This is a genomic window from Halanaerobacter jeridensis (assembly GCF_016908315.1).
Taxonomy (GTDB): domain Bacteria; phylum Bacillota; class Halanaerobiia; order Halobacteroidales; family Halobacteroidaceae; genus Halanaerobacter; species Halanaerobacter jeridensis.
Genome location: NZ_JAFBDQ010000002.1, coordinates 115,344 through 173,014 on the forward strand (window position 1 = coordinate 115,344; position 57,671 = coordinate 173,014).

A 57,671-nucleotide genomic window follows, 5' to 3' on the forward strand; every position below is an offset into this window, starting at 1 on the left:
GATAAGATGATGCCGATTATCTCTAGTTTGATTAATAATAGAAGAATTAAAATAAATTATTACTCTTTTAGTTCTGATGAAACTACTCAGCGTAAGATTGATCCCTATGCTGTTTTTTTCCGCAGGAGAGATTGGTATTTAGTAGGGTTTTGTCATTTGCGTAATCAATTGAGAATGTTTCGTTTTAGTAGGATTTTAGAATGGGAACATTTAGATCAATATTTTGAATTACCTAATGATTTTGATTTAGATACTTATGTAACAGAATGTTGGGAGTTAATGAGAAATGATCCAGCTGAAATTGAAGTTAAATTTTCTTCTGATGTAGCACAATTGATTTTAGAAACTGAATTTAATAAGCAGGAAGAAAAAGAAAAATTAGCAGATGGTTCAGTTTTATATCGGGTGCAAGTAAAAGGTTGGAAAGAGGTGTTTTTCTGGATTTTATCATTTGGAGGTGATGCAGAAATTATTAGCCCCGATTGGTTGCGAGATAAAGCTAAAGGTGAGGTAGAAAGAATGTTGGAAAAATATAATTAAGTGGAGGTGATTAAATGGCGGAGCAACCAGAAATTTTTCAATTAGCTGCAAGTAATGAAAATAGCTTTTGGGACAAGTTTTTAAAAGAAATAGCTTTTGATGGTTTGACGCCCTATTATAAAATTCAACAAACAGGGATTAGAGAAGGAACTAGTCTAGGGGAGCATGTTTTAGCTGGTGATATGCTAATCGAAGAACTCAAAGATATTTGTGATTTAACTCCATTAGAAGAAAAGATTTGCTTGGCAGCTTATACTGTACATGATATGAACAAAACAGAAAAGTTTTCTCAAAAAAATCTGCCTATCAAAAAAGCTAGTGACCAAGATATTTTAGATGAGTTAGCAAGAGTAAACTTCTTAGATATTTTTCCAGATGCAGAAAAGTATATTAAAGAGATTGGGTTTCTAGTGAGAAATCATTCGCAGAAATATCATACTATGGAAGGTATGATAGCAGGTAATAAACAAGAATTCAAATTAGAAAAGTCTCGAGTAGAAGAATTATTAGAGCTGATTAGAGGGGTTGATGTAGCTGATTTATCAAAAGAATTTAGTGAAGAATACCAAAAAGACAAGTTCTTATCTCAAATCAATTTAATCACTGATAATCAGTATCAACTGGTTAATCATAGAATTTCAGAACATAGAGGGATATTAACTAATATAATTCATAATGCTGTTAGCCAATATTTGCAGCAAGAATATGATTATCACCCTCTTTTTATTTATCCAGAAGGTATTTATTATTTAACTGCTCATCCAGTTCAATTTGATAAAGAAGAATTTGAGAAACTAGCAGATAGAGTAGAAACAGAAGTAAATCAGTTGGTCAGGGGTAAGTTTGCTGATTTTATTAATTCTACTCGGACTGGAATTAAAGTTGATACAAAATGCTTAGAATTAGAAGTTCCTTTTCCTAAAATATTAGAAATAGTTGATAATCGAATTCACAGCAGAGATTATAGTAGCAAAGATAATCAGCATACTAAAACTTGGGATAAGGTAGTTAAGAATACTGAAGATTTAGATGAAAAGACAACTGATGAATATAAAGATTTTTTCACTCCTTTAACTGATAAAGAATTTAATGAAGAAGAACTCTATACTGCAGAATTGATTAGAGCTTATTATAACTTTTTAAGATTGGATCAATTTAAATTGAATTCTTCTCAAGCATGGTCTAGAATTTATAGTTTATTAGATGTTGAAGAACAGACAGAATCTTCTTTTGAATTATTGAATGGATTAGATGCCGTTTATTATCGTCCTTATGTCTTGGCGCGATATTTAATATTAGAAAAAGATTTAACTTATGAAAAACTATATCAGTTAATTAAAGAGGCTGGCAGTAAATTGGTAACTGAACTGCATGATGAAGATAAAGAATCACTATTCAAGCGATATATTTATCGGGTTTTGAGTATTGACGGTCAGAATTTTTCTTCTCGAGAAGAGTTTAAGCAGAATTTTGAGTATTATTTAGATAAACCGCAGCAGCAATGTTCAACTTGTGGTTTAGATTATGATGTTGATGACTGGATGTCGGCTGACGTCCCCAATAATATTAAAGTACAGTTTTTTTCTAATCGTTTAGTTGGGGGAAGTGGTGAACCGAAGAGGAACATCTGTAAAATTTGTAATAAACAATTCATATTAGAAAAATTAAATTTCACAGCTTATTCTCAGACAGATACTTTTTATCTTCATTTTTATCCTCAAGGTTATTATTCTGATCTTTTTCTTAATTCATTTAGACATACATTGAATAAATTACGAGAGCAAGATAATAGAGCAATTATGCTTAAAAATGATCAAATTATTATTGACCAGTTAAATAAGAAAGTAGATTGGGAATTAGATTTAAAATTTAGTCAAACTAAATCAAATGGTAATCCTTTGCCGCAACATTCAAAAGTAGTAGGTAATATTATTACTTTACCGTTAAATTGTCCTAGAGATAATAATACCGAGAGGTTTATTTTTGCTTTACAGCAAATCCTAATTTGGATGAGATACTTTAATTTCCGGGCTGTACTTTCTGAATCTCCGGTGCCACCACTGGCTGCAAATGAATTTGATGCTTTATATTTAGATAACTTGCCTTTTAGTTTAGCCGGAATCGTTGGGGGGCAGAATTTAACTAGCCAAGAAGTAGAAAAATTATGGGCTAATGTAAAAGATTTTTATGCTATTTCTAGCAGAGTAGATGAGGGAACTGACCGTTCAAAAGTTTATGCTCAATTGCTACGAACTGCTAATGATGATTTACGAGAATTATTCTTTGTTTTAGATAGATTGATTATTAAAAAAGCAGATAATGCAAGAGAAGAACTTAGTATTTCAAGAGATGTATTAACTAGATTAGAAAATATTATTAAGCGAGGAGGGAACTATATGCAATCAGCAGAAGTGATAGAAAAATTAGGTAAGTTAGCTGGCGAGTCTTATATTAAGGGGAGTACTTACAAGAGGAATTCTTTACTTAAACCACTTGATATTATCTTTGATCTATTAGAACGACGGAGTGAATACTTGGATTTAGAAACTGTATTTGCTACTGCTGTGCAGCAAATATTTGATCACATTAGTAGAGTTTCTCCTGATGATAGAAAGCCAGGGGATACTAAATACCAAAAGATTGAAAACTTTGTTGATGTATTTGCAGAAGAATTATTAGATGAAGTTTATGAAAATAAGGTTAATCAGCTAATTTCTGATCAAAAGATTATTAAATCTGCTTATCTATTTTATTATCGCAAGGCAACTAAAAATAATTAATTTTAATATTTAAAGAGAAAAGGGAGGAGAAAAGAATGGATTTATTAGAGCAATATGATGACTTTTTAGTCGATGAATATCAAAATTTTCCGCAGAGTAATTATGTTAATATTTTATTGTTGAGAAAGACAGAGTCAGAAACTATTTTTAGAACAGAAAATGAAGGTGGATTAACAAAAGAATTTATCCGTATTGGAGATAGTGAAGAAACAACGCAGAGAGTAGTTATGACTAAACGTAAACAAGTAGCAGTTGAAAGAAGAACAGGTAGAGAACTACTGCGTAAGCATGACCAGCTATTTGAAGGAGATAAGGGAATTTGTGCTTTGAATAGAAATACTCCTTGTGGTGAGTGTATTGACTGCATGTTATATGGTTTTGCTGCTGGTGGCGGGGGAGCTCAAAAAGCAAGAGTAATCACTAATGATGCTTACTCTTTATTAGCCGCTAAAAAGATTACAGATAAAAGGACATTTAATGCTTTATATGATGATGGGACAATGCGGGATCCTGAAACAGGAGAAGCTTCAGCTAGTTTAGGAGAAGTTGAATATATAAAACCTGAAACTCATTTTATTGACGTCCAAACGCTTAAGGATGTGACCAAAGAAGAGTTTATCTATGTTTTAGGTAATATTTTAAGAAGTTTTCGTTATGGGGCTATTTCTTCTAAAATTGGAAAGATGAAAAATTACTTATTAGGTATTTATTTTAGTGATTGTGAATTGGCTAGTAATTTAGAATTAACTCAAGAGATGAGTCAAGAAATAGATAGTACAGAATTTCCTTTGGCAACTGCAGAAATAAAAGAATTAGCTAAAGAAAAAATGAAGGAATTAACTTCTGATGTATTTGGGAGAGTGCAGATGATGTCTGATGATGAATTAACTGAGTTATTAGCAGAAACTCAGAATATTTATCAGTCTTCTGAGCAAGTTAAAGATTTGTTAGAGACTGCTACAGAAAAATATTAAATTTAAGTGGGTCAACTTTGCTCTTTGTAGTTGGCCCACTTAAGCAAAAAAATATTTAAAATGCATTAAGAGCGTGGAGGTGACTTAAATATGGTAGCAGAAGATAAATTATATTATATTGAATTTGAATTATTAGAGAACACTTTTTTTGCTAGTCGAGAGATATACAATTACTATGAAACAGAAGCGGTAATTGGTCATTTTGCTTTAGCCTATGCTTTAGGTCTTTGTCAAAGCCCTTATACTCCTACTAAAAAGCCCTTATATCAAGAACATTTTACTGAGCTAAATGAAAAAGGGATTTATATAACTCCAGCTACTGTAATGGGAGACGTTGAATTTGTGATTCAAACTTTTAATACTTTAAGTGATAGCTATTGGTATCAATTTAAAAGTAATGCAGTAGAAACAGATAGAAATAAGGGTAGAACTTATGCCTCGAATTTTCCTCAACAGGGTAGAGCTAAAATGTTAGCGGTAGGTAATAAGTTTAGTTTTTATTTGTTAAGTAAAGAAACTATAAGTTTACCTCGTTATATGAGGTTAGGTAAATTTATGAGTAAAGCTAGATTAGAGATAACAGAAGTAGATTATCAGATTAAAGAAGTAGAAGAAAAAAAGATTAATAGAGTTTTAAGCCCATTGGATTTAGATGAAGAAACTGAACTTCATAGTTATGATACAATTAATATTCGTCCCACTCCATTAATTAAGAATAGTATTCTTAGTGGGCCAATGTTGTATATTTCTGATAATCAAGATTATCTACCCCTAAATATGAATTATGAGGTGTAAAATATGATTGAGTTAAATTTAAAAGAAGATTATGAAGTTGTAGCCCAAAATAATCCTTTTGATTTAAAATATACTCCTTTAAAGCATCAACTAAAAACTTATCAAGCGCTACAAGATAATCAAATAGTAATTAATTTGCATAATACAGGGACCGGAAAGACATTAGCTTCTTTATTATATTTATTTGATTTGGAGTCTAAGATGGATAATGTTTTGTTTATTGCTCCTACTAATGAATTGATTTATCAACATACTCAAGATATAAAAGATTTTATTAGTGAAAATGATTTAAAATATAATGTGATTAATATTGATGCTAGTAGATTAAAAAAGTTGACTTCGCAGGCGAAAAGGAATGGCGATAAGTTACATCGGTTATTAAAAAATCCTTTAGAGTTTGCAGAAGAATTAGATTTAGAATTTAATAATAAAGATTATCCTTTTGTGTTTGTAACAAATCCAGATATTTTCTATTATGCTCTTTATTTTCAATATCATCATATTGATCAAAGAAATTTATGTCAAGATTTTGCTACTTTGTTTTCTTATATTGTGATTGATGAGTTTCACTATTATAACTCTAAACAATTTGCTAATTTCCTTTTCTTTTTTGCTCTTTCACAGGAGTTCGGCTATTTTGAGCAAAATAGAAAAATCTGTTTGTTATCTGCTACCCCAGCTCAATATGTGATTGATTATTTAGATAGATTAAATTTGAATCAAAAAATAATTGATTTAGAAGAGGAAAGTGAAGAGAAAATTCAAACTTTAACTACAGCTAAGGTGGAAATGATTGCTGGTAATTTAATTGAAGAACAGGAATTAGTAGAGAAAAAGACTTTGAATTATTTAGAAAAAGGATTAGAAGGAGTAGTGATTTCTAATTCTTTAGCGAGAATTAACAAATTATTTTCTGATTTAGACTATGAAAACAAAGAAAGAATTACTGGCCCTCAGAGCAGACAAGCTAGAGAAATAGCAAGCAAAAAAGATTTGATTTTAGCTACTCCTACAGTTGATATTGGTTATAATTTTGCTAAGGATAATAAGCAGCGTCAGAATATAGATTTTGTGATATTAGAGGCTAATTCAGTTGATGAATTGTTACAACGATTAGGGAGAGCAGGGCGAGTATTAGGTAAAGAAATAAAAGATTGGGCAAGTAAAATTTTAATATTAATTGATGGTAATAGTTATAATTTATTAGTGGATGAACTAGAAAATAGGGAGTATCAAAGAAAAGAATTTGCTGATTTATTAGTAGAATTGAATGCACCACCGCAAAAAAAGGAGTTTGTGCAGTATATAAAATCTTATGCTCTATTGGAATCTTTTTATCCTTTATATAAGATGTACTGTACTATGCCTGATCATATTAAAGAGTATATAGAAAAATTATTTGAAAGTTTAAGAGAAGTATTTAATGGGAATAAGAGTTTTCGTCAACTATTAGGAATTACTAGCAAATTTCGCCATCAGCAACAAGTAGCAGAGCAGGGAGAAGAATTAAGCTTAAATGATTATCAAGATTTTTGCTATTGGTTTGAAAACAGAACTTATTCTGAAGAAGTAATTAAAGAATATACCCAAAATCCAGGTATCACAGAAAAAGTAAAGCAATTTGTTAAGCAAGAGTATGCTACTAAAAAAAGTTTGTTTAATTTTCGTGATTCATTCACTGGTCCGCAAGCAGTAATTTATGACCCACGGGATATTTTTGCTACTGATCAAGTAGTTACTTATAATTTATTACATATAATTAGAAATTATAAGTATACGCTATATTCATCAGCTAAAAAGTTTAAAGAACAAGTATTTACTAAAAAAGAGGGAGATTTTTATATCGAGGTCGAAGATTTTAGAGAGGAAAAAATAGATTTGTCTTATAGACTTAAAGTACCTTATCCAGGCTTATTTAATCAAGTAGAAGAAATAAGATACCAAGAATTCTTTGAAAGTAAATTTTGTAATCGCCCAGTTGCATTACCAGGGCTTGAATTAGTAAGTAATACTTCATTAGATCCAGAAATTATTGAATTTTTTAAAGAAGAGTTCATTTCAATGTTTATTGTTAGTAATAATTTAAATTCTAAACTTTATAGTTCAGTAAAAAATAGTGCTGTTTATCCAGTGAAATTAGAAGTAGTATTTCCTAACTATACTAGTCAAGAATATAGAATGATTTTAGGAACAGCTGCTTTTTTAGTTTATCCCGAAATGGAAAGAGCAATTTATGCTGCGAAAAATCAAGAAGATGAATCACCAGTTATTATTTAAAAAGGGGGCAGATAATGTTTTATAGTGTAATAGTTCGTTTTAGACCAAGAAAAGATATTTATTTTAAGTATCATCCTAGTGAAAGTTTGCATGGTATGCTATTTCATATGATTAAAGAAAGAGATGAAGAAGAGGTAGAAGTTTTGCATGATGGATATGATAGTAAACCATTTACTATCTCTCCAATCATTCCTTATCCGAGCTGGAAACATGGAAAAAGATATTTAAAAAAAGGAGATAAACATTTTTTTCGAATAACTTTTTTAGAAGATAATTGGTATAAATTATTTATGGAATATTTTTTATATTATCAAGATAGACTAAAATTAAGGGGAAGTCAAATTGAGATAATCGAAGTTTTAACTAATTCTAATGAAGATAAGAAATGTAATTCTATTACTACTAAAAAACTAAGAGAAAATAGTCAAGCGCGACAGAAAATCAAGTTTAAAATTCATTCAACAACTACTTTTAGAGATGGAGATAAACATATTGTTTTTCCTATACCTAATTATTTGTTTAATAGTTTATATAGTAAGTGGGAAGAATTTAGCTCAGAAGAATTAATTGTAGAGAGAGAGGATTTTAATCATATCTATGTATCACGATATGAATTAGAATCTGCTATGGAACAATTTAGTGATTGTCCAATTAAAGGATTTAGAGGGGATTGTGAATATGAATTAGATGCTAATTTGAGTGAAGATAAAATTAAGGATATAAATTTATTAGCTGATTTTGCTTTTTATAGTGGAGTAGGATATAAAACTACTATGGGCTTAGGACAAGTAGCTAGACTTAATAAATAATTTAGATTTAATACAGGAAAAAGAGTATAAATATTGAAATAATATTATAGGTTAAAAATGAAAATATTATTTCCGAGAGTCGTTGTATGCCTTAAAACCCCTAGGGTTGCTCGGAAGAGAAGTATAACAGAGAATGATGGAGTATAATAGAGATAAATCAATTTAATGATTTTGGTTTTGGAAATGGATTTGGAGGTGATAAGATCAAAATTGATAGGTGTTCGGAAATGTTTATTTTAAGTCAGTCTAGGCAAGGGATCAGAATGGGTACAGTTTAAATACTTATAATTCCGCTTAAGGAATTGAAACAAAGTACTTTATAAGGACATTCTTTATAATCATCACGTTTAAATACTTATAATTCCGCTTAAGGAATTGAAACAAAGATTTATAACCTAATAATCTTAATTCATAGACTGTTTAAATACTTATAATTCCGCTTAAGGAATTGAAACAATTTCTGAATTTGGCGGAATATTTATCAACATGAGTTTAAATACTTATAATTCCGCTTAAGGAATTGAAACCGTTGCCATCATCATCTTCAAAATCATTTTTCATAGTTTAAATACTTATAATTCCGCTTAAGGAATATAAAATTATTATTTATATTTCAAAGATTCTCCCATATGGGAGAATCTTTGAGTTTTTTGTATTTTTATTGACAAACACTTGTCACGAGGTTATGTTATATTATTTTTAAGGAAAGTGATAATATGCAGCAAAGAGTTTATGCCCCTTTATCAGCTTTGAATGCTTATAATTATTGTCCGCATCGAGTATATTTAGAATTTGTTTGTGGTCAATGGAAAGATAATGATCATACGATAAAAGGAATTTTGAATCATGAGCGTGCACATTCAGGTGAAAAAAGATATGATGGGAATAGGATTCAGACTACTCAAGTTTATATTAAATCAGATCGTTATCAGTTAGTAGGGAAGGTAGATATTGTAGAAGAAAAAGAAGATGAAATATATCCTGTTGAATATAAAAAGGGTAAGGCGGGTCAATGGACTAATGACCATCTACAACTGTGTGCTCAAGCGATTTGCTTAGAAGAACAATTAGAATTAGAAATAGAAAAAGGGTATTTATGGTACTTTAATAGCAGAAGTCGGGAAGAAGTTTATTTTGATCAAGAGTTAAGAGATGAAACTATTTGGACAGCAAAGAAAGTATTAAATATAATGAAGAATAATTTAATTCCTCCCAAAGAATATACTTCTCGTTGTAAAGGTTGTAGTTTGCAAGATATTTGTTTGCCACAAGAAATATCTAAACTAAATAAAGATATGTAAGGGAGAGTGAAAATATGCCGACGATATATATTACTCAAGAGGATACTGCTTTGCGAAAGAAAGGAGAAAGATTGATTGTAAAAAAAGGGAAAGAAAAAATAGCTGATATTCCCCTGATTAAAGTAGACCAGGTAGTAGTTTTTGGAGAAGCATCTATCTCTGGGTCATTAATTAGCTTATTATCTAAAGCAGAAGTGCCAATTACTTATTTATCGTATTATGGCAAGTATAAAGGAAGGTTAGTTCCTGAATATTCTAAAAACTCTTTGTTGCGTATAAAACAGTTTGAAAATTCTAGAAATGAAAAGTCTAAATTAGAATTTGCTAGGCAAATTGTCAAAGGGAAATTAAGTAATATGAGAACTTTATTAATGAGGGATACACGAGGTAATAGATCAAAAGAGGCTAAGAAAGCTTGTGATAAACTAAAAAATATTATTGATAAATTAAGTGAAGTTAATGATATAGAAAAACTGCGAGGTTTTGAGGGATTAGGGTCTAGACATTATTTTAGTCAGTTTGATAGTGTATTAAATAATGAATTTGAATTTAGTGGTCGTAACAGGAGACCACCTCGAGATCCAGTTAATTGTTTATTGAGCTTTGGATATTCTTTGCTTTTAAATGATGTATTAACTGGATTATATTTAGTTGGGTTTGATCCATATATAGGATTTTTTCACTCTAATCAATATGGTAAACCGTCTTTAGCCTTAGATTTGATGGAAGAATTCAGACCTGTAATTATTGATTCAGTTGTTAAAACTATGATTAATAAGAAAATAGTAAGCCAGAATGATTTTAAGGAAGTATGCGGTACAGTTAAAATGAAAGACAATTTAAGAAATGATTTTTTAGAACAGTATGAAAAAAGATTAAGAACTAAATTTACTCATCCTATATTTGAATATGAAATTAATTGGCGGCGATGTATTGAATTACAGGCTCGATTAATTAGTAAATTTATTAATGAAGAAATTTCAGAGTATCCTCCTTTGGTGGTGAAATAAATGTTTGTATTAATTTCATATGATATTTCTGATGATAAAAGAAGAACTAAAATACATAAGACTTTAAAAGATTTTGGAACTTGGATTCAGTATAGTGTTTTTGAGTGTGAATTAAAGGAAAAAGAATACTTACAATTAAGATATAGGCTAAAGAAAAAAATAGATATTACAGAGGATAATATTAGATTCTATTTTTTGTGTAAAAAGTGCCAGGATAAGATAGAAAAAATTGGAGATCAGAATAGCCCAATTGAAGAGTCAGTCATTTTATAGTTAATTGCATATAAATTCTAAGGTAATAATTAATTTATTTGAGTGGACTTCTAACTTTGTGGCTTATGTTACAGCTAGATAAAAAAGAGCAGGCAATTAAATATATTGAATCTATAAATTAGAAAAGCGTAAAATTTCGCATCGGATTTTAAACTGAGGTAGGAGAAAATCAGCAGTTAGAATGGAAAGAGATTTTTAGCAAAAATCATACAGAAGATGATAATTTTGATATCTAGTTTGATTCTTACTCCACTATATAGTGGAGTTTTTATTTTTTTAGCGAAAAGAGTCTAAAATGAGATAAACGAGAAAAAAACGAGATTTATAAGAAATGGAATAGAGAATTAAATAGTATAATATAAGTATATTTTAAAGCAGGCTTAATTTTGACGAAAGGAGGGTTAAACATTTGCAAAATAATAATGTAAAAGTATTCAAATCAAGGTAAAAACCTTTTAATTTGTTGCCTAAATATAGGGGACCTTATGTTTAGGAGGTGATAGAATGAAACATTTTAAAAACTATAAAAAATTAATCCAAATATTAAAAAAGAAGGTGGTGAAAATCCTGCTTATAGCAAAGACTATGTATATTCCAGATACAGGAAAAGGTTGTTGGAAATCGCTTAATAATTATAACCTGATAAAAAGAATCAATTTTCAAATAGCTTATATAGGGCAAAACACCACGTAGAGAAAGGACTTTGCCTAGAATGTAAAATTTAGAGACGGGTAATAACTGTATCTTTCTAGTACTTTGAGATTGTAAATATTAAGGGCAGTAAGGAAGATTATAATCAAGCGATTATACCTAACACGATCTAATCCTCTATAATTGTGGTCTATGTATAGTTTTGCATAGGTTTTTATAAGCAGGTAAAATAATGAATAATAATAAATTTAAGATTTTAGGAATTTTAATTTTAGCTTTGACAGTGCTTTTTACTTTAACTGCATGTAGTAGTGGTGGAAATAAGAGTAGTAATGTAGAGAAGACAACAGTAACATTAGAAGGAGTATATTCGGCTGATCATGCTGAAGATTTTACAGTAGCCTTAGGCGATGAAGGAACTTACACATTTGCTGCAGCAGATTATTCAGCTGCTGATGCTAAACTGGAGGCTACAGTAACGGTTTCTAAAAATCAGAATACTATTGAATTGGTCAGTTATCCAACAACTGTAGATGAAGGAGAATATACTGTAGGAGAGATAAGCCAGAGCAAAGCAGCTAAAGTAGTATTTTCAGCAATTGATTTTAATGCTGAAGTAAATACTGAAGAAGAATTTGAGCAAGCATTAAAAAATCCTGCAGCAGATGAGATTACTATTACAGCACAAATGATCAGTTCTTTTGAATTTGATCAAAATGTTAGAGATTTGACTATTTATGGTCAGAATAATAGTCTTGATGGCAATCTAAGCATAGGTGATGGTGAAACAAGTATTATTGTTACTGTTAAAAAACTCGAAATAACAGGAACCTTAACAGTTGATGTTAGTCAGGGAGATCTTAATATTTCTAGATCTACTTTAAATGATGTAGAGATCAACTCAGTTGGTTCTGAAAGTTTCAATATGATTGACAGCAGTGCTAATAATGTAAATGTTAATTCCACAGCTCAGAATGCTTCTGTTAATTTTTTTGGTAGTGCTGTTAACAATGTAAGGATAGATGCTCTTAATACAAGAGTAGGAATGTCAAGAGGGAGTAGTGCAAATAATGTAGAAGCTAACCAGCAGGCAGATATAATAGGAGATAATGCAGTAGATGGTGTTGGCAGTGTAAATGGAAATGCAGCAGACCAGGTTAATCAGAATCCGGATGAAACTGCAGATGAGCCTGACTTAGGTGATAATGGAGATACAGAAGACCCAACAGGATTAGAGCTAAGTGTTATTGATGTTTTTGAATATCATTTTATGGTCAAAGTAACTGATCGGTCGACTGGAGAAGCTCTGCTGGATTTAAGCAAATCAGAGTTTACTCTCTATAAAAATGGGGAAGAATATCTAATTGAAAATATGGAATATGAAAATATACTAGGACATCCAGATTATTATACTGTTTATCCGACTTGGTCCTATAGTCCTATTTTAGGTTATGATGTAAGAGTACCCGAAGGAAATTATACTTTAAACTTTAGCCGAGATGGATTAGGAAGTGCAAGTGTCGATTTTACTAATACAATAGAAGTAACAGTTGAAGATCCATATGCTACTGCTGTGATAATTAATGGAACAGCAAAAGAGCGTCAAACTTTAACTGCAGGCTATATTTACAACAGTAGTGATGCTGGTCATCCAGAAGCGGAAACAAGTCCAATCATTAAATGGTACAAATCGGATTTGGTTGATGGTAGTTATACAGAAATGACAGGGGACAATATAGTTGAAGGAGCTTACACTTTAACTGAAGCTGATATTGATCAGTATCTTAAAGTAGGTATAATTGTTCAAGATACAGCCGGTAATACTGGTTCAGAAATGTTTAGTGATCCATTTGGGCCTATAAATAATTTTAAAGAGCTACCTGAAGCGGTTGATTTAAATATTACTGGAACAGCTGTAGTAGGAGAAACAATAACTGGAAGCTATACCTATGTGCCAAGTGATTATGGTTATCCAGAAGACGAAAGTCAATATGCATGGTATCATTCAAATTCGTCAGATTACTTGGGAACTATTATTGATTCTGCTTTTGGTTTTACTACAGCCGATTCGTCTAATATAAGTTATGTTCTGCAGCCAGAGGATATTGGTAAATATATTTTCTTAACTATTACTCCAAAAGATGATAGAACTGAAGGTGATGGAAGCGGTTATACGGCTGCTTCTGTAGAAGAGGAAATAGTTTTTGGACCTGTAGCTGCGGCGGGGATTTCCGAAGTTGATGTAAGTATTACAGAAGGTAGTGCTGTTTTTAGCTATAGTTTTTATGAAGATTATGATAAAAGCTCAGAGATTTCTTATACTGAAGCAGTTTCAACTTATGGAATGAGTACTGCAGCTTCGACTATTACCCTAACTAACACCGAGAGTGGTGAGACAACTGCCTCAATTGATTTTGATGAAGCTGGAGTTATTGGGGGGTTAGTAACTTACGAGAATCTCGCTGCAATAGATACAGTATTTAGTGAAGATTTTTTGAGCTGGTCTTTACCTCCTAATAAGGTTATTATTGATACGGTAGGTAATTATACTGGTTTTCCGTGGAGTATGACTTTTGAAGTTGGCTTAGAGGAAAGCGATATAGCAGCTTTTATGAATGGACTTGGTTTAATTACAACTGAAATAACATCTAAGGAAACTCATTATAATATAACAGTAGATTCTACCTCAATGATTCCAGCAAATAACCCGATTTCTGGGAATACAACTTCAATTACAGATCAGGTAACAGTTGCTGAATTTATGGGAAATATTAATTTTCCTATTGCTTCTTCCTATAAAATAGCTAATTCTTCAACTATTACTGGTGAATTTGCAAACTGGGATTTTGATAGTATTACTGCTAAAAATGATACTGATAATCTAGCTGAGGATGATCTTTTATTAGTAAAAGCTGTTGATGGAACTTTAAGAGGATATTATATTAATGTAGTTGAAAGTGTATCTTAATTTTTTAGAGACAGCCCCCCTCCTGTTAAATTTGACTAATTATGTCAAAAATACGGGGGGGGCTGTCTCTCCTAAACTAATTAAAAGAGGTAGTATAATTCAATTGAATGATGACCAGTTAAAATTGAGTTGTTAGTAGACTCTTTCTTTTGGAATGGTTGAGATTTTTCGAAAGTGCTACTGATGAAAAGAATATAAAAGAAACTATAGAATATTTCACAGAAGATGAGGTAGAAGACATAAAGAAAAATTGCATTAGAAAATTAAATAAAAATTAATCTTGAAAAGACTTGACATTAGTAAATATATTATTTATAATCAAAGTAAGTTAGATATAATTTTATTAGTTAACAACTTAATTCAAGGTTTAAAATAAGTTTTATATAATTTTTTAACATATAACTTTTTAAATTAATAATTACAATTAAATACTAAGGATATAACCTTTATAACTAATATAAGAATCCACAGTCTGGGGACAAGACTACGTGGATTCTTTTTATTTCTTTACTTAATTCAAACCTTAAATTAAGACTAAAATTAAGTTTATAATTTTATAGGGAGTGATAATTGTGGAAGTAAAAAATTCATTTTTGATTAGAGATTTAAATTTGGCTAATATTTATAAATTAATTCATAAATTAGGTCCAATATCGAGAAAAGATTTAGCTGATAAAACAGATTATAGTTCTGCTACTATCTCTAATCATGTTAAAACTTTAATCAAACAAGATTTTGTATTAGAAACTAAAAAAGGGACCTCAACTGGAGGCAGGAGACCAGTTTATTTAAAAACAAATCCTGAAAAGGGATATATGTTTAGTATTGATATTGAGGTCAATCAAGTAAAAATAGTGTTATTTAATTTAGATTTAAAAATAGTAATGAAAAATATAATTCCAATTACTAATAAGAGTAATTCTGAAGAAGTAATTGATAATATATTTAAGGAAATTGATAGTATAATTGCTGAACGTGATTTAAATGTGCAAGAAATTTTAGGTATTGGCATAGCAGTTCCAGGCTTGATTGATAAGGAAGAAGGGGTTTTGAAGTTTGCTCCTAATTTGACTTGGTCTGATTTGAAAATTTGTGAATTGTTTAAGAATAAATACAATTTGCCAATCATTTTAGAAAATGAAGCTAATGCAGCAGCAATTGGAGAAAAAGATTTTGTTTATCCAGATAGTAATAATTTAGTTTATGTGTCTATCAATGAAGGGATAGGATGTGGCGTTATTTTTAATAACGAACTATATAAAGGAGCAAGTGGAAATGCTGGTGAATTTGGTCATATAATTATTGACCGTAGTGGTCCTAAATGTCATTGTGGTAATAATGGCTGTTGGGAGTCTTTAGCTTCCGAAAATTATATAGTTGAACAAGTTTCTGAAAATAATAATTTAACTAAGAAAGAAATTTATCATCAGGCGCAAGCAGGAAATGAAGAAGTTATTAATGTGCTCAATAGAACAGGCCAGAATATAGGAGTTGGAATTAGCAATATAATTAATAGTCTAAGTCCAGAGCTAGTAATTATAGGAGGTGGTATTACAGCAATCAAAGATTATATTTTTAGTGATATAATGATGATGGTGGAAGAAGAAGCGTTAGAAGTATCATATGATAAATCAGAAATCAAATTTAGTGAATTAGAAAATTTAGCTACAGTATATGGTTTAGCTAGTTTGATCTTTAATGAAAAATTAGTATTTTCTAAATAATAATCATAATAGCAGTTTAAACTGCTATTATGAGGAAAAATTTTTAGTAACTTAATTTAAGCCTTAAATTAACTAGAGGCAAAAATAATAAGGAGGAGATAAGATGGATAAGTTTTTTTCAAAGATTTCAAAAATAAAGTATGAAGGAGTAGATTCTGATAATCCGTTATCATTTAAATATTATAATCCAGAAAAAAAGATTGGGAATAAGACAATGGCTGAGCATCTAAGATTTTCAGTAGCTTATTGGCATACCTTAACTGAAGATGGTAGTGATCCTTTTGGAGTAGGGACAATGCAGCGTTCTTGGGATGATATTAATGATCCGATGCAATTAGCCAAAACAAGAGTCAAAGCAGCTTTTGAATTTATGGATAAATTAGGAGTAGAATATTTCTGTTTTCATGATCGCGATATTGCTCCAACAGGAGATAGTTTAAAAGAAACTAATCAAAATTTAGATGAAATAGTAGAATTAATTAAAGAAATGATGGATCAAACAGGAATTGATTTATTATGGGGAACATCTCAGTTGTTTGTAGAACCTAAATATATGCATGGGGCGGCAACTTCTCCTAATGCTGATGTATTTGCTAGAGCAGCAGCTCAAGTCAAAAAAGCAATGGAAATAACTAAAGAATTAGGTGGCGAAAATTATGTCTTTTGGGGAGGACGTGAAGGATATCAAACCCTATTAAATACAAAAATGGGATTAGAACAAGATAATATGGCTAGATTCTTTGAAATGGCAGTTGATTATGCTGAAAAAATAGGATTTGACGGTCAGTTCTTAATTGAGCCGAAGCCTAAAGAGCCAACTAAACATCAATATGATTTTGATGTAGCAAATGTATTAGCATTTTTAAGAAAATATGGATTAGAGGATAAATTCAAGATGAATATTGAAGCTAACCATGCTACTTTAGCAGGACATGATTTTCAGCATGAATTACATTATGCTAGAGCGAATAATGTAATTGGGAGTGTTGACGCTAATCAAGGAGATAAATTGATAGGTTGGGATACTGATCAATTCCCTACTGATATTTATGCAACTACCTTAGCAATGTATGAAATATTAAAAAGTGGTGGTTTAGAACCAGGAGGACTTAATTTTGATGCTAAAGTAAGAAGACCTTCCTTTAAACCAGAAGATTTATTCCATGGTCATATTGCAGGTATGGACACATTTGCTAGAGGATTAGAGGTAGCACATAAATTATTAGAAGATAAAGCTCTCGAAGATTTTGTAGAAGAAAGATATAGCAGTTATCAAAGCGGAATTGGAAAGAAAATTGTTGCTGGAGAAACTAGCTTTGAAGAGTTAGCAGAATACACGAAAGAAAATCAAATTGTTAATTCTTCAGGTCGACAAGAAATGTTAGAGAGTATTCTTAATCAGTATTTAATAGAAAGTTAATGAAATTCTGGAGGTGTTAAAATGGAATATTTGTTGGGACTAGATGTAGGTACTAGTGGAGTTAAAGCTTTACTCACCTCTCAAACAGGAGAAATTATAGCTGAAGGTACAGAATCGTATCCTTTAGCGACTCCCCAATCAGGTTGGGCAGAACAGAACCCCAAAGATTGGTGGGAGGCTACTAAGAAAGTAATTAAACAATTGATAAATGATAGTGATATTGATGCCAAGCAAATAAAGGGGATTAGTTTTTCAGGACAGATGCATAGTTCAGTCTTTTTAAATGATGAAATGGAAGTTATTAGACCAGCAATCTTGTGGAGTGATACAAGAACAACTAAACAGTGTCGAGAAATCGAAGAAAAAGCTGGTGGATTAGAAGAATTAATTGGACATGTATCTAATCCTGCTTTAGAAGGATTTACTGCTCCCAAAATATTATGGTTAAAGGAAAATGAACCATCTAACTATGAAGAAGTTAATTATGTTTTGATGCCTAAAGATTATATTCGTTATAAACTAACAGGAGAAATTCATACAGAAGTTTCAGATGCAGCAGGTACTTTACTACTTGATGTGGGAGCAAAAGACTGGGACTTAGAGTTAGTAGATAAATTAGAAATTGATCCGGATATACTTCCGCCAGTGATTAATTCAATAGATATAGTAGGACAAGTACAAGAAGATGTAGCCCAAGAAATAGGGCTTAGTAGTCAGACTTCGGTAGTAGCTGGGGGAGCTGATAACGCTTGTGGTGCAGTGGGTAGTGGGATTGTTGAAGAAGGAAGAGTGATGGTTAGTATAGGTTCTTCTGGTACTGTAGTAGCTCAAACTAATAATCCTAGTGCTGACGAAGAAGGACGAATGCATTTATTTAATCATGCTCAGCCTAATAGTTGGTATCTGATGGGAGTCATGTTATCTGCTGGAATGTCTTATCGTTGGTTAAAGGAAGATTTATATAATGACCAATTTGAATATGATAAATTAAATCAATTAGCTGCTGATGTAGACCCAGGTAGCGAGGGATTAATCTTTCTTCCTTACCTATACGGAGAAAGAACTCCTCATGCTGATGCTAATGCCCGTGGAGTTTACTTTGGAATTTCAGGCAAACATTCACAGGGGCATTTTGTCCGTAGCTTATTGGAAGGAGTTAGTTTTGGTTTAAAAGATTCATTAGAACTGATTAAGGAACAAGGAGTAGAAATTGATGAAGTAAGAGTAATTGGTGGAGGGGCTAAAAGTGATCTGTGGCAGCAAATTTTAGCAGATATTTTAGGAGAAGAAATTAGTTTATTAAATATAGAAGAAGGACCTGCTTTTGGGGCTGCATTAATAGCAGGAGTAGGAGTAGGAATCTATGATGATTTTGCAGAAGCAACTAGTAATATTCTGAAAATTGAAAAAACTGTAGCACCAATTTCTGAAAATTCTGATAATTATGAAAAATACTATAATCTATATAAGCAGTTGTATACTAGTTTGAAGGATGATTTCAAGGACTTAGCTCAAGTTTAATGGAGGTGGTAGTTTTTATTAATCTATTTAGAAGATTAAATTTGTTTGCTTGAATTAATAATTGATTAATTTAAACCTAAAGGGGGAACTATTTATGAATATTAAGAAAATTCTAACATTTGCTTTGGTTTTGACAATGTTATTTGGAGTTACTACAGTTACTAATGCTGGGATGTTTGATTGGCTTGGTGGCGGAAGTGATGATGAATTAGTAATTGGTTTTTCCATGGATAATTTAAGACTTGAAAGATGGCAAAAAGATAAGAAAGCTTTTGTTAAGCAAGCAGAAAAATTAGGGGCTAAAGTGAAAGTTTTATCTGCTAATAGTAATGACCAAAAACAAGTTTCTCAAGCTCAGAATTTATTAACTCAAGGTGTAGATGTGTTAGTTATAATTCCTCATAATGGTAAAGTAATGGGTAGTGTAGTAGAAGAAGCTCATGCTTCAGGTGTTAAAGTTTTAGCTTATGACCGCATGGTGCAGAATGCTAAAACTGATGCTTATATTTCTTATGACAATGTAAAAGTAGGAGAGATGCAGGCTAAAGCTGTATTAGAAAGACAACCTACAGGGAAATACTTTTTGTTAGGTGGATCTCCTACAGATCCAAATGCTAAAATGTTTAGAGAAGGGCAAATGAATGTTTTGGAACCGCATATAGAGAATGGAGATATAGAAGTTATTGGTGACCAGTGGGTTAAAAATTGGTCTCCTCAAGAAGCAATGAGTATTATGGAAAATGCTTTAACTAGAATCGGAAATGATATTGATGCTGTAGTTGCTTCTAATGATAGTACTGCTGGCGGAGCAATTGAAGCTCTATCAGCTCAAGGTTTAGCTGGAGATGTAGTGATTTCTGGACAAGATGCTACTGTTGCAGGATGTAATAGAATTGTTAAAGACACACAGGCAATGACTATTTATAAGCCGATTAATAAGTTAGCAAAGCAGGGTGCTAAAATGGCCGTTAAATTAGCTAAAGGTAAAGAAGTAAATACTAATGCTAAAGTTGATAATGGGCAAATAAAAGTGCCGTCTTTACTATTAGAACCAATTTTAGTTAATAAGGATAATATGAAAGAAACTATTATTGATAGTGGATATCATACAATGGAAGAAGTTTATAAGGGTGTGCCTAAGAGTAAATGGCCTGAACAGGAATAATTAAAAAGCCATAGTACTAAGAGGGTCAAACCCTCTTAGTACTATAATTTAAGAAAGGAGAGGTCAGCGTGGAATATATATTAGAAACTAAAGATATAATCAAAGATTTTCCTGGGGTCAGAGCTTTAGACCATGTTTCATTTCAAGTAGAAGAAGGGGAAATTCATTCTTTGTGTGGAGAAAATGGTGCAGGGAAATCAACTTTGATTAAAGTGTTAAGTGGAGTACATCCCTATAAAAGTTATGAAGGACAAGTGTTACTAAAAGGTACAGAACAAAAGTTTAGCAATATAAATGAAGCAGAAGAGCAGAGAATAGCTGTTATTCATCAAGAATTAACTGTGTTTGAAGATCTAAATGTAACTGAAAATATCTTTATGGGGAACGAAATAGAAACTAATGGCATTATAGACTGGGATCTAATGTATAAAAAAGCTGAAAAATGGATTAATAAATTAAAATTAGAAAATGTCAATCCCCGTACCAAAGTTAAAAGTTTAGGTATGGGAAAACAGCAATTAATTGAAATTGCAAAAGCACTAGTTAAAGATGCTGAAATTTTAATTTTGGATGAACCAACAGATTCATTAACTGATAGTGAGACAGAAATTTTGTTTGATATATTAAATGATTTGCGTGATGAAGGAGTAACGTGTATTTATATTACTCATAAATTAGATGAAGTATTTGAACTTTGTGATTCTGTAACAGTATTAAGAGATGGGGAATCAGTAGGGAGTGATAAAGTTAATAATTTAGAAAAAAGAGATATAGTTCAAATGATGGTAGGACGAGAAATTAATCAAAGATTTCCTGAGCGAAAAACTGATATTGGAGAAACTGTACTTGAAGTTAAAGATTATAGTGTTGTCGATCCTGAAAATCCAGATCAATTTGTAGTTAAAGATGTTAATTTTGAATTAAAGGCTGGAGAAGTCTTAGGATTTTCTGGCTTAGTAGGTGCAGGAAGAACTGAATTAGTTAATAGTATCTTTGGAGCTTTTCCTGGTGAAAAATCAGGCGAAATTTATTTGGAGGGAAATAAAATTGAAATAACTTCACCTAAAGATGCTATAAATCAGGGGATAGCACTTGTATCAGAAGATAGAAAAAGATTTGGCTTGATTCCAACTATGGATGTTAAAGAAAATACTTCTTTGGCAGCCTTACAAGATTTCAAAGAGTCATTATCATTGAATCATAATCAAGAAATATCTAAAGTGAGAGATTATATAGATAAATTAAATGTTAAAACCCCTTCTATTAGAGAAAAAGTTTCTAAATTAAGTGGAGGAAATCAACAGAAAGTTGTGCTAAGTAAAAACTTAATGACTCAGCCGGAAGTACTAATTTTAGATGAACCAACTAGAGGAATTGATGTAGGAGCAAAATATGAAATCTATAAACTGATTCAAGAATTATCTAAGCAAGGAGTAGCAATAATTATGATTTCTTCTGAATTGCCGGAAGTAATAGGAGTTAGTGATAGAATATTAGTTTTAAGTCAAGGGGAAATTGCTGGTGAATTTGATAATAGTGAGACTAGAGTGTCGCAAGAAAAAATAATGATGGCTGCTACGGGAGGGAATTAAATATGAAAGAAGCAAAAAAAGAAGAAGGTTTTTTAGGCTTGAAAAAATCTAATTTCAATTTTGATATTAAAACTTACATGATGGTAATTGCTTTAGTAGGGATTTGGGTCGTATTTACTTTTTTAACTAAAGGAACTTTTTTAACTTCTAGAAATTTATCTAATTTATTTAGACAATCTGTAATTACTTCTGTATTAGCAGTAGGTATGGTTTTAGTAATCATCTTAGGAGAAGTTGACCTATCAGTTGGTTCAGTATTAGGATTATGTGGTGGTATAGTTGGTATCTTAGATGTGTGGGTTGGTTTAAATCCATTTTTAACTATTGTTTCTACTCTAGTTATTGGTATGTTGATAGGATTATGGAATGGTTGGTGGATAGCTTACCGTGGTGTTCCTTCTTTAATTGTTACTTTGGGAGGTTTATTAGGATTTAGAGGAGTTTTGTTAGGTGTTACTGGCGGTACAACTATTTCTCCTTTAAGTAAAGCTTTTAATTATTTAGGAAGTGGCTATTTACCGGAAATGGTAAGTAATGTTTTAGGTTTAGGCTTAATTGCTTATATAATTTATTATCGTTTGCATAAAAGAAAGAAGAAAAAAGAACATGGCTTTGAAGTTTCATCCTTAACTTTAGAAATTATTAAAATTGTGTTGACTAGTTTACTTGTAGCAATGTTTGTTATGATTTTAAATAGCTATCAAGGGATTCCAGTATTAGTTATTGTTTTACTTGTAGCAATGGCTATTTTCACTTATATAACTAAAAATACTGTATTTGGTCGTCATATTTATGCAATTGGTGGTAATGAAGAAGCGGCTGAGTTATCAGGAATTGAACTTAAAAAAAGCAAACTAATTATTTTTATGTTAAATGGATTAATGGCTGCCATTGCAGGTATTTTATTAAGTTCTAGGTTGAATGCTGCTTCTGTATCTGCAGGTGATGGAGCAGAACTTGATGCTATTGCAGCTTGTGTGATTGGAGGAGCAAGTTTAGCAGGAGGTATTGGAAATGTATTAGGAGCAGTTGTTGGTGCTGTAGTAATGGCTAGTTTAGATAATGGAATGAGTTTAATGGGGGCACCTATGTATTGGCAGCAAATTGTAAAAGGCTTAGTCTTAGTATTAGCAGTTTGGTTTGATGTAGCTACTCGAAATAAAGGAGAGTAAAATGATTATTTCTGGACATAGAGATAATATGCTCAAATGAATATATCTATGTCCAGAATCCAAGTTAAATAAGAATCATGTTTGTAGTAGTAAAGAGGGGGTAAATTATTTGATAGGATTCAATACTTCATTAAAGAAAAAAATAAATTTATTTTTTATTTTGACTTTAATGGTGGTAATTCTCATATCATTATTTATAGTTAATGAAGTATTAGTAAGTCAAATATCATTACAAACTGCTCAACGGAACCTAGAAACTGGGTATAAAATATTGGATATTCAATATCCAGGCAGTTGGAAAATAAAAAATGAGCAACTTTATAAAGGTGATATTCCAATTAAAAGTAGTTTTTTAATTGCTCAAAATATAGCTGGTTCATTAATGAATGAAAATTCAAGTCAACAAATGTATGTTAATATTTTTCAAAACGATCAATTAGCAAATACTAATATTGAGAACAACAAATCTTTATCTCAAGAAATGAAAGAGCAAGTATTAAATCAAGGTAATAGGTTTTATGATGAGAGAGAGATAGATAAAAATAATTATCATGTTTCCTATAGACCTATTAAAAATAAAAAAGGGAAAATTATTGGAATTTGGTCTGTAGGAGTACCAGAAAACTTAGTTAACGGTATTATGGGAGATATTTTCTTTCGGATAGCGATTGTTTTAATAGTTAGTTTAGTAATCATTAATTTTGTTCTTTCTTATAGTATGAAGAGATTATTATTAGAACCATTAAATAAGATTATTTCTCACACTAAAAATATAGCAGATGGTAATTTAAATGCTAGATTGGAATTGCATCGTAGTGATGAAATTGGTGATTTAGAACAAGCAGTTAATGAAATGACAGAAATATTGCATCAGATAATAGATGGAATTAACAATGTAGGGTCAGAGATGATAAGTACTAGTGATAAATTAAATGAAACTAGTCAGCAAGCTGAAGCTTCTATTGAAGAAATTTCTGCAACTAGTCAGGATTTTACAACGAAAGTCAAAGAGACTGATCGAGTTACTGAAAAAATGGTTGATAAAACGGAAGAAGTAATAGATTTAGCTGGAGATGGATTGGATAAGATGAATTATACACAAAGAGAAATCAAAGAAACTTTAGCTAAATCAGAAAAGGCTACAGAATTAATAAAAGACTTAGAAAAGACTTCTTCTGAGATAGAAAATATAACTACAGTAATTGCAGATATAGCTGAAGAAACTAATTTATTGGCTTTAAATGCGGCAATAGAAGCAGCAAGAGTTGGAGGGGATAATCAAGATAAAAGTTCAGGACAAGGTTTTGCAGTTGTGGCACATGAAATAAGGGAATTGGCAGAAAGAACTCAAAACTCTATTAATAATATTGAAGCCACTATAAGTCAATTAACTAATCAAACTGATCAAGCAGTAGAAATTATTGCTCAAAATAATACCCAAATCAAGAATAGAGTACAGAATATTAATCAGACAGAAGAACTATTTAAGCAAATAGTTGAACAGATTAATAATATTAACAACTGGGTTAATAAAGTGTCTGATAGTAGTTCAGACATTTTGAATGGAAGTCAAGAAATATCAGAAGCTACTAAGGAACAAAGTCAATCTATTCAACAAGTATCTGATTCAAGTAGAGAGTTAAACGAGATGGTAAAAGAGCTGAATGAATTAATCAAAAAATTTGATGTAAACAACTAAAATTCACTTATAGGAGTGGTTAAAATGAAATTTTTTCTTGATACAGCAAATTTAGAACAGATTAAAGAAGCAGCAAGTTTAGGTGTGATTGATGGAGTAACAACGAACCCTAGTTTAGTAGCTCAAGAAGGTGATGTCGATTTTCATACTCGAATTCAAGAAATTTGTGAATTAGTTGTTGGTCCAGTGAGTGCAGAAGTAATTAGTCTTGAAGCAGAAGAAATGATTACAGAGGCAAGAGAACTAGCAGAATTAGCTCCTAATGTAGCAGTAAAAATTCCTATGACTGAAGAAGGGCTAAAAGCAGTAAAAGTTTTAGAAGAAGACGGAATTAAGACTAATGTTACATTGGTATTTTCAGCTAATCAAGCTTTATTAGCTGCTAAAGCAGGAGCAACATTTATTAGTCCTTTTGTTGGGAGATTAGATGATCGAGCTCATGAAGGGATGCAGTTAATTGAAGAGATTAATACTATTTTGACTAATTATGATTTAGATAGTGAAATTATTACAGCTAGCATTAGGAGTCCACGTCATGTCAAAGAAGCAGCTTTAATTGGCGCAGATATTGCTACGATTCCATTTGAAGTTATTGAAAAGATGTCTCAACATCCACTAACTGATATTGGGATTGAAAGATTTTTAAATGATTGGGAAGAAGCACAAGAATAGGGAGGCTAAAAAATGCTAGAAGAAGTGGCTAATACTGTACGAGGTTTAGCAGTAGATGCAGTAGAAAAAGCAGGTTCAGGACACCCGGGGATGCCTGTGGGCTGTGCTGATATTGGAGCAGTATTATATGGAGAAGTGATGGATTTTGATCCAACAACGCCTGATTGGCCTGATCGAGATCGATTTGTTCTTTCAGCAGGACATGGTTCTGCTTGGTTATATTCATTTTTACATTTAACAGGTTATAATTTAAGTTTAGAAGATTTAAAGAATTTTAGACAGTTAGGTTCTAAGACGCCAGGGCATCCTGAGTATAATGATACAGAAGGAGTAGAAACTACTACTGGTCCTTTAGGACAAGGCTTTACTAATGCAGTAGGAATGGCTATTAGTGAGAGAATGTTAGCTGATAGATATAATACAGAAGAGCATACAATTATAGATCATTATACTTATACTATTTTAGGTGATGGATGTATGATGGAAGGTATTACTTCTGAAGCAGCATCTTATGCCGGGCATTTAGAATTAGATAAATTAATTGCTATTTATGATGATAACAACATTTCGATTGAAGGTTCTACAGATATAACATTTACTGAATCAGTTGTAGATCGCTTTAAAGCCTATGGATGGCATGTAATTGAAGATGTTGATGGTCATGATATTAATGCAGTTAAAGAAGCAATTGCAGAAGCTAAGGTAAGTGATAAGCCAACTTTAATTGATGCTAATACCAAAATTGCTTATGGTGCTCCAAATAAAGAAGGAACTAGTGCTGCACATGGTGCACCTTTAGGTACAGAAGATATTCAAGGATTAAAAAATAAATTTGATTTGCCAACAGATAAAGAATTTTATGTGTCTAATGCTGTAAGAGATTTCTTTGCTGAAAGAAAAGAAGAATTATTAGAACAGAGAAAAGAATGGGAATCAGAATTTGAAGAATGGGCCAAGGCAAATCCTGAGTTGAAAGAGCAGTGGGACCAAGCTCATAATTTAGAATTACCTGATCATTTAGAAAAAATAGTAGGAGCAATAGAATTAGATACTCCGCGAGCAACGCGAAAAGCATCGGGACCAACTTTGCGGGCTATAGCTGATGAAGTACCATATTTAGTAGGAGGTTCAGCTGATTTAGCCCCTTCTAATAAAACTTATCTTGATAAGTATGATGAGATTCAAGCAGAACAGTTTGGGGGCCGCAACTTCCGCTTTGGAGTACGTGAACATGCGATGGGTGGAATTGTCAATGGCATTTCTCTGCACAGTGGTTTAAGACCATTCGCAGCAACTTTCTTGGTCTTTAGTGATTATATGCGCCCTGCTATTAGATTAGCAGCTTTGATGAAACAGCCAATAGTTTATGTCTTCACCCATGATTCAGTTTATATTGGAGGAGATGGTCCGACACATCAGCCGGTAGAACACGTAGAAGCACTGCGGACAATTCCTAATTTAGAGGTGCTAAGACCAGCTGATGAAGAAGAAACTAAAGCCGCTTGGTTAGAAGCAATGGAGCGTACTGCTGGGCCAACTGCCTTAGTTTTAACACGACAAAATTTACCTCATGTAGAAAAAGATAATGGATTAGCTGGATTTGATAAAGGTGCTTATGTGGTACAGGGCCAAGAAGATGCAGAGGTTGTATTGTTAGCTAGTGGAAGTGAAGTTTCATTAGCAGTAGAAGTAGCAGAGCAATTAGAAACAGCAACTAAAGTTGTATCAGTACCGGAGCGTGATAAATTCTTAGCACAGAATGAAAAGTATATTAATGAAGTATTAGGCGAGGATACTTTCCGTGTTGTACTTGAAGCTGGTGTCAGCAGCGGTTGGCATCAATTACTAAATGATAAGTATCATATTGTAAGTGTAGAAGAATTTGGTGCAAGCGGTGCCGGGGAGAAAGTAGCTCAACAATTTGGTTTTACTGCCGAGAGGATTGCTTCTGATATAAAAAGTAAGCTTTAATCACCTGATAGTTTAGGAGAGGATAAGATGGAAATAAAAAAAGAAGAGTTTGGAACTTTAGAAACAGGTGAGAAAATAAGTAAATATAAATTAATTACTCCTAAAATACAAGTTAATGTGCTGGATTATGGTGGGATTATTACAGAAATCTATGCCCCCGATAAAGAAGGAAAAAAAGAAAATGTTGTATTAGGTTTTGATAATTTAGCTAATTATGAACAAAAGTCTCCTTACTTTGGAGCTATTATTGGTAGGAATGCAGGCAGAATTGAGGGGGCAGAATTTAAATTAAATGGACAAGCCTATAATTTAACAGCTAATGATGGAGAAAATAATCTGCATAGTGGTCCCCACGGTTTAGATAAGAGAGTTTGGGAAGTAACAGAGATAGAAAGTGGGATAGAATTAGAATATTGCAGTCCCCATTTAGAAGGAGGGTTTCCAGGGACAATAGATTTTACAGTAAGATATTTATTAGAGGGTAATAAATTAATCATAGAATATGAGGGCCAAGCAGATAGAGAAACGATTATAAATTTAACTAATCACAGTTATTTTAATTTATCAGGAGGATTTAAAAGAGATATTCTAGAGCATAAATTAAAAATCAAAGCAGAACAGTTTCTCTGCTTAGATCAAAATTCTATTCCCACAGGAGAAATAAGGAGGGTCAACGGAACTCCTTTTGATTTCAGAAATTTTAAGTCTGTAGGTCAAGAGATAGATAGCGATTATCGACAACTTGAGTTTACAGATGGATATGACCATCCCTTAATTTTAGAAGAGGCTGAAGAGAATATAGCATTAAAGGATGAAAAATCGGGAAGGATCTTAAAGATTTCCACTGACCAAGCAGTTGTGGTTTTTTATTCTGGGAATAAGCTTGGCACCGAAGGGAAATTAAATGTAGGAAGGGAATCTAAGCCGAGATTAGGTCTTTGTTTGGAGACTCAAGATTATCCTAATGCAGTTAATGAGCCTAATTTTCCCACTAAAGTTTATAATCAAGATAAAAAATATAAGGCCAAAACTGAATATGAATTTGCTGTTAATAAAAAATGATTTATCTTCGTAAGTTGATAAAAAAGCTACTGGAAAATAGTTTCTTTTTCCAGTAGCTTTTTTATTTTTTTTGCAAGGTTTTGCTGCTTGCTTGTATAATTATTACAAAAGCGAAGTTAAAATTTCTAATCAAATTTTAATCTAGTGTTAATGTATATTTAATTAGAGTATAGTATAATTATAGTAAATTGAGATGGAGGGGATGCCAACTTGCGATTATCAATTAAGAATAAATTTATAGTGCTTTTTTTAGTAGGTAGTATTTTGTTATCTCCCACAACTATTTCTGCTGCTGAAGAATTAGAAATTATAACAGCGATTGAGAAAGTATTAGCAGAAAATAGTGAGTTAGAAATTGCTGGATTGAAGTTAGAAAATGCTAAATTTGATTATCAAAAGAGCCGAGCTGATAATTTGACAACAAATTCAAAACGAGCAAAACTTGAAGCAAAAATTAATTATTTAGAGGCGCAGGAACAATACTATAATCAGCAAAGTCAGCTACTGCAGGAAACTTTAAATAATTATACAGCAGTGTTATTATATTAGTTGTCAGAAAACCCTAATGGGCTTGCCTTTGGGCTGAATGACAACATTTTAAAAATAATTGAATATTATTTCTAAAATAAGATATACTAAATATAAGTCAAAAAAATGAACCCCTACGATAAAGAGCAAGCGACAACCAAGCTGCTCTATAAATTCACAAAGGGTAAAAAAATATAATACATTACCGTCGGGCTGACGGGAATTAAAGCTTCTGGAGGCGTTGTAAGTTGCCTCAACCAGTCTTTTGGCTGGTCTAGAAACTGTAAGACCTGATTTGTCTTGCCATTTACGGTAGGTTCAGATTAGGCTCGTTTTAATGAATGAAGAAACCTGAACGGGCTTGCCCTTCAGGTAAGTCATTGCTCAAATAGCTGGTTGGCCGATGATTATAGTGCCAATGTCAATAGTAGTTGCATTTAGTTTTTCATTAGTGATTGGTCTCTTTTTTGGTATTTATCCGGCTTTAAAAGCGGCAAATTTAGAACCAGTGGAAGCACTTAGCTATGAGTAAGATCAATCAAATAAAATAAAATTATTAGTTTTACTCCAGGATTTAGACCTGGAGTTTTTTCTGTTATTTTGACATATTTTTATATTTTTCAGTTAACTGCGAAGGATATTGTATAATTACATAGAAAAATAAGATATAAGAAGTATTTTTGGAGGTGAAGCAAAATGTCTAAATTATATAAAATTGTATTTTTGTTAGTAGTTATGATAATAATATTAAGTAATTTTTCTGCGGCAAAGTATGATTATTATCTTAATAATAACAGGATTTTATTATTACATTCCTATCATCAAGGAATGCAGTGGACTCAAGATATTGAAACAGGCATTAAAAATACTTTAGACCAAAAACTGTCTGATTATGAATTATATATTGAATATATGGATACTAAAAGATTTGACTACCAAGTAATGGCTCAAGAACTAGAAAAGATTTATCAACAGAAATATAAAAAATCACCTCCTGATTTAATAATCACTTCGGATGATAATGCTCTCAATTTCATGTTAGACTATGGGGCTAACATTTTTCCTTATGCTCCTGTAATATTTTGTGGTGTTAATAATTTAAATAAAAATGAATTAGATGTTCAAAAGAATATAACAGGAATTACTGAAGAAGCTAGTATTAAAGAAACAATAGAATTAATGCTAAATATTCATAATGAATTAAATAAAATTGTTGTGATTAATGATGATACGCCTACTGGGCAGGCTAATAGAGAGAAATTAGATCAAATCCTACCTAATTTTAAAGAAAAGCTAAGTTTTGAACGTTGGCAAGAATTTAGTATGAAAGAATTACAAAATAAAATAAGAGATTTAGAAGAGGGAACGGCTGTATTATTATTATCTTTTAATCGTGACCGTTTAAATCAAACTTATACTTACCAAGAAACAATTAATAAATTAGCCCCCTATACCCATGTGCCAATTTATAGTGTATGGGATTTCTATTTAGGTCAAGGGATAGTAGGTGGAAAATTGATTAGTGGGGAGCGTCAAGGGCAAATTGCTGCTGAAATTACTGAGGACATACTGCAGGGGTATGGTCGCAAAATCACTGCTTCTACTCGCTATAGCACTAATCAATATATGTTTGATTATCAAAAATTACAGGAATTTAATATTTCTCAAAGTGAATTACCTAAAGATAGTATTATTGTTAACAAGCCAAATTCTTTTTATTATAAGTATAAAGATGAAATCTTGATATATGGAGGATTAAGTGCTCTTTTAATTTCTTTAGTTTTAGCTGCATTATTGTTTATGACTATCAAATCAGTGAAAGAAAAAGAGGCAGCTAAAAAAGAAGCAGAAATAGCTAATCAAGCTAAAAGTGAGTTTTTAGCTAATATGAGTCATGAAATTCGAACGCCAATCAATGCTATAAAAGGAATGATCTATTTAGTTTTAGATACTCCTTTGTCAGCTAAACAGCGTAATTATTTAGAAAAGATTGAGAGTTCAACTAATTCTTTGTTAGAGATCATTAATGATGTATTAGATTTTTCTAAAATAGAAGCAGGTAAATTAGAATTAGAAGAAAAAGATTTCTTGCTTGATGAAGTGTTGCATGACTTATCTAATAAAGTAGCTATGAAAGCATATGATAAGGGATTAGATTTCTTTTATGATACAGACCATGTGCCCCAGAAATTGATTGGAGATCCCCTACGTTTAGGACAGGTATTATTAAATCTTTGTAATAATGCTATTAAATTTACTGAAGAAGGAGAAGTCAGATTGATTGTTAGAATTATCAATCGGACCCAGGATAAAATAAAGTTGAAGTTTATTGTTAAGGATACAGGGATTGGAATGACGGAAGAAGAACAGCAGAAATTATTTAATAAGTTTACTCAAGCAGATAGTTCTACAACTAGAAAACATGGCGGAACAGGTCTGGGATTAAGTATTAGTAAAGAATTAGTGGAAAAAATGTCTGGAAAAATGACAGTAGATAGTGAAGTAAATAAAGGAACTGCGTTTATTTTTACAGCTCAATTTGGCTTAGGAGAACAGCCGCAACTAAAGAACAGACTGCAAAACTATGGATTAGCTGATAAGAAAATTTTAATTGTAGAGGATAAGCAGACTAACCGTAAAGTGTTAAAAGAATCAATTGCTAGTTTTGATTTAGAGGTAACAGCAGTTTCTACAGCTCAAGAAGCAATAGAGGAGCTAAAAGAAGATGAAAAATATGATTTAATATTTATGGATTGGAAAATGCCTGAGTTAGATGGATTAAGAGCAGCTGAAATCATTAAAAATGAGTTAAACTTAACTAATGTTCCTCAAATAATTTTAGTTACTGCGTTTGGGGAAGATTTAAAAGAAGACCAAAAAAATAATATAGATAAAGTTTTATTTAAACCTGTAACGCAGTCTGATCTATTTGATACAGTTATTGATGTTTTAAGTTCTTCTTCATCAGATAGATCTAATTTAGCAGTTAGTAATTTCAAATTTGAAGATTTATCAGGGACAAAGGTATTATTAGCAGAAGATAATCAGATGAATCAACAAGTAGCATTAGAAATTTTGAATAAAGTTAATACTGAAGTTAAAGTAGCCGATAATGGAGAAGAAGTTTTAGAGTATATCCAACAAGAAGATTTCGATTTAGTTTTAATGGATATTCAAATGCCTAAAATGGATGGTTATAAAGCTACAGTTAAGATCAGGCAAGAGTTAGGTTTATCTGAATTGCCAATTATAGCTATGACTGCTAATGCAGTAAAAAAAGATAGAGAAAAAGCATTAGCAATGGGCATGAATGACTATATTACTAAGCCGATAAATTTAGATAGCTTTTTTGCTGTGCTTAAGAACTGGCTGCCGACTAATACTAAGATTATTAAAGATGATAATAGTTCTCAAGAATCTATTTCTGTAGAGGGATTAAAAGATTTAACAGCTTTTGATGTAGAATCTGCTTTAAAAAGAGTAGATGGCAATTATCAGCTTTATAAAAATATTTTAATAGATTTTTATCAGGACTATCAAAATATAGCTGCTAAGATTAGAAAATTAGTGCAGCAAAATGAGTTAGAAGAATTAAAAGGATTAATTCATACTCTGAAGGGGCTGGCAGGTAATATAGGAGCAGTTGATTTACATGAAGTTTTAATTAAATTTGATTCTGCTTTGAAAGAGGGGCAGGGTTTTGAATCAGAACTAGAGCAATTTTATCAAGAATTAGAAATAGTTTTAGAGCAATTAGCAGATAATGAAGAGCTTCATACTAGAACTTCTGAGGATGCAAAAAAAATAGAATTGGCTGAAGTAAAGAATTTAATTAGTGATTTGCAAAGTGATTTAAAAAATTATAAAGCTAATCAGGCTAAGTCTATTGCTAATGAAATAAAAGGATATGATTGGGAAGAACAGCAAGAAGATATAGTAAAAGATTTAATAGCAGCAATTGATGACTATAGATTTGAAGAAGCTAGTACATTATTGAATAGTTTGTTGGAGAGTATTGAAGGAGTGAATAATAATGAAAGAAAATGAAGAGACTATTATGATCATCGAAGATGAAAAAAGCAATGTTGATATTCTATTAGAAGCTTTCAAAGACGATTATCAAGTAATGGTAGCTTTAGATGGGGAGACTGCTTTAAAAGCAATTCAATCTAATCAACCTGATTTAATTTTATTAGATATTATGCTTCCTCAGATGAATGGTTATCAAGTTTGTAAGGAATTAAAGAACAACCCCCATACTGCTGATATACCGATTATTTTTGCAACAGCTATGAGTGAAAATAACAATGAACAAAAGGGTTTAGAATTAGGAGCTATTGATTATATTACGAAGCCCTTTAATATTCCAATTGTAAAAGCTAGAGTGGAAAATCACTTAGAGCTAAAGCAGGCTAAAGAACGTTTGAAAAATCAAAATCATATTTTAGAACAAAAAGTTCAGGCAAGAACAGAGAAGTTATCTCAAACCCAAGAGGTTGCGATTCAAAGTCTAGCTGCTTTAGCTGAAACTAGAGATGATGAAACAGGTCAGCATATTATGCGGACTAAACAGTATGTTAAATTATTAGCAACGTACTTACAGGATAACCCTCGTTTTTCTGATTACTTAACTGATAAAAATATTGAATGGGTTTATAAAACAGCTCCTTTACATGATATTGGGAAAGTAGGTGTTCCTGATAAAATTTTATATAAAGAAGGGAAATTAACTGCAGAGGAATTTGAAATAATTAAGAGACATCCGACCTATGGGAAGAATGCGATTGAAGAGGCAGAAGAAAATTTAGGCAGTAATTCATTTCTTAAATTTGCTCGAGAGATAGTTGCTACTCATCATGAAAAGTGGGATGGTTCAGGCTATCCGCAAGGATTAGAGGGAGAAGAAATTCCAATTGGAGGTAGATTAATGGCCATCGCTGATGTTTATGATGCTTTAGTTAATAGGAGGGTATATAAACCAGCTTATAGCCACAAAAGAGCTGTTCAAATAATTACTGAAGGAGATGGCAGAACAATTCCTGAACATTTTGACCCTGATGTACTAGATGCGTTTATAAAGTTAAAAGATAAATTTAAAAAAATTGCTACTTCTTTTTCTAAACCAGAACATAATTAGTATTACTCCCTTAGACTTTAAAATCTAAGGGAGTTTTATATTTATGTTTAGATTAGGCAAAACAGAAAACATTCTCTGATGTTTTTTCTATTAAAAATGTCGATAATAAAGGAAAAATATAACTTGGTGTAGAAATATAGTATTATTAAAGGCTCATGCGGGGGTGAGAAGAAAATGAAGAGTAGAGTATTGATAATCACGTTTTTGATGATAGTTATTTTGACCCCAAGCGTGAAATCTCAATCAGATACTAAGAAAAATATTTTAATTTTAAATTCATATAATCCAAGTTATGAATGGGCAGCAAAATTACAGCAAGGAATTATTAGTAGTTTAGAAGAAAAAGAGGTAGTCATTCACCAAGAATTTATGGGAGCTAAAAAAATTTCTGATTCTATTCATGCCCAAAATTTATATAATTTATATGCCCACAAATATAAAAATATTGATATAGATTTAATTATTGCTACAGATGATTTTGCTTTTGATTTTTTACTTGATTATCGCCAGCAATTATTTGCTAGTGTCCCAGTAGTCTTTACTGGTGTCAATAATTTTAATAAAGAAGTTTTAAGGGGCTATCATAATTATTATGGAGTTGCAGAAGATATAAATATAGAACGCACTTTCAGTTTAGCTCTGAGTCTACATTCTGAAGCTGAGAAGATAGTGGCATTTTTTTCTAAGAGTATTACAGGGGATAAGTTTTATCAAATTTTTAAAGAAGCTAGCTCTAATTATGATATTGATACTTCTATTTATAAAGTAGATACAATAGAAGAAGTTAAAAAAGAATTGAAAAGCCTACCAAAAGCAAGTATTGTTTTTCTAGGTTTAATTCTCAATGATAAAGAAGGTAATTTATTAGCAGTTAAAGATGCAATGAATAAGATTAGTAGTTCTACTAATCAAGCTATTTATAGTTTTTGGCAGTTTTATTTAGGAAGTGGGATTGTAGGTGGTCATTTATTATCTGCTTCTACTAAAGGCAAGGCTACAGCTGATTTAGCATGGAAGGTACTAGAAGGAACTATAGAGGATAAAACAATTATTAAAGAAACTTTTAGTGAATATAGTTTTGATTATCAAGAATTAAAACGTCTAGAGATTAAAGAAGAACAGTTACCTGACAATAGTCAAATTATTAATCGCCCCAATACTTTTTATTATCAATATCAAAATTTGATTTGGAGTGCAGTAATTGTACTTTTGATTTTATGTGCTTTAATAATCACCTTGATTTTTTCCATTAAGAAGTATAGAGCAGCGATTACTAAATTAGACGATATATTTACTAAGACTAATTTAGTCTTTTGGTCGCTTGATTTAAAAAAAGATGAATTATTAGATATTTCTAACTCTTGTTATCAGGTCTACGGTTATTCTCAAGATGATTTTTATGCTAATCCTAATTTATTAACTAAGGTAATTACTAATAAAGATAGAGATAAAATAAAAAGAAAAGAAGCCGAGATAAATAATAATCCAGAGTTAGATGCAATTAATTTGGAATATAGGATTAATAAAAAAGATGGGACACAGCGGTGGGTCAAAGAACATCGAATTTTATTTCGAGACTTTAGTGGTGAATTAAATAGAATAGATAGTATAGTACTTGATATTACTGAACGTAAGCAAGTCGAAAAAGAATTAATAACTTATGCGAACTATGATGTTTTAACTGGAGTGTATAATCGTAGAATGGGATTGGTAGTTTTAGAAAGAGATAAGCAAACAGTGATTAGACAAGGTGTTGATTTAACAGTTTGTTTTGTAGATATTAATAATTTGAAATTTGTTAATGATAATTATGGACATGATGAAGGTGACAGAATGATAAAAACTGTAGCAGAAGTGATTAAATCTGAAATAAGAGGTGTAGATACTTTAGTGCGTTTAGGTGGTGATGAATTTTTAATCTCTTTTCCTGGTTGTGGAAAAGAACAAGCAGAAAATATTTGGAATAGAATATTAGAAAAATTTAAAGAAATTAATGATGGAGATGATTTCTTATATAATATTATTGTGAGTCATGGATTAGCACAGTATCAAGAAACTGATAATGAAGTTAATACCATTGAAAAATTAATTAATTTAGCTGATCAGCGGATGTATGTTGACAAAACAAGACTAAAAAACAAATATTCTGTAAAAAAATAATAAATTTAGTCACTGATGCAGGACTTATGTTATTTTAATAGAAGTATAGCTCAATGAAACCAAATATTTAATATAAGCTAATTTAAGGAGGTTGATTTTTGGTGAGTAATGTTGTACCAATAGTAGATGATGTTTATTGGATTGGAGTAAATGATCGGACTACGGAATTATTTGAAGCGATTTGGCCTCTTCCAGATGGTGTTTCTTATAATTCTTATTTAATCGATGATGATGAAGTAGCAGTAATTGACACAGTTAAAGAGACTCATATTGATTCTTATTTGCAGAATATCAAAGATACTCTTGGTGGTCGCCATCCTGATTATTTAATTATAAATCATATTGAACCAGACCATTCTGGAGCAATTAAAGCTTTTAAAGAAGCTTTCCCTGAGATTCAAATTGTAGGGAACCAAAAGACAATGAATTTATTAGAAGATTTTTATGAAATTGAAGATAATCATGTAGTAGTGAGTGATAGAGATACTATTGATTTAGGAGAGCATCAGCTTAATTTTCATTTAACGCCAATGGTTCATTGGCCAGAAACAATGATGACCTATGAAGAAAAGACAGGGACTTTATTCTCTGGTGATGCCTTCGGTGGGTTCGGTACTTTAGATGGTGGAATTTTTGATGATGAGGTTAATATTAAACATTATGAAAGTGAAATTAGACGTTATTATTCTAATATAGTAGGAAAGTATAGTCCGATGGTGCAAAAGGCAATTTCTAAATTATCCGATTTAGAAATTGAAATTATTGCTTCTACTCATGGACCAGTCTGGCGGGATAATCCCGAAAGAATTATTTCTGATTATGACCGTTGGAGTAAACAAGAAAAAGAAAAAGGTGTGGTAATGGTTTATGGTTCCATGTACGGCAACACTCAAAAAATAGTTGAAGAAATAGCTAGGAATCTTGCTACTGAAGGAATTAAGAATATTAAAGTTTATAATATATCTAAAACTCATGTCTCGCATATCATTAATGATATTTGGAAATATGAGGGCTTAATTTTGGGTAGTTGTACTTATAATATGGGCATTTTCCCAAAGATGGATTATTTATTAAGGATTCTTGAAAATAAGAATATTAGAAATCATACTTTAGGTATTTTTGGTTCTTATAGTTGGAGTGGGGGAGCAGTATCCCGACTAGAAGAGTTTGCTGATAATCTAAATTATGAGCCTGTGAATCCTACAGTAGAGATAAAATGTTCAGCTACAGAAGAAGATTTTGCAGATTGTGCTGAATTAGCTAAAAATGTAGCCCAGCAGCTAAAAGAGTAAATTTAATAAAATAAGTTCCTGCTTTAAAGCAGGAACTTATTTTATTATAAATGACAAATTTATATTTATTAATAATTTCAGGGGGGGATAAGATGGCTAAAATATTAGTAGTGGATGATGAAGATACTATGAGAATGTTGATTACAGAGACCCTCGCATTAGAAGATTATGAAGTTTCAGAGGCGACTAATGGTAAATTAGCTCTAGAATTGATCAAAAAGGATAAACCAGATGTGATTTTGCTTGATTTAATGATGCCAGAAATGGATGGATATCAGGTGATTAGTAAATTAAAAGAACAGGGAATCGTTGATGATTTTAAGATTGTGATTTTGACTGCTAAGGGACAGCAAGAAGAGAAAGAAGCAGCTTTAGAACAAGGGGCAGATCATTTTTTGAGTAAGCCATTTAGCCCGATGCAGTTATTAGACTTGGTAGAAGAGATCCTTTAAATAAGGGAGGTTAAATGATGAAGGGTACAAAACTTAAGTTGATATTAGGATTATTAATTATGATGTTATTCCTTTCAACTTTAGTCACTGCTGATTATACTCCCTTAAATGATAAAGAAATTTTATTATTGCATTCTTATCATAAAGATTATAAATGGACGGCAAGAATTGACCAAGGGATTAGAGATGAATTTAAAGAAGCAAATCTTGAAGTTAGTTTTAAAACAGAATATTTAGATACTAAAAATTATAATACAGAAGATTATTTTAGGGATTTATATCAAATATATCGAAAAAAATATGCTGATAAAAAATTTGATTTAATAATTGCTTCAGATGATTATGCACTAAATTTTTTATTAGACTATAAAGAAGAACTATTTTCCAATACGCCAGTTGTCTTTTGTGGTGTCAATAATTTTAATATTGTAGATGAAAGATTAAATCAGGATTATACTGGTATAGTAGAAAAAATCAATTTTGAAGATACTATAGAGGCAGCTCTAAAATTACATCCTAATACTAATAAGATAGTAGCAATTACCGATAAAAGCATGAGTGGTTCTAAAAATGTAGAGTTAGTTGATGAAGCATTGGCTGGATTTTTTAGTGAAATCGACTATAATATTTATCGCTTTAATAATATTAATCGGGTTAATCAGACCGTTCAAAATTTGAAAGCAGAGAGTATAATTTTATTAGCTGGAGTATTTAAAGATGATAATAATGATGTGATTCCAACAGATAGGACAGCACAATTTTTATCTAATCAGACTGAACAACCAATCTATAGTGTATGGGACTTTTATTTGCGGCATGGAATTGTAGGTGGTAAATTGGTTAGCGGCTACTACCACGGGACTCAAGCAGCCCAAAAATCAATTAAAATATTAAGAGGACAAAAGCCAGCAGAAATTAAAATCACTAATGAAGAAGCAACTAAATTCATGTTTGATGCTCAAGTGATGGAGAAATTTAAAATTGCAACTGATGCTTTACCAGATGGTAGTATAGTAGTTAATCAAAAAAAATCTTATTATGAAGTACATAAGAAGTTATTTTGGATTGTAGTGTTAGGGGCTTTAGTATTGATCCTGATTACAATTATTTTGCTGCGCAATATTACTAAAAGAAGCCAAGCTGAAGATGAATTAAGAGAAAGCAATAATATATTAGAATTTCAAATTAGTTTAGAGAGATTAATAGCCCATTTATCAACTCAGTTTATTAGTTTAGATCATGAGAAATTAAATAAACAAATAAATAAATCTCTGCAGTCAATTGCACAACTTTTAAAAGCTGACCGCAGTTATATATTTTTAATTGACCAAGCAAATGGTGAAATGAATAATGCCTGGGAGTGGTGTGAAGATGAAATAAGTCCTCAAATTAATAATTTACAAAATTTACCTTTAGATACTTTTCCGTGGGTTATGAATAAGTTATATAATTTAGAGAATATAGTGATATCTGATGTTGATGATTTGCCGCAACAAGCCGAAAACTTAAAACAGACTTTAAAAGAACAAGATATTAAATCGGCTATTTTGATACCGATCCCTGGTAAAGAATCAATAGCAGGTTTTTGGGGGATTGATGCTGTAGATGAAAAAAAAGCTTGGAATAATAATATAATTAATTTATTACAGATTATTGGAGAGATATTTGGTAATGCTTTAAAACAGAGTGAATATGAAGCTAAATTAAAACGCAATCAAGAGAGATTACAACTTTCTTTGTGGGGCGCTAATATTGGTTTGTGGGATTGGAATGTTGAAGAAGATGAGGTTGATTTTAATAAACAGTGGGCCAACATGTTTGGTTATGATACTGATAATATCAAAAATGATTTAAGTACTTGGAAAGATATGATTCATCCAGAAGATAAACAAGAGGCAATTAAGAAGTTGAATCAACATTTAGATGGAAAAACAGATCATTTTGAAAGTGAACACCGTATGCGCACTAAAAGTGGTAACTGGAAGTGGGTTTTAGGCCGAGGACGGGTAGTAACCAGAGATGTAGATAAAAATCCATTACGAGTGGTAGGGGTTCACGTTGATATTAGCGATAAGAAAGAACTAGATAATATGAAGTCAGAACTGATTAGTACTGTTAGCCATGAAATCCGGACTCCATTATCTAGTGTATTAGGCTTTACAGAGTTATTAATTGAAAGAGATTTGCCAGAAGAGAAGAGAAATCAATATTTAGAATTAATTCATCGGGAGTCCAATCGTTTGAAAAATTTAATTAATGATTTTTTAGATATTCAACGCATAGAAACTGGGGGTCAAAAACTTGATTTAGCAGAGATAAATTTAGATTCTATAGTCAATGAAGTAATAGAATTATATGAAATACATGATGACCATCAATTTGAGGTTGAATTTGAGACTGAAGAAAATAGAGTAATAGCTGATTATAATAAAATAAAACAGGTAGTGACCAATTTAGTTTCTAATTCTGTTAAATATTCTAATAAAGGAAGCAAAATCCTGATTAGTATTAATAGTAATCAGGAAAGATTTAAAATAGAAGTTAAAGACCAAGGAATTGGTATTGCTAAAGAAGAACAGAAAAATTTATTTGAACGCTTTTATAGGAGTCGAAGTTCTACTAAAAACCAAATTGAAGGGACAGGTTTGGGATTAGCTATTTCTAAAAAAATAGTTGCAGCTCATGGAGGAGAAATTGGAGTTGAATCAGAATTAAATGAGGGAAGTATATTCTACTTTACTATTCCTAAACAAATTGGGGGTGGAGAAGATGGATGAAGAAAAAATAGAAGAGATTATGCAGAAGAGTAGGTCTAATTTTCTAAATAATATGGAAGATAAAATACATAATGCATTAATAAATTTACTACGGTATAATTACAGTCATGCCCCAACTGATCGAAAAGAAGAGTTAGTTAAATTTTTTCATTCAGTAAAAGGGACTGCTGCTACTTTAGGATTTGCTAGTATAGCTGCTGTAGGAGAAGAATATGAAGAAATTTTAGACCAAGATTTTCAAGATAGTGACCAGGTTATTTTGCAGGCAGTAGAAGGTTTTTCTTCAATCTATAAAAATTATCAAAAACTATTAACTAAAGATGAACCAGCTAAAACTAATTTTACAGAAGAAGAGAAAGTATTATCAGATTCAGAATATACTAATTTCACAACTAGTGGGACAATCTTAATTATTGATGATGATGTGTTGCTATTAGAGATGTTAGAAAGAGTATTAAGAGAGTATGGTTATGAAATTTTAATCACTTCAGAGGCAGAAGAAGGGCTAAAAATATTAGAAGAAGAAAAGATAGATTTGATTTTATTAGATGTAATACTACCAGAAACTAATGGTTTTACTTTATTTAAAAAGATACGAGAATTTGATTTTAATGAACCAATTATATTCTTATCTGGTAGAAATGATGTAGATGATAAAGTGAAAGGACTAGAATTAGGAGCCGATGATTATATTACTAAACCTTTTGATATGAAAGAATTGAAAGCTAGAGTGGAGAGGGTCTTGGAAAAACATAATAATTTTAAAAACAGAATAATTAAGGATCAATTAACTGATGCTTATACGAAAAATTATTTTCATGAACGCGCCGAAGAAGAAAAGGAAAGGTTTAGTAGAGGTGACAAAAGATTTTCTATTGCCTTTTTAGATTTAGATGATTTTAAAGAGATTAATGATAACTATGGTCATTTAGTAGGAGATGAAGTTTTAAAAAACTTTGCTCAATTTTTATATGATAATTTACGCAAGATTGACCAAGTTTATAGGTTTGGCGGAGATGAATTTTTAGTTTTATTCCCAGAGACTACAGCTAAAGAAGCCTATCATGTGTTATTGCGTTTGAAGAATAATTTTAATAATGATGATTTCAAAAGCGTGAAATTGGAGGAAGATATCAGGATTAATTTTAGTAGTGGTATAGCAGAAATTAAGGACACTGATAATAAAATTGAAGATTTATTAGATAAGGCTGATCAGGCTTTATATGATGTTAAACAAGAAGATAAAGGGAGAGTTAAAATCTATTCACAAGTTGCTGAAGTTAGACAAGACAAGGAAATATTGATTGTGGATGATGAAGATATTATTGTAGATTTAATCCGCACTAGATTAAATTCTTTAGGATATAAAATTAATTATAGTAATGATGGGCGCGCAGGAATTGAATTAGCTGCAGAAAAGAAACCAGATTTAATAATTTTAGATTTAATGATGCCTAAAATCAATGGTTTTGAGGTGATTCGGCAGTTAAAAAATAATAATCAAACCCATAAAATAAAGATTATTATTTTATCTTCTAAGAAGAGTGACCAAGATATTAATCGGGCCTTTGAATTAGGAGCAGATGATTATTTATCTAAACCATTTTCCTTGGCTGAATTAGAGAATCGGGTTAAAAGAATTATTTAAAGTGAGGAGTAAAGCCAATGATAGAATTAGTTATTAATGGAGTTTATATATTAGCTATTATTAGTGCAATGATTTTTTTTATTTTATTGGCTAAGATTATCTATGATAAAGTAGAAGACTATAGAAATGAAAAATTAATAGCAGAATTAAAGAATAAAATTAACCATTATTTATCTGGGGGAAAAGTTGATATAAGTCCGCAAATTTCAGCGAAGAAAAAAAGATTATTGGAAGGAATATTGATTAATTATTCAAAACAAGTGCGGGGAGAGACAAAGAAACAACTGCAGGAACTAGCAGAAAAGACTGGCGTTATAGATTTTAAAGTTCAGCACCTTGTTAATAGTAATCAATGGTGGAAGAAATCTGAAGCTGCTTATATGTTGGGAGAATTAGGTTCTGATAGAGCAATTGATGCTTTACTAGATTTTTTAGAGGCAGAAAATAGTGATATACGTTATCAATCAGCTCTAGCTATAGTTAAAATATCAGGTAGTGAATACTTAGAATTAGCTATTACTAAGCTATTAGAGTTAGATGTTTATCCGCGGGATACAATTTTGAGATTAATAGAAGAAGTAGACGAAGAAATTTACGAAAAGATGCAACCGCTACTTAGAGCAGAAGAAATTGAGAAGCGTATAATTGCCTTGCGGAGTCTAGGGTTAAAACAGGATTTTCGCCTTCTGCAGTGGATTAAAGAGTATCTTAAGTCAGAAGATGAAGATTTAGTTAAAGCCTGTTTACAAGCGGCCTATCAATTAGGAGATATAGGTGACGATAGTTATTTTCAGTTATTACTTACTACTAAAAATAATTCTTCTTTTCAAGTTAGAGCTAATTTAGCTCAAGTTTTGGAAAAATTCAGAACAGAACAGAGCAGATTAGAATTACAAGAATTGATGACTGACTCTCATTGGAAAGTAAGATATACTGCTGCCGAAAGTTTATTAAAGCATGGAGAAAAAGGAGTACTTGCTTTGTCGCAACAGCTTCATAGTTCAGACCAATTTGCTCAAGATATGGCGTGGCAGATATTACATCAAGAAATAACTTTTGATAGTTTGCTTAATAATGAAGAATTAGATAACTATCAACAATTAATAGATAATATTAGCCAATATCTTGAAATGACTAATAAAGAAGGTGTTAAATGTGAATTGGAAGACTATCTTAATTAATTTTATTAATGGTTATAATTACTTTATCATATTTTATTTTTTAGTGCTAAATATTATTTATGTCATTGTATTATTATTGTCTATCAAAGGGCTTTATTATTATTTAAAACGAAGTCAATATGAGGGCTATTCTGATCTTTTGTCTTCTAGTTTTTTGCCGGGGATTTCTATTTTAGTTCCTTGTTATAATGAGGAAAATACTATTGTAGACAATGTTAAATCTCTACTCCATCTCGAATATAATGATACAGAAATTATAGTTATTAATGATGGTTCTACAGACCAATCTTTAGAGCATTTAAAAGAGGAATTTAATTTACATGAAATAGATCGAGTTTATAAAAAGCAAATAGAGACGCAAGCAATAAATGATATTTATCTCTCAGCTACAATTCCTAATTTAGTAGTGATTGATAAAGAAAATGGTGGTAAAGCAGATGCCCTAAATGCAGGAGTTAATATTGCAGAATATGATTTAGTAACAGCAATTGATGCTGATTCTATTTTGGAGACAGATTCTTTACTAAAAGTTGTGATTCCTTTTATTGAGAACCCAAAAGAAGTAGTTGCTACAGGAGGAATAGTGAGAATTGCTAATAATTCAAAAGTAGATAGAGGATTTATGGAAGAGCCTAAATTACCTAAGGCAGATTTACCTAGATTTCAAGTGGTAGAATATCTGCGAGCTTTTTTAACCAGTAGAGTTGGTTGGGGAGAAATTAATAGTTTATTAATTGTATCGGGAGCATTTGGAGTTTTTAAAAAAGATATTGTAGCTCAAGTAGGTGGTTATACTGCTAAAACTATAGGGGAAGATATGGAATTGATAATCAAGATCCATCGTTATTTGAGAGAAGAAGAGCAGGATTATCAGATTCCTTTAGTATCTGATGCCACTTGTTGGACTCAAGGGCCAAGTGATTTTAAATCCTTTGTGGGTCAGCGTAAAAGATGGCAGCGAGGATTAATGGATTCTATTATTAATCATTGGAAGTTATTATTTAATCCTAATTATGGTACTGTAGGAATGTTTGCTTTTCCGTATTATGTGATATTTGAAATGTTTGGTCCGCTATTAGAATTTTTAGGTTATTGCAGTATAGGTGCTGCTTATTTTTTAGGTATATTAAATCCTAGTTTTGTGTTAATCTTTTTCTTATTAGCTGTACTGTATGGAGTTTTTATTTCAACTAGTGCTATAGGTGTTGAAGCTTATGCTGAACAAAGATATGATAGTATTTTGGATTATATCAGATTATTCTTGTATGGGGTTTTAGAGAACTTTGGTTATCGTCAGTTGAATACTATTATTAGAGCCTTTTCATTAATTGGTTATACTCCTGGTTCTAATGAATGGGGAACAATTGATAAAGGAAAATTTGATAATGATAATTCAGATGTAGAACTTTGATTTAAAGGTAGAGAGACTAGAGAAGGTGATAAAATTGAGAAAAATTACTATTGTGCTGCTTATAGTTATAACTTTACTAAGTCTAAATGCTATATTTAATCAGAATAAAACTTCTTCTCAAGGGATAATTATTGCTGATCATAAAAAGTTAATTAATATTTTTAGAGACTATGAACCTCAAGCAACAAGAGAATTGATAAAAAATTTGCAAGACTATGAGCAAGTTATTTTACATTTAGGAGCTAAGAGGGTATTCATTAGAGGCAACGCCTTCTTTTATCGGACTAGTCAAGATAATCTCAAATTACTGGCAGAGCAATTGCAAGCCAATGAACAGCAGCTATATTTATGGTTTTTGGATAGTTTTGGTGGAGCCTCTTTTCTAGAAATTTATGAAGATTATCAAACTATAATAGATGCTAATTATGAAGTGCTACAAGAACTAAATTTAGATTACGAGGGACTTGTAATTGATTTAGAATGGATTAATCTTGGAACTGAGGCTAATAATCAAAAATATCTTGAAATTTTAAGTTATTTAGATAAAAAATTTGCTGACAAAGAGCTCTATGCTTTTGCTTCTATCATTGACAATCCGACTGAAAATAAACGGAGAGGATATAATGAAACTGAGATGTTAAAGTATTTAGATAATATTATTACTATGCTCTATCCAGGAGATGGAGGATATTATCTAAAAAATGGACAACTCCATTTAAATTTAGCAACTCACCGTATTGAAGATTTAAGAGAGTATTATAGGCAGCGAAATTATCAAGTAGCAGTCTCTTTAGCAGGGCGAATTATTTTAGAAAGAAATAATAATTTGTACTTCATTAAGTCAGCTACTGAATTTAACTATAGTGATAAAACTAAACTTCTTTATTCTAAAACAAATAAATATTATGATATTAACGCTTATGTTCCGCAAATGAAATTTTCTCTGCAGCGCAATGATGGAGTCACTGAAGAAATTAAAAAATCAGATAGATTGCATTTCATTAATTTTCACCAAGATAAACTACTGCAGGAAGAGGATTATATTTGGGAGTATTTTTTGCTACAGTAATCAAAAAAAGTTTTAATTCACTCTTTTTCTCCTGATGGAATATAATGCTAAAAAAGGAGTGAAAGAATGAATAATCAAGAGCGGATGAATATTCGCAGTAGAATGTTAGAATTAGAAAAGAGGAGGAATAGGTCGCATGACTTAGAGGGGGGAGAAATAGATTTTTTACTAGAACGAATCTATTTAGCTATTGAGGCAGAGTTGAGAGATGCAGCTTATTATTTGGCATTAGCAGATATTGCTCCTAATCAGTTTGCAGCAGAGATGATTAGTGATTTTGCTCAAGATGAGCGTGAACATGCCTATCAATTGCAACAGGCTTATGAACATTTAACTGGAAAAACCTTCAGGTCTGAATATGAATATGAGTTTGAATTAAATCCAGCTGATTATGAAGAGTATTTAGAAAAAAGAGTCTTAGATGAAACAAAAGCTTATCAAGAATATAAAAGTTATTATCTGATGACGCATAATCCGTATTTAAGAGATATTTTCTTTAATGCTATGGTTGATGAATCCCAACATGCCCAGCGAGAGTTGTATTTATTGCAGACAATGGGGATGCCGATGATGTAAAGAATAGTGACGAGAATAGTGACGAGTAAAGAGTGAAGAGTAACAAGAGAAAACAATAAAGCAGTAAGACAGTGAAACAGTGATGAGTAATGAGTAATGAGTAATGAGTAAAAGCGTAAAAAGAAAAATCAAAAGCAGTGGAACAGTAAGAACAGTGATGAGTAACAAGTAAAGAGTGAAGCAGTAAGAACAGTAATGAGTAACAAGAAAAAAGTAAAGTAGTAACAAGAAACAAGAGAAAACCAAAACAATAAATAGTGAAGAACAGTGATGAGTAATGAGTAACAAGAGAAAATATAAAAAATAAGAATAAAAATAAAATTTAAGAACAGTAATAAGAGAAAAGATAAAAATCAATGAAGGTTAGGCTGTGGTGAATTCACCACAGCCTTTTAAAATATAAAGGTGATTTATCTTTTGTGTAGAAAAATATCATTAAAGCAATTAAATTAGTAATGGTTACTATCAAATGGAGGGGTGTATATGCTAGATAGAGTACAATTAACTGAAGATTTTAGTATCTCGCGCTTGGCCCAGGGATTTTGGCGCTTAGCAGATTGGGATTTAAGTCCTCAAGAACGATTAGAGTTTATTGAGAGTTTGTTAGATTTAGGAATTACTACTTTTGATCATGCTGACATTTATGGAGATTATACTTGTGAAAATTTATTTGGTGAAGCTTTAGAGTTGAAAGCAGAGTTAAGAGAAGAGATGGAACTAGTAAGTAAATGCGGAATTAAGTTAATCTCTGAAAATAGACCGGAACATGAGATTAAGTATTATGATACTAGTAAGGAACACATTATTAATTCAGTCAACAATTCTTTAAATAATTTGCGGACTGAATACTTAGATTTATTATTGATTCATCGTCCTGACCCTTTAATGGATCCTGATGAAGTTGCTGAAACTTTTAAGCAGTTAAAGGAAGAGGGCAAGGTGCGTAATTTTGGTGTTTCTAATTTTCTGCCTTCACAATTTGAAATGTTAAGTTCAAAATTGGACTTTCCGTTAGTAACGAATCAAGTTGAAATTTCAGTTATGAATTTTGAGAACTTTGATAATGGTACTATTGAGAAATGTCAAGAAAAGGATGTTTCCCCAATGGCTTGGTCTCCGCTAACAGGAGGTAAGATTTTTAAAGCGAAAAGTGAAAAAGCACAAAGAATAAAGAATGTTTTAGAAGAAATCAAAAAAGATCTTAATGCTGATTCTATTGCTCAGATTATGTATGCGTGGTTATTAAATCATCCAGCGCAAATTATTCCAATTGTTGGCAGCGGAAAATTATATCGAGTCAAAGAAGCAGTAGCGGCAGCAGAAATTGAATTAACTCGTCAGCAGTGGTTTAAAATTTGGCAGAGTGGTTTAGGTCATCCGGTAGCTTAAGAAGAACAGATTTAAATGAGTTTGTATATTGTATCAGTTTGTCATTTATGATATAATCAAGAGCACAGGTATAGACCTGTGCTTGGCAAAACCTTAGCTGTGAATTTTATTTTAAAAGAGGTGACAGAAATGGAGCAAATAAGGTTAAATGAAAATAGTCCCGTGCCTTTATATTATCAATTAGAGAATTTGATCAGAGAAAAGATAGAAGATGGAGAGTACAACCCTGGCGATAAAATTCCTTCGGAGCGGGAATTAAGTGAAATTGTAGGTCTAAGTAGAATGACGATTAGGAAAGCAATCAATAATTTAGTAGAAAAGGGGATTCTAAAGCGAAAAAGAGGACAAGGAACATTTGTATCTGAAGAAAAATTAGATTCTTTTCCTGAATTGATAGGATTTAATGAGCATATAGAGATGAAAGGGATGACCCCATCTAGTAAAGTTATAGAACATGAAATTATTGAAGTTAATGCAGAAATAGCAGAAAAGTTAAATCTCAACAAAGGTGATCAAGTGATATTGACTTCTCGCTTGAGATTAGCAGATGATAATCCAATTGGATTTGAGAAGTCTTATGTTCCCTATCATATTTGTCCTCAATTAATGGAATTGGATTTATCAGAAGAGTCTATTTATCAAACTTTGACTAATGAAGGGTATAAACCTACTAAAGCGGACCAAGAAGTTGAAGCTATTTTGGCTGATGAATATATTGCTGATTTATTAGGTGGAGAAATTAAACAAGCAATTCTAAAAAATACTAGAATTACTTATTCAGGCGATACTCCTGTGGAATTCAGTTATAATTTTTATCGTGGTGATAAATATAGTATTCATACAACTATAAAAAATTAAGTGAGGGTTGAAGAGATGGAAATATTATTAATTTGTGTGTGCGGAATGAGTACTAGTATGTTAGCAGAAAAAATGAAACAGGCAGCAGAAGAAAGGAGTTATCAAATTAATATTGAGGCCAATGTAGCAGATAATGCAACAGATATTGTGCCGGATTATGATGTTGTTTTATTAGCCCCACAAGTGAGTCATAAAGAAGAAGAGATTGAAAAAATAGTGGCTCAATATGAAGATGTTGAATTAGGGGTGATTGATTCTTTGGCTTATGGTCAACTTGATGGTGAAGCAGTTTTAAAACAAGCCCTGAATTTGGTTGACTAAGCTTAAATAATAAATTATAATTTAATCACATTAATAGTAATGATTATTCTCATCTTTATCTGCTTTTCCAATTGAAATGGGTGGTGTAGAAATGAAAAAATTCAATAATTTTTTAGATAATAAATTAATTCCATTCATGACCAAAATTTCAAATCAAGTTCATGCCAAAGCGATTAGAAAAGGTTTTATTGCTGTACTGCCAGTTACTTTTATTGGTAGTTTGATTATTTTATTACATAGACTACCGCTTTCTATTATAGAAAAGAATCAAAAACTATTATTTGAATTATATGAGATTACATTAGGATTAATTGGAATATTTTTAGTAATTGCTGTTAGCTATAATTTAGCTAAAGAATATGAAATGGAGCGACTATCAATCGCTCAAATGTCACTAGTAAATTATTTATTAGTCTCTATTTCATTTACAGAACAGAAAATTACTTTAGACTATTTAATAACTCCTAACTTATTTACAGCTATTATTGTAGCAGTTTTAACTGTAGAAATCATTAGAATTACAGATCAGTTTAATTTTGAGTGTCAACTGCCGGAGCAAATTCCGACAGCTGTCTGTGAGACATTTACTTCTTTAATTCCGGGTTTTGAATCAGTTCTGTTTTTTACTCTGTTTAGCTATATATTCCAGAGTGTTTGGGGGACGCCTTTATCTGGATTTATAAATTATATATTATCACCTGTGGTTAATATAGTAGATAGTGCTTTTGGAGTGTTTTTCTTTGGAGTTTTATCACAGTTATTGTGGTTTGCCGGTACTCATGGTGTAGCAACGGTAGGAGTGATTTTACGTCCTTTTTTAGAGCAAAATTGGTTAGTAAATGCTCATTTGCAGATGTCTGGACAAGAAATGGAACATATTTTTACGATGCCGTTTTGGAATTTTTATATGTTAATTGGCGGTTCAGGAGCTACCTTAGTGCTATCTTTGCTGTGTCGGAAAAGTAAAGTTGAACAGTTAAGAGAGACTGGAAAAGTTAGTTTATTATCTAGTTTGTTCAATATTGATGAACCTATTTTATTTGCTTCTCCATTAGTAGCTAATAAAATAATGTTTATTCCTTTTATTTTCATTCAACCAACGATTGGTGTCATAGCCTATTTTGCTATTAAATATGGGTTAGTATCGAAATCCTTTATTAGAGTACCATGGGTTACTCCTGCGCCAATTGGTGCTTTCATTTCTACTTTGGATTGGCGCTCCCTAGTTTTAGTAATAGTGTTAGCTTTATTGTCTGGTTTATTGTATTATCCCTTCTTTAAACGCTATGAACAAAAACTTTTGCAAGAAAATGAATAAAATTGTTGACAACTATCAGAATCATTGGTATAATTTTAGTAAGAAATAAGTGGTATAGACCTATACCCCTAAAAATAATTTAATAAGTTAATAACCTATCTTAAAGAAATTGCCACTCGCAATAACCTCAATAACTTATATACAGAGTGGTATTTTTATTAAAAACAGTGGTATAGTCCTGTACATCACTATCAAGTTAATACCTTTCCTTTATAATTATTCTATAAGTTTTTAAGTAGTCAGTTAGCAGTACTAATTTACTTTATCTATTTACTTTATCTATTTACTTTATCTATTTCACTTATCTGTTATAAGTTCATAATTTTATAATCCTGCAGATGAGTACAAAAAAATTTTTGGGGGGAAACAAATGAATAATAAGAAATGTTTATCCATGTTTTTAGCTGTTATGTTGTTAGCAGGGACTTTGTTTTTAGTGAGTGCTGAAACTCAAGCATTCTTCGGTTTCGGAGATGACAAAGAAGAAGAAAAGCCTAAAGAACAATCAGGTCCAGTAACAATTGAAGTAGCTACTTGGGCTGATGAAGCAATGTTGAAAATGGTTGATGACTTTGAGAAAGAACATCCAAATATTAATGTAGAAATTGCTAAGACAGCTTTTGCAGACCATCATAAGACATTATTAACTAAAATTGCTGCTGGTGCAGATGTGCCGGATGTAGCATTTATTGAAATCTCTTATATTGGTAACTTTGCTGCAAAAGGTGGATTTATAGATTTAACTCAAGATCCATATAAGGCTCAACAGTATGAAGAGGATATAGTTGGTTATGCTTATGCGCATGCTAAAACAAAAAGTGGAAAGTTAATTGCACTACCGACTGATATTGCTCCAGCAACTGTTTTCTATCGTAAAGATCACTTGAATAAGATTGGCTATGAAAAAGATGATATGAAGACAATGCAAGATTGGATTGAAGCAGGTAAGAAGTTTGCTAAGGATACAGATGGAGACGGTGCTAATGATAGATGGTTAATTGCTGATGCATCTAACATCTATAATATGTATGCTCGAAGTGGTGAAAATAGATACTTCAATGAAGAAGGAGAATGTATAGTTGATTCTGAGCGATTTGTAGAAGGATTTAGAATGGCGCAGAAAGTAAGAGAATTAGGTCTAGATGCAGGTATGGCACCATGGAGTAATGAGTGGACTGCTGCTCTTAAGAACGGTAGTGTACTAATGGAGCCATCAGGAGCTTGGTTAGGTGGACACTTAAAGTCTTGGATTGCACCTGAAGCTAAAGGAAAATGGCGAGCAACTGAACTGCCAAATGGTATGTATGCTAAGAATGGTGGTTCTTATGCTGGTATTCCAGAAGCTGCAGATCATAAGAGAGCTGCTTGGGAGTTTATTGAATACTATTCTACTAACAAAGACATTCAGGTTCAGAACTTTAAAGAAGCAGATACATTCCCATCTTGGAAGCCAGCTTTCAATGACCCAATTATGGATGAACCAATTGAATACTTAGGCGGTCAAAAGGCACGACAGATGTGGGTTGACGCAGCTCAAAAAGTACCAAACGTTGTAACTAATCCAAATGATATGGTAGCTGAAGAAATTGTAGCAAGTGCTCTATCGGATGTATTAGAAAATGGAGAAGATCCGAAAAAAGCATTAAAAGAAGCTAAAAAGTTAATTGAAAGAAGAGCTAGATAAATAAATTATTATAAGTTCAGGGTTGGGTTCTGCCCGACCCTGATTAACAAAGGAGGCTAATTATGAGATTAAGCAAAGAAAAAGCACCATATTTATTCATTTCACCGTTTTTTATATTATTTGCTATCTTTGGTGCTTTCCCAATCTTGTTTTCATTCTTTTTAAGTTTTAATCAGTGGGATGGGCTCTCGGCAATGCAGTTTGTTGGATTTGAAAATTATTTATTAGTGTTAACTGATCCATGGTTTTGGAAGTCGATTAAAAACACCTTGGTTATTTTTGTATTGACGACAATTCCGCAGCATTTAATAGCTTTGTCTTTAGCATTTATATTAAATTCTGCTAAAGTTAAGTTTAAAGAGTTCTTTAGATCAGCTTACTTTTTACCGTATATTACTTCTTCGGTAGCAGTTTCTTTGATCTTTATGACTTTATTTGGGGAACATTACGGAATAATAAATGCTGTTTTAAAGTATGTATCTAATTTCCCTGGAGTTGAAATGCTATTTAATTTGATTAATGCAGAATTGCCGATTAGGTGGTTAAATAGTGCTAAATGGTTGAAACCAGCAATTGCTATTTTGATTACTTGGAAATTTACCGGTTGGAATATGATTATTTATTATGCTGGAATTCAAAAGATACCAGAAAGCTTATATGAAGCAGCTGAAGTAGATGGTGCTAGTTTATTTGATAAGTTCTTTAGAATTACGTTACCATTATTAAAGCCGATTATCTTCTTTGGTGTAACAATGTCTATCATTGGTAACTTACGTATCTTTGCAGAACCAATGATTTTAACAGGTGGATCAGGCGGTCCAGGACAATCTGGTTTAACGACAGCAATGTATTTATATAAGACTGGTTTTGAATGGACTCAATTTGGAGTAGGTAGTTCTATGGCTTATATTTTATGTGCTTTGATAGTTACTTTATCATTACTTAATAACAAATTCTTTAATAAAGAAATTTAGGGGAGGTAGAAAAAAGTGAGTTTAATCAGTAATAGTCAAGATAACCCTCAAGAAAGTAGTAATGTAAAATATACATTACAAAGAATATTGCTCTATACAGTTTTGGTTGTAGGAGCAATAGTAACTTTATTTCCGTTTTTCTACATGTTAATAATAGCGACGAGAACTAGAGCAGATATATTTACTTTTCCACCACCGATTTGGTTTGGCGATTCTTTTATTGACAACCTTAATATCTTATTAAATAAGATGCCGTTTTTCCGCAATATCTTTAATAGTATTGTGATAGCAGTGAGTACAACTTTCATGACTATGTTCTTCTGTGCTTTAGGTGGTTATGGTTTTGCGAAATATGATTTTAAATGGAAGAGCCAATTATTCTTCTTGATGTTAGGAACAATGATGATTCCTGCTTTATTAAGAATAATTCCATGGTTTATTATGATGAGACAGTTTGGTTGGATTAATACTTTCTGGCCGTTAATTATTCCTGGAATTGCGAATCCATTTGGTATCTTTTTAATGAAACAGTTTATGGATGATATTCCTAATAGTATTATTGATGCAGCAAGAATAGATGGATGTAGTGAATTCCAAATCTTTTATAAAATGGCGTTACCATTGAGTTTACCTGGCTTAGGAACATTAGGGATTTTAACTTTCTTAGCATCTTGGAACCGATATATGCAGCCGTTATTAATTCTGCAAGAAAAATCAATGTATACTATTCCAGTTGCATTATCTAAATTACAAGGTAAGATAGACCAAAACTGGGGTGCACAAATGGTAGGAACTACTTTAGCAATTGCACCAATCATAATTGCTTTTGTGTTAGCGTCTAAGCAGTTTATTTCTGGAATTACAGAAGGTGCTACTAAAGGATAAATTAATAATCCAGTTTAAAAGGGGAAGGTAATTATGGAAGATAAGAAGGCTTTAAAAATCACTGTTATTGGTGGTGGAAGTAGTTATACGCCAGAAATAATTGAGGGGTTAATTGAACGTCACCACCAACTACCTGTTGCAGAGTTGTATTTAGTAGATATTGAAGCCGGCCGAGAAAAGTTAAATATAGTTGGTGCTTTGGCACAGCGGATGATTGAGCAAGCAGGACTTGATATTGATATTCATCTTACTTTAGACCGAGAAGAAGCAATTAAAGAGGCTGATTTTATTATTACGCAATTTAGAGTGGGGCTTTTAGATGCTCGAATTCAAGATGAAAAGATACCGCTGCAGTATAACTGTTTAGGTCAAGAAACAACTGGGGCTGGAGGCATGGCTAAAGCCTTAAGAACTATTCCCGTTATTTTAGATATCTGTGCTGATATTGAGAGATTGGCCCCTGAGGCATGGTTGATTAATTTTACTAATCCCAGTGGAATTATAACTGAAACAGTTCTTAAGCATACAGATGTACAGTGTATTGGTTTGTGTAATGTACCTGTAGTGATGCATAATACTTGTGCTGAAATGTTAGAAGTAGAGAGAAAAGAAATTGAATTAGATTTAATTGGCCTTAATCATTTGGTGTGGGGTCGAGATGTAATTTATAAGGGGCAGAGTCAACTTGATAAAATTCTATCTCGTCTACTGTCAGGAGAACAAATTTCAGTGAGCAATATTTCTGATTTTCCGTGGGAAGAAGACCTATTAAAAAGTTTAGAGCTATTACCTTGTCCTTATCATAAATATTATTATCAAACATCTAAGATTTTAGAAGAAGAGATTGAGGCGGCTGAGAACGAAGGGACACGAGGCGAAGTGGTTAAAAAGTTAGAAAAAGAACTGTTTAAATTATATCAAGATCCAAACTTAAGAGAAAAACCGGCTATGTTAGATGAGAGGGGCGGTCACTTTTATTCAGAAGCTGCTTGTGATTTGATTAATGCTATTTATAATGATTTAGGAACAACTCATTATTTAAATGTGCCTAATAATGGTGTTATAGACTCTTTGCCTGATGATGCAGTAATTGAAAGGACTTGTCTTGTCAACCAAAGCGGACCTCATCCTTTTAACAGTGAAAAATTAGAACCTAAAATCAGAGGTCTAATTCAAGTAGTCAAAGATTATGAAATTTTAACTATTCAAGCAGGGGTTAATGGTTATTATGATGCCGCTTATCAAGCTTTATTACTACACCCTTTAGTAGATAGCAATTCGGTTAAACCGTTATTAGATGATATTTTAGCAGCAAATAGTGAATATTTACCGCAGTTTGAATCTGTAATAGAAGAAAAGAACTTATAATATCTATAATTAGGAGGATAATCATGAACGAACAAAGTTGGCAATTTATTGGTAACAATGGAGAGTTTACTTTAAAAGATCCAGAACAAAATAATTATCTATACTTTCCGCTAGTTAATGAAGCAGGTATGATGTCTGCAATAACTCCATCGTTACATGGAGATATTAAGACAGGACAGAATACTTTTGCTATGGAACCAGTGTCAGCTATAGATTTGCATAATAAGAAATCAACGCGTAACTTTTGGTTTTTAATAGATGATAGTGAAGTCTGGTCAGCAACAGGTAAGTCAGCTCAGCAAGAAGCAAATAGGTTTGCTAATGATGATGCAGAAGAGGTTACTTTAGAAGCCGGGATGTTGTGGCATAAAGTGACGAGAAAGAATGAAGATTTAGGTCTACAGTCTGAAGTATGTAATTTTGTACCGCAAACTGATGAGCAAGTTGAATTGATGAAAGTTACAATTAAGAATACAGGGAGTGAAAGTAAAAAAATAACCCCTACTTCAGGGATTCCACTTTATGGTCGCTCAGCAGATAACTTAAGAGACCATCGTCATGTAACATCACTGTTGAATGTAATTAAGACAGTAGATAATGGAGTAGAGTTATCACCTACATTATCTTTTGATGAACGTGGTCATAATTTAAATGATGTCTCTTATCAAGTTGTAGGTAGAAGCGGCAGTGGAGAAAGCCCAATTGGATTTTTCCCAGTCTTTGAAGACTTTATTGGAGAAGGCGGTTCTTTGACTTGGCCGGAAGCAGTTGTGTCTAATAAAGATGACTATGCCCAAGTTGGCGAAGAATTTACTGGATATGAAGCAGTAGGAGCACTTCGTTTTGATGATGTTGTATTAGAACCTGGCTCAGAAAAGTCTTATGTGTTAGCAATTGTAGTTGATGAAGATGGTTCTGAAGTAGATATAGCCCAAAAATACTGCAGTGCAGAGAAGTTTGATTCTTACTTAGCAGATAACAAAGAATTTTGGGAAGAAAAGATCGGAAAAGTAGAATTTGAATCTGGAGATGAGAAATTTGATGATTGGATGAAGTGGGTTACTTTACAGCCGACTTTAAGAAGAATTTATGGTTGTTCTTTCTTACCTCATCATGATTACGGCCGCGGCGGTCGTGGTTGGAGAGATTTATGGCAGGACTGTTTATCTCTACTATTAATGGAACCAGATTTAGTTAGAGATATCCTATATAATAATTTCGCTGGAGTTAGAATTGATGGTAGTAATGCGACAATCATTGGTTCTGAACCGGGAGAATTTATTGCTGATAGAAATAATATTAGTCGAGCTTGGATGGATCATGGGGCTTGGCCATTATTAACTACTAAATTATATCTTGATCGCAGCGGCGATTTAGAATTCTTATTAGAAGAGCAGACTTACTTTAAGGATGCTCAAAGTCATCGGACTCAGAAAATAGATGAAAATTGGAGTCCTGAAGATGGCAATGAATTGTTGACTACAGACGATAATACTTATTCAGGAACAATTATCGAACATTTATTGGTGCAGCATTTAAGTCTATTCTTCAATGTAGGAGAGCATAATAACTTCCGCTTAGAAGGTGGAGACTGGAATGATGGCTTTGATATGGCTGAAGATAAAGGAGAAAGTGTAGCTTTTACAGCCTTATATGCTGATAATATGTTAAAATTAGCTGAATTACTGCGCAATTTAGAAGAAGAATTAGATAAAGAAGAGCTAGAGTTGGCCCAAGAGATGAAACAGCTACTAGATACTATTACTGGGAAAATAGACTATGACTCAGTAAGTGAAAAACATGAGTTGTTAGAGCAGTACTTTGCTAGTTGTGAAGCAAAGGTTAGTGGGGCCAAGACTACAGTAGCTATTTCTGATTTAATTAATGATTTAGAAACTAAAGCTCAGTGGATTAAAGAGCATATTCGGGCCAATGAATTAATTGAAAATAAAGATGGCTATCAATGGTATAATGCCTATTATGATAATAATGCGCAGAGATTAGAAGGAGATTATCCATCGGGTGTTAGAATGACTTTGACGGGTCAAGTATTTACAATTATGAGTGGCGTAGCTACAGCAGAGCAGATAGAAAAAATTACTACTACTGCTGATCATTATTTAAAAGATGAGTCTGTAGGCGGCTATCGTTTGAATACCGACTTTAATGAGATCAAGTTGGATATGGGACGTGCCTTTGGTTTTGCTTTTGGTGAAAAAGAGAATGGTGCAATGTTTAGTCATATGGCAATGATGTATAGTAATGCT

General features: G+C 31.7%; 43 protein-coding genes and 1 CRISPR repeat array (2 of these 44 cut by a window edge). All 43 genes read left to right on the top strand.

All coding sequences use genetic code 11. The features are described 5' to 3' along the window. Positions 1-540 carry the 3' portion of a helix-turn-helix transcriptional regulator gene (locus JOC47_RS02355; protein WP_204700367.1) on the top strand. 408 nt of this gene lie to the left of the window's left edge, so the window shows 540 of its 948 coding nt (coding positions 409-948); its start codon lies beyond the left edge, outside the window; it ends in the stop codon at positions 538-540. 14 nt (positions 541-554) lie between these two features. Next, on the top strand, positions 555-3,320 hold the full coding sequence (gene cas10d, locus JOC47_RS02360; RefSeq protein WP_204700368.1) for a type I-D CRISPR-associated protein Cas10d/Csc3: 2,766 nt from the start codon (positions 555-557) through the stop codon (positions 3,318-3,320). A gap of 35 nt (positions 3,321-3,355) precedes the next feature. Further along, positions 3,356-4,294, top strand: coding sequence for a type I-D CRISPR-associated protein Cas7/Csc2 (gene cas7d / locus JOC47_RS02365; protein WP_204700369.1), 939 nt, complete (start codon positions 3,356-3,358; stop codon positions 4,292-4,294). A gap of 90 nt (positions 4,295-4,384) precedes the next feature. Then, positions 4,385-5,089, top strand: coding sequence for a type I-D CRISPR-associated protein Cas5/Csc1 (cas5d, locus tag JOC47_RS02370; protein ID WP_204700370.1), 705 nt, complete (start codon positions 4,385-4,387; stop codon positions 5,087-5,089). 3 nt (positions 5,090-5,092) lie between these two features. Next, on the top strand, positions 5,093-7,366 hold the full coding sequence (cas3, locus tag JOC47_RS02375) for a type I-D CRISPR-associated helicase Cas3' (protein ID WP_204700371.1): 2,274 nt from the start codon (positions 5,093-5,095) through the stop codon (positions 7,364-7,366). Positions 7,367-7,380: 14 nt separating this feature from the next. Then, positions 7,381-8,175, top strand: a complete 795-nt coding sequence (gene cas6, locus JOC47_RS02380) for a CRISPR-associated endoribonuclease Cas6 (RefSeq protein WP_204700372.1) — start codon at positions 7,381-7,383, stop codon at positions 8,173-8,175. A 272-nt stretch (positions 8,176-8,447) separates the two neighbouring features. Then, positions 8,448-8,774: a CRISPR direct-repeat array (repeat unit 37 nt; unit sequence GTTTAAATACTTATAATTCCGCTTAAGGAATTGAAAC). A 117-nt stretch (positions 8,775-8,891) separates the two neighbouring features. Then, positions 8,892-9,476: a CRISPR-associated protein Cas4 gene (gene cas4, locus JOC47_RS02385; RefSeq protein ID WP_204700373.1), complete on the top strand. Its 585-nt coding sequence runs from the start codon at positions 8,892-8,894 to the stop codon at positions 9,474-9,476. Positions 9,477-9,490: 14 nt separating this feature from the next. Beyond that, positions 9,491-10,486, top strand: a complete 996-nt coding sequence (cas1d, locus tag JOC47_RS02390) for a type I-D CRISPR-associated endonuclease Cas1d (protein WP_204700374.1) — start codon at positions 9,491-9,493, stop codon at positions 10,484-10,486. Further along, positions 10,487-10,759, top strand: coding sequence for a CRISPR-associated endonuclease Cas2 (gene cas2, locus JOC47_RS02395; protein WP_204700375.1), 273 nt, complete (start codon positions 10,487-10,489; stop codon positions 10,757-10,759). A gap of 504 nt (positions 10,760-11,263) precedes the next feature. Beyond that, positions 11,264-11,452 carry a hypothetical protein gene (locus tag JOC47_RS02400; RefSeq protein WP_204700376.1) on the top strand — a complete coding sequence of 63 codons (189 nt, stop codon included), beginning with the start codon at positions 11,264-11,266 and terminating at the stop codon, positions 11,450-11,452. Positions 11,453-11,642: 190 nt separating this feature from the next. Next, positions 11,643-14,378, top strand: coding sequence for a hypothetical protein (locus tag JOC47_RS02405; RefSeq protein ID WP_204700377.1), 2,736 nt, complete (start codon positions 11,643-11,645; stop codon positions 14,376-14,378). Positions 14,379-14,950: 572 nt separating this feature from the next. After that, positions 14,951-16,102 carry an ROK family protein gene (locus JOC47_RS02410; RefSeq protein ID WP_204700378.1) on the top strand — a complete coding sequence of 384 codons (1,152 nt, stop codon included), beginning with the start codon at positions 14,951-14,953 and terminating at the stop codon, positions 16,100-16,102. Between the two features lie 103 nt (positions 16,103-16,205). Beyond that, complete coding sequence (gene xylA, locus JOC47_RS02415; RefSeq protein WP_204700379.1) at positions 16,206-17,522, top strand: xylose isomerase; 1,317 nt, start codon at positions 16,206-16,208, stop codon at positions 17,520-17,522. A 21-nt stretch (positions 17,523-17,543) separates the two neighbouring features. Next, positions 17,544-19,043, top strand: a complete 1,500-nt coding sequence (xylB, locus tag JOC47_RS02420; protein WP_204700380.1) for a xylulokinase — start codon at positions 17,544-17,546, stop codon at positions 19,041-19,043. Positions 19,044-19,137: 94 nt separating this feature from the next. After that, a complete protein-coding gene (xylF, locus tag JOC47_RS02425) occupies positions 19,138-20,208 on the top strand; it encodes a D-xylose ABC transporter substrate-binding protein (RefSeq protein WP_239550873.1) in 1,071 nt (356 codons plus the stop codon). A gap of 68 nt (positions 20,209-20,276) precedes the next feature. Next, positions 20,277-21,800 carry a xylose ABC transporter ATP-binding protein gene (locus JOC47_RS02430; protein ID WP_204700381.1) on the top strand — a complete coding sequence of 508 codons (1,524 nt, stop codon included), beginning with the start codon at positions 20,277-20,279 and terminating at the stop codon, positions 21,798-21,800. A 2-nt stretch (positions 21,801-21,802) separates the two neighbouring features. Further along, on the top strand, positions 21,803-22,972 hold the full coding sequence (locus JOC47_RS02435; RefSeq protein WP_204700382.1) for a sugar ABC transporter permease: 1,170 nt from the start codon (positions 21,803-21,805) through the stop codon (positions 22,970-22,972). 109 nt (positions 22,973-23,081) lie between these two features. Then, on the top strand, positions 23,082-24,671 hold the full coding sequence (locus tag JOC47_RS02440) for a methyl-accepting chemotaxis protein (protein WP_204700383.1): 1,590 nt from the start codon (positions 23,082-23,084) through the stop codon (positions 24,669-24,671). A 24-nt stretch (positions 24,672-24,695) separates the two neighbouring features. Next, a complete protein-coding gene (fsa, locus tag JOC47_RS02445) occupies positions 24,696-25,343 on the top strand; it encodes a fructose-6-phosphate aldolase (protein ID WP_204700384.1) in 648 nt (215 codons plus the stop codon). Between the two features lie 12 nt (positions 25,344-25,355). Continuing rightward, entirely contained in the window at positions 25,356-27,314 is a 1,959-nt protein-coding gene (gene tkt / locus JOC47_RS02450; protein ID WP_204700385.1) for a transketolase, read from the top strand. A gap of 27 nt (positions 27,315-27,341) precedes the next feature. Continuing rightward, positions 27,342-28,376: an aldose epimerase family protein gene (locus JOC47_RS02455; RefSeq protein ID WP_204700386.1), complete on the top strand. Its 1,035-nt coding sequence runs from the start codon at positions 27,342-27,344 to the stop codon at positions 28,374-28,376. Between the two features lie 210 nt (positions 28,377-28,586). Continuing rightward, complete coding sequence (locus tag JOC47_RS02460; RefSeq protein WP_204700387.1) at positions 28,587-28,925, top strand: hypothetical protein; 339 nt, start codon at positions 28,587-28,589, stop codon at positions 28,923-28,925. Between the two features lie 382 nt (positions 28,926-29,307). Then, complete coding sequence (locus JOC47_RS15620) at positions 29,308-29,436, top strand: ABC transporter permease (RefSeq protein WP_275579353.1); 129 nt, start codon at positions 29,308-29,310, stop codon at positions 29,434-29,436. A gap of 164 nt (positions 29,437-29,600) precedes the next feature. Next, complete coding sequence (locus tag JOC47_RS02465) at positions 29,601-32,951, top strand: ABC transporter substrate binding protein (protein WP_204700388.1); 3,351 nt, start codon at positions 29,601-29,603, stop codon at positions 32,949-32,951. Next, positions 32,938-34,041, top strand: coding sequence for a response regulator (locus JOC47_RS02470; protein WP_204700389.1), 1,104 nt, complete (start codon positions 32,938-32,940; stop codon positions 34,039-34,041). Before JOC47_RS02465 ends, JOC47_RS02470 begins: the two co-directional genes overlap by 14 nt. A 174-nt stretch (positions 34,042-34,215) precedes the next feature. Beyond that, positions 34,216-36,201 carry a diguanylate cyclase gene (locus JOC47_RS02475; RefSeq protein ID WP_204700390.1) on the top strand — a complete coding sequence of 662 codons (1,986 nt, stop codon included), beginning with the start codon at positions 34,216-34,218 and terminating at the stop codon, positions 36,199-36,201. A 101-nt stretch (positions 36,202-36,302) separates the two neighbouring features. Beyond that, on the top strand, positions 36,303-37,493 hold the full coding sequence (locus JOC47_RS02480) for an oxygen-binding di-iron domain-containing protein (protein ID WP_204700391.1): 1,191 nt from the start codon (positions 36,303-36,305) through the stop codon (positions 37,491-37,493). A gap of 92 nt (positions 37,494-37,585) precedes the next feature. Continuing rightward, entirely contained in the window at positions 37,586-37,945 is a 360-nt protein-coding gene (locus tag JOC47_RS02485) for a response regulator transcription factor (RefSeq protein ID WP_204700392.1), read from the top strand. 17 nt (positions 37,946-37,962) lie between these two features. Continuing rightward, a complete protein-coding gene (locus JOC47_RS02490) occupies positions 37,963-40,722 on the top strand; it encodes an ABC transporter substrate binding protein (protein WP_204700393.1) in 2,760 nt (919 codons plus the stop codon). Next, positions 40,715-42,370, top strand: a complete 1,656-nt coding sequence (locus JOC47_RS02495; RefSeq protein WP_204700394.1) for a response regulator — start codon at positions 40,715-40,717, stop codon at positions 42,368-42,370. The genes JOC47_RS02490 and JOC47_RS02495 overlap by 8 nt, the downstream gene beginning before the upstream one ends. A 17-nt stretch (positions 42,371-42,387) precedes the next feature. Then, the gene (locus JOC47_RS02500) at positions 42,388-43,551 is read left to right on the top strand and encodes a HEAT repeat domain-containing protein (RefSeq protein ID WP_204700395.1); all 1,164 of its coding nucleotides are present in this window, start codon (positions 42,388-42,390) and stop codon (positions 43,549-43,551) included. Then, on the top strand, positions 43,526-44,962 hold the full coding sequence (locus JOC47_RS02505; RefSeq protein WP_204700396.1) for a glycosyltransferase: 1,437 nt from the start codon (positions 43,526-43,528) through the stop codon (positions 44,960-44,962). The genes JOC47_RS02500 and JOC47_RS02505 overlap by 26 nt, the downstream gene beginning before the upstream one ends. A 34-nt stretch (positions 44,963-44,996) precedes the next feature. Next, positions 44,997-46,031, top strand: coding sequence for a hypothetical protein (locus JOC47_RS02510; protein ID WP_204700397.1), 1,035 nt, complete (start codon positions 44,997-44,999; stop codon positions 46,029-46,031). Between the two features lie 66 nt (positions 46,032-46,097). Further along, positions 46,098-46,607 carry a ferritin family protein gene (locus JOC47_RS02515; RefSeq protein WP_204700398.1) on the top strand — a complete coding sequence of 170 codons (510 nt, stop codon included), beginning with the start codon at positions 46,098-46,100 and terminating at the stop codon, positions 46,605-46,607. 483 nt (positions 46,608-47,090) lie between these two features. Then, the gene (locus JOC47_RS02520) at positions 47,091-47,996 is read left to right on the top strand and encodes an aldo/keto reductase (RefSeq protein WP_204700399.1); all 906 of its coding nucleotides are present in this window, start codon (positions 47,091-47,093) and stop codon (positions 47,994-47,996) included. A gap of 129 nt (positions 47,997-48,125) precedes the next feature. After that, on the top strand, positions 48,126-48,854 hold the full coding sequence (locus JOC47_RS02525) for a GntR family transcriptional regulator (protein WP_204700400.1): 729 nt from the start codon (positions 48,126-48,128) through the stop codon (positions 48,852-48,854). Positions 48,855-48,869: 15 nt separating this feature from the next. Further along, complete coding sequence (locus JOC47_RS02530) at positions 48,870-49,175, top strand: PTS sugar transporter subunit IIB (RefSeq protein WP_204700401.1); 306 nt, start codon at positions 48,870-48,872, stop codon at positions 49,173-49,175. A 91-nt stretch (positions 49,176-49,266) separates the two neighbouring features. Then, positions 49,267-50,493 (top strand): PTS sugar transporter subunit IIC, encoded by a 1,227-nt coding sequence (locus tag JOC47_RS02535; RefSeq protein ID WP_204700402.1) that lies wholly within the window; start codon positions 49,267-49,269, stop codon positions 50,491-50,493. A gap of 370 nt (positions 50,494-50,863) precedes the next feature. Beyond that, complete coding sequence (locus JOC47_RS02540; protein ID WP_204700403.1) at positions 50,864-52,177, top strand: ABC transporter substrate-binding protein; 1,314 nt, start codon at positions 50,864-50,866, stop codon at positions 52,175-52,177. A 62-nt stretch (positions 52,178-52,239) separates the two neighbouring features. Beyond that, complete coding sequence (locus tag JOC47_RS02545) at positions 52,240-53,151, top strand: carbohydrate ABC transporter permease (protein ID WP_204700404.1); 912 nt, start codon at positions 52,240-52,242, stop codon at positions 53,149-53,151. Between the two features lie 15 nt (positions 53,152-53,166). Further along, on the top strand, positions 53,167-54,036 hold the full coding sequence (locus tag JOC47_RS15295) for an ABC transporter permease subunit (RefSeq protein WP_204700405.1): 870 nt from the start codon (positions 53,167-53,169) through the stop codon (positions 54,034-54,036). A gap of 33 nt (positions 54,037-54,069) precedes the next feature. After that, positions 54,070-55,404, top strand: coding sequence for a 6-phospho-beta-glucosidase (locus tag JOC47_RS02555; RefSeq protein WP_204700406.1), 1,335 nt, complete (start codon positions 54,070-54,072; stop codon positions 55,402-55,404). A gap of 23 nt (positions 55,405-55,427) precedes the next feature. After that, positions 55,428-57,671 carry the 5' portion of a GH36-type glycosyl hydrolase domain-containing protein gene (locus JOC47_RS02560; protein WP_204700407.1) on the top strand. It continues 483 nt past the right edge of the window, so only the first 2,244 of its 2,727 coding nucleotides appear in the window; the start codon lies at positions 55,428-55,430; its stop codon lies off the right edge, out of view.

Coding starts and splice junctions, on each gene's coding strand:
- JOC47_RS02545 (WP_204700404.1), top strand. CDS start 52,240: ATGAGATTAAGCAAAGAAAAAGCACCATATTTATTCATTTCACCGTTT.
- JOC47_RS02495 (WP_204700394.1), top strand. CDS start 40,715: ATGGATGAAGAAAAAATAGAAGAGATTATGCAGAAGAGTAGGTCTAAT.
- JOC47_RS02455 (WP_204700386.1), top strand. CDS start 27,342: ATGGAAATAAAAAAAGAAGAGTTTGGAACTTTAGAAACAGGTGAGAAA.
- JOC47_RS15620 (WP_275579353.1), top strand. CDS start 29,308: ATGATTATAGTGCCAATGTCAATAGTAGTTGCATTTAGTTTTTCATTA.
- JOC47_RS02535 (WP_204700402.1), top strand. CDS start 49,267: ATGAAAAAATTCAATAATTTTTTAGATAATAAATTAATTCCATTCATG.
- JOC47_RS02520 (WP_204700399.1), top strand. CDS start 47,091: ATGCTAGATAGAGTACAATTAACTGAAGATTTTAGTATCTCGCGCTTG.
- JOC47_RS02405 (WP_204700377.1), top strand. CDS start 11,643: ATGAATAATAATAAATTTAAGATTTTAGGAATTTTAATTTTAGCTTTG.
- JOC47_RS02515 (WP_204700398.1), top strand. CDS start 46,098: ATGAATAATCAAGAGCGGATGAATATTCGCAGTAGAATGTTAGAATTA.
- JOC47_RS02485 (WP_204700392.1), top strand. CDS start 37,586: ATGGCTAAAATATTAGTAGTGGATGATGAAGATACTATGAGAATGTTG.
- tkt (WP_204700385.1), top strand. CDS start 25,356: ATGCTAGAAGAAGTGGCTAATACTGTACGAGGTTTAGCAGTAGATGCA.
- cas4 (WP_204700373.1), top strand. CDS start 8,892: ATGCAGCAAAGAGTTTATGCCCCTTTATCAGCTTTGAATGCTTATAAT.
- xylA (WP_204700379.1), top strand. CDS start 16,206: ATGGATAAGTTTTTTTCAAAGATTTCAAAAATAAAGTATGAAGGAGTA.
- JOC47_RS02400 (WP_204700376.1), top strand. CDS start 11,264: ATGAAACATTTTAAAAACTATAAAAAATTAATCCAAATATTAAAAAAG.
- JOC47_RS02525 (WP_204700400.1), top strand. CDS start 48,126: ATGGAGCAAATAAGGTTAAATGAAAATAGTCCCGTGCCTTTATATTAT.
- JOC47_RS02540 (WP_204700403.1), top strand. CDS start 50,864: ATGAATAATAAGAAATGTTTATCCATGTTTTTAGCTGTTATGTTGTTA.
- cas10d (WP_204700368.1), top strand. CDS start 555: ATGGCGGAGCAACCAGAAATTTTTCAATTAGCTGCAAGTAATGAAAAT.
- JOC47_RS02470 (WP_204700389.1), top strand. CDS start 32,938: ATGAAAGAAAATGAAGAGACTATTATGATCATCGAAGATGAAAAAAGC.
- JOC47_RS02500 (WP_204700395.1), top strand. CDS start 42,388: ATGATAGAATTAGTTATTAATGGAGTTTATATATTAGCTATTATTAGT.
- JOC47_RS02465 (WP_204700388.1), top strand. CDS start 29,601: ATGTCTAAATTATATAAAATTGTATTTTTGTTAGTAGTTATGATAATA.
- xylB (WP_204700380.1), top strand. CDS start 17,544: ATGGAATATTTGTTGGGACTAGATGTAGGTACTAGTGGAGTTAAAGCT.
- cas7d (WP_204700369.1), top strand. CDS start 3,356: ATGGATTTATTAGAGCAATATGATGACTTTTTAGTCGATGAATATCAA.
- JOC47_RS02435 (WP_204700382.1), top strand. CDS start 21,803: ATGAAAGAAGCAAAAAAAGAAGAAGGTTTTTTAGGCTTGAAAAAATCT.
- JOC47_RS02555 (WP_204700406.1), top strand. CDS start 54,070: ATGGAAGATAAGAAGGCTTTAAAAATCACTGTTATTGGTGGTGGAAGT.
- xylF (WP_239550873.1), top strand. CDS start 19,138: ATGAATATTAAGAAAATTCTAACATTTGCTTTGGTTTTGACAATGTTA.
- cas6 (WP_204700372.1), top strand. CDS start 7,381: ATGTTTTATAGTGTAATAGTTCGTTTTAGACCAAGAAAAGATATTTAT.
- cas5d (WP_204700370.1), top strand. CDS start 4,385: ATGGTAGCAGAAGATAAATTATATTATATTGAATTTGAATTATTAGAG.
- cas1d (WP_204700374.1), top strand. CDS start 9,491: ATGCCGACGATATATATTACTCAAGAGGATACTGCTTTGCGAAAGAAA.
- JOC47_RS02490 (WP_204700393.1), top strand. CDS start 37,963: ATGAAGGGTACAAAACTTAAGTTGATATTAGGATTATTAATTATGATG.
- JOC47_RS02530 (WP_204700401.1), top strand. CDS start 48,870: ATGGAAATATTATTAATTTGTGTGTGCGGAATGAGTACTAGTATGTTA.
- fsa (WP_204700384.1), top strand. CDS start 24,696: ATGAAATTTTTTCTTGATACAGCAAATTTAGAACAGATTAAAGAAGCA.
- JOC47_RS02475 (WP_204700390.1), top strand. CDS start 34,216: ATGAAGAGTAGAGTATTGATAATCACGTTTTTGATGATAGTTATTTTG.
- cas3 (WP_204700371.1), top strand. CDS start 5,093: ATGATTGAGTTAAATTTAAAAGAAGATTATGAAGTTGTAGCCCAAAAT.
- cas2 (WP_204700375.1), top strand. CDS start 10,487: ATGTTTGTATTAATTTCATATGATATTTCTGATGATAAAAGAAGAACT.